This is a genomic window from Micromonospora sp. 15K316, from assembly GCF_004348525.1.
Classification (GTDB): domain Bacteria; phylum Actinomycetota; class Actinomycetes; order Mycobacteriales; family Micromonosporaceae; genus Micromonospora.
Window position 1 is genome coordinate 1 of record NZ_SMKG01000013.1, and the last position, 57,671, is coordinate 57,671.

The 57,671-nt window shown below is 74.2% G+C and carries 41 protein-coding genes and 1 riboswitch (1 of these 42 running past the window's edge); of the genes, 12 read left to right on the forward strand and 29 right to left on the reverse strand.

The annotated features are described in order from the left end of the window. Positions 1–251: 251 nt before the first annotated feature. Together E1211_RS05405 and E1211_RS05410 are read right to left on the reverse strand one after the other, a co-directional pair. Positions 252–1,139, reverse strand: coding sequence for a helix-turn-helix transcriptional regulator (locus E1211_RS05405; protein ID WP_132346012.1), 888 nt, complete (start codon positions 1,137–1,139; stop codon positions 252–254). 112 nt (positions 1,140–1,251) lie between these two features. Continuing rightward, positions 1,252–1,491 carry a DUF397 domain-containing protein gene (locus E1211_RS05410; protein ID WP_132346014.1) on the reverse strand — a complete coding sequence of 80 codons (240 nt, stop codon included), beginning with the start codon at positions 1,489–1,491 and terminating at the stop codon, positions 1,252–1,254. Between the two features lie 253 nt (positions 1,492–1,744). On the opposite strand from E1211_RS05410, the gene E1211_RS05415 reads away from it, so the two are divergent. After that, on the forward strand, positions 1,745–2,389 hold the full coding sequence (locus E1211_RS05415) for a GGDEF domain-containing protein (protein ID WP_132346016.1): 645 nt from the start codon (positions 1,745–1,747) through the stop codon (positions 2,387–2,389). A gap of 165 nt (positions 2,390–2,554) precedes the next feature. On the opposite strand, the gene E1211_RS05420 is transcribed toward E1211_RS05415, so the two are convergent. Both E1211_RS05420 and E1211_RS05425 read right to left on the reverse strand, forming a co-directional pair. Continuing rightward, on the reverse strand, positions 2,555–3,028 hold the full coding sequence (locus E1211_RS05420; RefSeq protein ID WP_132346018.1) for an SRPBCC family protein: 474 nt from the start codon (positions 3,026–3,028) through the stop codon (positions 2,555–2,557). Further along, on the reverse strand, positions 3,012–3,356 hold the full coding sequence (locus tag E1211_RS05425) for a helix-turn-helix transcriptional regulator (protein WP_132346020.1): 345 nt from the start codon (positions 3,354–3,356) through the stop codon (positions 3,012–3,014). Before E1211_RS05425 ends, E1211_RS05420 begins: the two co-directional genes overlap by 17 nt. A gap of 152 nt (positions 3,357–3,508) precedes the next feature. On the opposite strand from E1211_RS05425, the gene E1211_RS05430 reads away from it, so the two are divergent. Further along, positions 3,509–4,159 carry a flavodoxin family protein gene (locus E1211_RS05430; RefSeq protein ID WP_132346022.1) on the forward strand — a complete coding sequence of 217 codons (651 nt, stop codon included), beginning with the start codon at positions 3,509–3,511 and terminating at the stop codon, positions 4,157–4,159. Between the two features lie 268 nt (positions 4,160–4,427). Here E1211_RS05430 and E1211_RS05435 read toward each other — a convergent pair whose 3' ends face one another. Further along, entirely contained in the window at positions 4,428–4,922 is a 495-nt protein-coding gene (locus E1211_RS05435; RefSeq protein WP_132346024.1) for a type II toxin-antitoxin system PemK/MazF family toxin, read from the reverse strand. A 283-nt stretch (positions 4,923–5,205) separates the two neighbouring features. Between E1211_RS05435 and E1211_RS05440 the strand changes: the two genes are divergently transcribed. After that, entirely contained in the window at positions 5,206–6,414 is a 1,209-nt protein-coding gene (locus E1211_RS05440) for a serpin family protein (protein WP_243709357.1), read from the forward strand. Between the two features lie 105 nt (positions 6,415–6,519). Here E1211_RS05440 and E1211_RS05445 read toward each other — a convergent pair whose 3' ends face one another. The 14 genes from E1211_RS05445 to E1211_RS05510 form a co-directional block, all read right to left on the reverse strand. Then, positions 6,520–12,039: a non-ribosomal peptide synthetase/MFS transporter gene (locus tag E1211_RS05445; RefSeq protein ID WP_132346026.1), complete on the reverse strand. Its 5,520-nt coding sequence runs from the start codon at positions 12,037–12,039 to the stop codon at positions 6,520–6,522. Beyond that, entirely contained in the window at positions 12,036–15,158 is a 3,123-nt protein-coding gene (locus tag E1211_RS05450; protein ID WP_132346028.1) for a non-ribosomal peptide synthetase, read from the reverse strand. Before E1211_RS05450 ends, E1211_RS05445 begins: the two co-directional genes overlap by 4 nt. After that, positions 15,155–15,343, reverse strand: coding sequence for an MbtH family NRPS accessory protein (locus tag E1211_RS05455; RefSeq protein ID WP_132346030.1), 189 nt, complete (start codon positions 15,341–15,343; stop codon positions 15,155–15,157). Before E1211_RS05455 ends, E1211_RS05450 begins: the two co-directional genes overlap by 4 nt. After that, on the reverse strand, positions 15,343–16,296 hold the full coding sequence (locus E1211_RS05460; protein ID WP_132346032.1) for a TauD/TfdA family dioxygenase: 954 nt from the start codon (positions 16,294–16,296) through the stop codon (positions 15,343–15,345). The genes E1211_RS05455 and E1211_RS05460 overlap by 1 nt, the downstream gene beginning before the upstream one ends. A gap of 26 nt (positions 16,297–16,322) precedes the next feature. Next, a complete protein-coding gene (locus E1211_RS05465) occupies positions 16,323–21,788 on the reverse strand; it encodes a type I polyketide synthase (RefSeq protein WP_132346034.1) in 5,466 nt (1,821 codons plus the stop codon). Between the two features lie 11 nt (positions 21,789–21,799). Then, positions 21,800–25,315 carry a non-ribosomal peptide synthetase gene (locus E1211_RS05470; RefSeq protein WP_132346036.1) on the reverse strand — a complete coding sequence of 1,172 codons (3,516 nt, stop codon included), beginning with the start codon at positions 25,313–25,315 and terminating at the stop codon, positions 21,800–21,802. After that, a complete protein-coding gene (locus tag E1211_RS05475; RefSeq protein ID WP_132346038.1) occupies positions 25,312–27,621 on the reverse strand; it encodes a lantibiotic dehydratase in 2,310 nt (769 codons plus the stop codon). Before E1211_RS05475 ends, E1211_RS05470 begins: the two co-directional genes overlap by 4 nt. After that, positions 27,618–30,758: a thioesterase domain-containing protein gene (locus E1211_RS05480; protein ID WP_132346040.1), complete on the reverse strand. Its 3,141-nt coding sequence runs from the start codon at positions 30,756–30,758 to the stop codon at positions 27,618–27,620. The genes E1211_RS05475 and E1211_RS05480 overlap by 4 nt, the downstream gene beginning before the upstream one ends. Then, entirely contained in the window at positions 30,755–34,231 is a 3,477-nt protein-coding gene (locus E1211_RS05485) for an AMP-binding protein (RefSeq protein ID WP_132346042.1), read from the reverse strand. Before E1211_RS05485 ends, E1211_RS05480 begins: the two co-directional genes overlap by 4 nt. A 328-nt stretch (positions 34,232–34,559) precedes the next feature. Next, a complete protein-coding gene (locus tag E1211_RS05490; RefSeq protein ID WP_132346044.1) occupies positions 34,560–34,961 on the reverse strand; it encodes a DUF2267 domain-containing protein in 402 nt (133 codons plus the stop codon). A 65-nt stretch (positions 34,962–35,026) separates the two neighbouring features. Next, positions 35,027–35,425 carry an NUDIX domain-containing protein gene (locus E1211_RS05495; RefSeq protein ID WP_132346046.1) on the reverse strand — a complete coding sequence of 133 codons (399 nt, stop codon included), beginning with the start codon at positions 35,423–35,425 and terminating at the stop codon, positions 35,027–35,029. A 394-nt stretch (positions 35,426–35,819) separates the two neighbouring features. Then, positions 35,820–37,130, reverse strand: a complete 1,311-nt coding sequence (locus E1211_RS05500) for a hypothetical protein (protein WP_132346103.1) — start codon at positions 37,128–37,130, stop codon at positions 35,820–35,822. Between the two features lie 116 nt (positions 37,131–37,246). Then, positions 37,247–38,065, reverse strand: a complete 819-nt coding sequence (locus E1211_RS05505) for a sugar phosphate isomerase/epimerase family protein (RefSeq protein WP_132346048.1) — start codon at positions 38,063–38,065, stop codon at positions 37,247–37,249. After that, the gene (locus E1211_RS05510; protein WP_243709358.1) at positions 38,062–39,042 is read right to left on the reverse strand and encodes a zinc-binding alcohol dehydrogenase; all 981 of its coding nucleotides are present in this window, start codon (positions 39,040–39,042) and stop codon (positions 38,062–38,064) included. The genes E1211_RS05505 and E1211_RS05510 overlap by 4 nt, the downstream gene beginning before the upstream one ends. 177 nt (positions 39,043–39,219) lie before the next feature. Between E1211_RS05510 and E1211_RS05515 the strand changes: the two genes are divergently transcribed. The 4 genes from E1211_RS05515 (at position 39,220) to E1211_RS05530 (ending at position 43,156) form a co-directional block, all read left to right on the forward strand. Next, positions 39,220–40,614 (forward strand): ABC transporter substrate-binding protein, encoded by a 1,395-nt coding sequence (locus E1211_RS05515; RefSeq protein WP_132346052.1) that lies wholly within the window; start codon positions 39,220–39,222, stop codon positions 40,612–40,614. Continuing rightward, positions 40,611–41,570, forward strand: a complete 960-nt coding sequence (locus tag E1211_RS05520) for a carbohydrate ABC transporter permease (RefSeq protein WP_132346054.1) — start codon at positions 40,611–40,613, stop codon at positions 41,568–41,570. Before E1211_RS05515 ends, E1211_RS05520 begins: the two co-directional genes overlap by 4 nt. After that, the gene (locus E1211_RS05525) at positions 41,570–42,436 is read left to right on the forward strand and encodes a carbohydrate ABC transporter permease (protein ID WP_132346056.1); all 867 of its coding nucleotides are present in this window, start codon (positions 41,570–41,572) and stop codon (positions 42,434–42,436) included. Before E1211_RS05520 ends, E1211_RS05525 begins: the two co-directional genes overlap by 1 nt. Positions 42,437–42,550: 114 nt before the next feature. After that, positions 42,551–43,156, forward strand: coding sequence for a bifunctional 2-polyprenyl-6-hydroxyphenol methylase/3-demethylubiquinol 3-O-methyltransferase UbiG (locus E1211_RS05530; RefSeq protein WP_132346058.1), 606 nt, complete (start codon positions 42,551–42,553; stop codon positions 43,154–43,156). A 132-nt stretch (positions 43,157–43,288) separates the two neighbouring features. On the opposite strand, the gene eccB is transcribed toward E1211_RS05530, so the two are convergent. Beyond that, the gene (gene eccB, locus E1211_RS05535; RefSeq protein ID WP_132346060.1) at positions 43,289–44,671 is read right to left on the reverse strand and encodes a type VII secretion protein EccB; all 1,383 of its coding nucleotides are present in this window, start codon (positions 44,669–44,671) and stop codon (positions 43,289–43,291) included. Between the two features lie 123 nt (positions 44,672–44,794). Here eccB and E1211_RS32345 point away from each other — a divergent pair, with 123 nt between their 5' ends. Next, complete coding sequence (locus E1211_RS32345) at positions 44,795–45,136, forward strand: hypothetical protein (protein ID WP_165947178.1); 342 nt, start codon at positions 44,795–44,797, stop codon at positions 45,134–45,136. A 49-nt stretch (positions 45,137–45,185) separates the two neighbouring features. Further along, positions 45,186–45,902 carry a spermidine synthase gene (locus tag E1211_RS05545; protein ID WP_132346062.1) on the forward strand — a complete coding sequence of 239 codons (717 nt, stop codon included), beginning with the start codon at positions 45,186–45,188 and terminating at the stop codon, positions 45,900–45,902. 42 nt (positions 45,903–45,944) lie between these two features. On the opposite strand, the gene E1211_RS05550 is transcribed toward E1211_RS05545, so the two are convergent. Continuing rightward, positions 45,945–47,756 carry an acyl-CoA dehydrogenase gene (locus E1211_RS05550; protein WP_132346064.1) on the reverse strand — a complete coding sequence of 604 codons (1,812 nt, stop codon included), beginning with the start codon at positions 47,754–47,756 and terminating at the stop codon, positions 45,945–45,947. A 218-nt stretch (positions 47,757–47,974) separates the two neighbouring features. Further along, complete coding sequence (gene hflX, locus E1211_RS05555) at positions 47,975–49,123, reverse strand: GTPase HflX (protein ID WP_132346066.1); 1,149 nt, start codon at positions 49,121–49,123, stop codon at positions 47,975–47,977. Positions 49,124–49,227: 104 nt separating this feature from the next. Here hflX and E1211_RS05560 point away from each other — a divergent pair, with 104 nt between their 5' ends. Continuing rightward, the gene (locus tag E1211_RS05560) at positions 49,228–49,749 is read left to right on the forward strand and encodes a hypothetical protein (RefSeq protein WP_132346068.1); all 522 of its coding nucleotides are present in this window, start codon (positions 49,228–49,230) and stop codon (positions 49,747–49,749) included. A gap of 47 nt (positions 49,750–49,796) precedes the next feature. Here E1211_RS05560 and E1211_RS05565 read toward each other — a convergent pair whose 3' ends face one another. The 4 genes from E1211_RS05565 to E1211_RS05580 form a co-directional block, all read right to left on the reverse strand. Further along, positions 49,797–50,549, reverse strand: coding sequence for a dienelactone hydrolase family protein (locus E1211_RS05565; protein ID WP_132346070.1), 753 nt, complete (start codon positions 50,547–50,549; stop codon positions 49,797–49,799). Between the two features lie 567 nt (positions 50,550–51,116). After that, on the reverse strand, positions 51,117–52,922 hold the full coding sequence (locus E1211_RS05570; RefSeq protein WP_132346072.1) for a ricin-type beta-trefoil lectin domain protein: 1,806 nt from the start codon (positions 52,920–52,922) through the stop codon (positions 51,117–51,119). Positions 52,923–53,076: 154 nt separating this feature from the next. After that, entirely contained in the window at positions 53,077–53,916 is an 840-nt protein-coding gene (locus tag E1211_RS05575; RefSeq protein ID WP_132346074.1) for a bifunctional 5,10-methylenetetrahydrofolate dehydrogenase/5,10-methenyltetrahydrofolate cyclohydrolase, read from the reverse strand. Positions 53,917–53,938: 22 nt separating this feature from the next. Further along, positions 53,939–54,018: riboswitch (ZMP/ZTP riboswitch) on the reverse strand. 43 nt (positions 54,019–54,061) lie between these two features. After that, a complete protein-coding gene (locus tag E1211_RS05580; RefSeq protein WP_132346076.1) occupies positions 54,062–54,673 on the reverse strand; it encodes a DUF2625 family protein in 612 nt (203 codons plus the stop codon). Between the two features lie 148 nt (positions 54,674–54,821). Between E1211_RS05580 and E1211_RS05585 the strand changes: the two genes are divergently transcribed. Continuing rightward, the gene (locus tag E1211_RS05585) at positions 54,822–55,574 is read left to right on the forward strand and encodes an SDR family NAD(P)-dependent oxidoreductase (protein ID WP_132346078.1); all 753 of its coding nucleotides are present in this window, start codon (positions 54,822–54,824) and stop codon (positions 55,572–55,574) included. Between the two features lies 1 nt (position 55,575). Here E1211_RS05585 and E1211_RS05590 read toward each other — a convergent pair whose 3' ends face one another. The 3 genes from E1211_RS05590 to E1211_RS05600 form a co-directional block, all read right to left on the reverse strand. Then, positions 55,576–55,926, reverse strand: coding sequence for a MerR family transcriptional regulator (locus tag E1211_RS05590; RefSeq protein ID WP_132346080.1), 351 nt, complete (start codon positions 55,924–55,926; stop codon positions 55,576–55,578). 123 nt (positions 55,927–56,049) lie between these two features. Next, positions 56,050–56,577, reverse strand: coding sequence for an orotate phosphoribosyltransferase (locus E1211_RS05595; protein ID WP_132346082.1), 528 nt, complete (start codon positions 56,575–56,577; stop codon positions 56,050–56,052). 173 nt (positions 56,578–56,750) lie between these two features. After that, on the reverse strand, positions 56,751–57,362 hold the full coding sequence (locus E1211_RS05600) for an HNH endonuclease family protein (RefSeq protein WP_243709359.1): 612 nt from the start codon (positions 57,360–57,362) through the stop codon (positions 56,751–56,753). Between the two features lie 198 nt (positions 57,363–57,560). Between E1211_RS05600 and E1211_RS05605 the strand changes: the two genes are divergently transcribed. Then, on the forward strand, positions 57,561–57,671 hold the beginning of the coding sequence (locus E1211_RS05605) for a VOC family protein (RefSeq protein WP_132346086.1). The gene runs 231 nt beyond the window's last position; the window shows 111 of its 342 coding nt (coding positions 1–111); the start codon lies at positions 57,561–57,563; the stop codon falls past the right edge of the window.

The following is a 57,671-nucleotide window of genomic DNA, read 5'->3' on the forward strand; positions in this document are numbered from 1 at the left end:
GAGTTGACGTGCCGGGTGACCGCGTCGACGGCGGTGACGAAACCGGTCGAGTGTTCCATGGTCAGCTCCTCGGTACGGGTCGGGTGGAGGTACGCCCGACGAGTGCGGTGGGCAGGAGCACGTGCCCGGCCGTGGGGTCGGCGGGCGGGTCGAGCACCCCGAGGGCGAGCACGTCGGAGCAGGCCAGGACGGCGGTCGGCGGATCGGTCCGGTCCAGGAGCCCGGCGGCCGAATGGGCCGGCGCTCGTCGGTCAGGCCGGATAGAGCTCGTCGCGTAGGCGCGTGAGCAGCTCCGGAGTGCGCTCCGGGGGCTCGGCCTCGACGCAGAGCCGCTCCATGGCCAGCGCGTAGTGGTCCAGGTCGTCCCGCTTGTCGAGGTAGAGGGCGCTGGTGAGCTGTTCGATGTAGACGATGTCGGGCAGATCCTGGTCGCCGAAGCGCAGGATGCTGAACGCCCCGCCGGCGGCCGCGTGCCCGCCGGCGGTGAACGGGACGATCTGCAACCGGATGTTCGCCAACCGGGTCGCCTCGATGAGCGCGTCCAGCTGGCCCCGCATCACGTCCGGGCCGCCGAGCGGGCGGCGCAGCGCGGCCTCGTCCAGCACCGCCCACAGCTGTGGCGGGTTCGCCCGGCGGAGCAGCTCCTGACGCCGCACGCGCAGCCCCACCCGCCGGTCGATCTCGTCGGGCGCCGCCGCGCCGTGCCCGAGCAGCACCACCGCCCGGGCGTACGCGGGCGTCTGCAACAGCCCGGGGACGAACTGCACCTCGTAGGTGCGGATCAGCGCCGCCGCGGCCTCCAGGCCGAGGTAGGACTGGAACCAGCTGGGCAACACGTCGCCGTACCGGTGCCACCAGCCGGGGCTGTTGGCGTCCCGGGCGAGCTTGAGCAGCACCTCGCGCTCCTCGTCGTCCTTGACGCCGTAGAGGGTGAGCAGGTCGGCGACGTCCCGCTCCTTGAAGCCGACCCGGCCGAGCTCCATTCGGCTGATCTTCGACTCGGAGGCACGGATCTCCCACCCGGCACCCTCGCGGGTCACGCCGCTGGACTCGCGCAACCGGCGGAGCTGGGCACCGAGCAGCATACGCAGGACGGTCGGCCCGGTCGTCGGGCCGCCGTCGGCGGGAAGAGTGGTCACGTGCCGACCTCCGGCTGCCAGCTCGGCTCGGCCGGGCACCCGGCCCGGCCGACCAGTAAGCATGCCACGGACACGCGCGAAAGGTGTACCGGCCGCGCACCGGCGGTGACGGTCAGGCGATCAGGTGGTCGAAGTCGCCGTCGCGAGCGCCGAGAACGAAGGCCGCGATCTCGTCGATCGTGTAGATGAGCGCGGGCCCGTCCGGGTAGCGCGAGTTGCGGACGGCGACACCGCCCCCTCCGGGCAGCTCGGCCAGCTCGACACAGTTGCCACTGGGGTTGCTCCGGCGGCTCTTCTGCCAGTTCAGCGGGGGGAGCTGGTCGGCGGGGACACCGTTCATCGGCTGCTGCATGAAGAGGGGTCTTTCTGTTCAGGAGCCGGCCGATGCCGTTGGGGAGGAGCGGTGGCGGCGCGGAGAGAGTCGACATCGGACGCTGCTGCACGTGCATCTGCTATTGCATCTGCATCGGACCGCGAGCATGATAACCCACGTGAACGGTACTTATCTGTTCACATTGAGTTACCTAACCTGGGCCGTGACCAGGGATAACAGAGGGCAACCCGGGCACGTCACGACCCGGGAGCCGGCGTGACGGGAGGATCGGGTGCCGGATCCGATGAGTGTGGCGTCCGGCATCTGCGCCGCGGGGGCTCTGCTCTCGTCCTGGCAACTGCGCCGCCGGGCGATGCGCGCGGAGGCGGAGCTCGAGCACCTGCAGGCGGAGCTCGCCGCCGAGCGGCATGCCGCCAGCCACGACCCGTTGACCGGCCTGCCCAACCGCCGCGCCTTCTACCGGCTGGCCGCGACGCTGCTCACCGACTCCTCCGGGCGGTCGCTGGTCGCCGTGGTGCTCGATCTGGACGACTTCAAACAGATCAACGACCAGTACGGGCACGCGGCGGGTGACCAGGTGCTGATCAGCATGGCGCAGCGGCTCGCCGCCTTCGCGGGCGACAACCCCGTCGCCCGGCTCGGCGGCGACGAGTTCGCCGGCCTGCTCGTCACCCCCACGGTCGACCGGCGATGGATCGACCATGCCAGCCGGCGGCTCTACGAGATGCTCGCCGCACCCATCGCGATGGGCGGCTTCAGTCTGCGGGTCACGGCCTCGGTCGGTCTCGCCCCGGTCACCGGCCCGGCCCAGCTGACTGAGGCGTTGCGCCGGGCGGACGCCGAGATGTACCGGGCGAAGAGCCTGAGTCCGGGACGACAGGCCCGGCAACTCGTCGACACCGCCCACCTGGAGTGAGCCGGTCCGCCGGGCACCGGTTGGCTGCTCCGGTTCGGATCCCGCGAAACGGCGACCGGCTCAGCGCCTGGGCTGCCGCCGAGGACCAGGCCGGAGTCGGGGCGTCCCGGCGTGCGGCACGCCCCGACTTCCGGGGACGTCGGGGCGTGCCGGTCGTGCGGTGACTCAGACCAGGGTCGCCAGGTGTCGCTCCAGGGCGGCGTACGACTCGGCCGCGCCCTGCGTCATGCCGGTGTCGAGCATGCCGTCGCGCTCCTGCTTCGTGTCGAACCGGCTGGTGCTGGCGACGACGGTCCGCCCGTCCTGCTCGGTGAAGGTGAGCGTCTCCTCCAGCACGTGCCCGGGCATGCCCTCGTACTCGAAGGTCTGCACGATGCGCTCCGGCGCCACGATCTCCCGGAACTCGCCGCGGAACGCGTAGGAGTTGCCGTCCTTCGCCTGCTCCACGAACCGGTAACGGCCGCCCTCCCGGAAGTCGATCTCGATGTCGAGCGGGTTGCCCCGCCCCCACCAGTGCTTCAGGTGCTCCGCCTGCGAGTGCGCGGCGAAGACCAGGTCACGCGGCGCGTCGAAGGCGCGGGTGAGGGTGATCTCCAGGTCGGACGGAAGGTCGATCACGAGGTCACTGAGCTGGCTCATCGTCTTTCCCCTTCAGGCTGTCGAGGTATTCGTCCAACGTGTCGTAACGGTCGTCCCAGAGCCTTCGGTACTGGTCGACCCACTCGGCGAGGGTGCGCAGCGGGGCCGGCTCCAACCGGCACCGTCGCCACTGCGCCTCCCGGGTACGCACGATCAGACCGGCCCGCTCCAGCACGTTGAGGTGCTTGGAGATGGCCTGGACGCTGACCGGGAACGGCGCTGCCAGCTCGTTGACCGTCGCCTCGCCGGCGGCCAACCGGGCGAGGATCGCTCGGCGGGTCGGGTCCGCGAGGGCGGCGAACACGGTGCTGACCGGATCTACTGTCATCGCCTTCTCTCAACCAGGCGGTTGATAAACCGATGAGTTGAATATACGCCGTCCGGACGCGCGGTCAAGCGGAATCGCGCATCTCCGCACGGGTGTTCCGGACGGTGGGGCGGGTAACCGACAGAGAACGCGACACAGGCGGAGGAGCGAACGTGGCAACGATCCGTGCCCTGGTCCTCAACTGCACGCTCAAGCGGTCACCCGCGCCCTCCAGTTCGGAGGTGCTCGGCCGCGAAGTCCTCGATGCCCTGGCCGAACAGGACGTCGGCGGTGAGCTGATCCGGGTCGTCGACCACGACGTACGTTTCGGGGTCTCCACCGACGAGGGCGACGGCGACGGCTGGCCGGCGATCCGGGCCAAGCTGCTGGACGCCCAGATCCTCGTCATCGCCACCCCGATCTGGCTCGGGCAGCCCTCGGCCGTGACCAAGATGGTGCTGGAACGCCTCGACGCGGAGCTCCCCGAGACCGACGACGAGGGGCGCCTGCTCACCTACGGGAAGGTGGCCGGCGTGGCGGTCGTCGGCAACGAGGACGGCGCCCACCACAGCATCGCCGAGGTACAGCAGGCGTTGAACGAGGTCGGCTTCACCTGCCCCGCCGCCGGCGCCACCTACTGGGTGGGTGAGGCGCTGCACACGGTCGACTACATCGACGCGCGCCCGAAGCCGGACACCACCGACCGGACCACCAGGGCGCTCGCGCTCAACAGCGCGCACCTGGCCCGCCTGCTGGCCGAACAGCCGTACCCACCGCCGCAGGCCCGGTCCGCCGCCGTCGGGTCGAGCCGGGAGACCCCCTGACCCGCACCGCCGCGGCGAGGCGGCGAGGCGGCGAGGCGGCGAGGCGGCGAGGCGGCGAGGCGGCGAGGCGGCGAGGCGGCGAGGCGGCGAGGCGGCGAGGCGGCGAGGCGGCGAGGGCAGTATCCCTACCGGGTTGATACCTCAGAGTCATGAAGATGCCGCTGAGGTATCAAGCTCGTGGCGATGCGGGACGCCAGAGCCCGAGGGGGCGATAGAGCCTACGGTGACACCGTGATCCGCCGCTGGGCCAGCGGCCGGGCGGCCAGGATCAGCGCCAGCCGTAGCCGGCGCGCAACGCCCTGCCGATCCGCTCGAAGCGGGCCCGGTCCAGGATCGCGCCCTCGCGGCGGATGCTGTCCTCCCGCATGGTGAGCACCCGGTCCAGCCGGATCCAGCTGGGCCGCTTGTCCCGGTCCCAGTCGCCGGGGCCGAGCGCGAGCCAGTGCCGCTGACCGTCCCGGTCGCTCTGGCTGGAGAGCATCAGCCCGAACAGGGTCCGGCTCTTCCGGCCGACCACCAGCACCGGGCGGTCCTTACCCTGACGCGGGTCGTCCTCGTACGGCACCCACGTCCACACGATCTCACCCGGGTCGGCCTGCCCGTCCAGCTCCGGGGCGTACGACAGCTCGCGGCGCTGCAGCGCGGCCACCTGACGCCGGCGTGCGACCTGGGCCGGCGTGGGCTCGGCGCGTCGCTGACGGGGAATGACCGCCCCGCCCGCCCGGCTGATGCGTGCCGCCACGTTCCTCAACAGACCTGCCACGGCCAGGAAGCCTATCCGCCCGGCCCGCGCGCGCCGCGTCCAGGGACGCGCGACGGCGGACAGCGAGACGATCGGAGCTCGCCCCGACCTGGCTGATCGACTCGACCTCATTGAAATCGGGGTGATGCCGGGTCCGGGACGCCCCGACTTCAATGAAGACGAGTTGACCTTCGCGAACCTTGGCGGCGCGGGATACCGCGGCGGGGCTGACGCGAGGGCGGCCAGCGGGCACAGTGGGGCGGTGATGTCTTCCAGCGGGCCCGTGGCCCGATACGCGGAACGGATGCACCGTCTGATCGGCGGCGAGCACCATGTCGCCTCCCCGCTCGGCGCCTGGCTGCTGCTCGCCCTGGTCGGCCCGGCCGCCGGCGACGGCACCCGGGCGGAGCTGGAGGAGGTGCTCGGCGTCGACGCGGACCGGGCCGCAGCAACCGCCCGGGCGCTGCTGGACGCGCCGCACCCGCTGGTCGCCTCGGCCAGCGCACTGTGGGAGCGCACGGCGATCGACGCCCTGGCCGAGTGGCGGGCCGCGCTGCCGGAGAGCACCGAGACGGGCCCCCTGCCCGACCAGGCGGCGCTGGACGCATGGGCGCGGGAGCGCACCCTCGGCATGATCGAGAGGTTCCCGCTCACGGTGGGTCCGGAGACGCTCCTCGTCATGGCCACCGCCCTGGCCACCCGAGTCGCCTGGGCCACCCCGTTCCAAGTGGCGCCCGCCGACGAGCTCGGCCCGGCCAGCGCCTGGGCGGGCCGGCTACGCCGGGTGCTGCGGACGCCGTCGAACGGGCACACCTGCTGGATCGCCGGCACCGGGCGGGCCGGTGACGTGGCCGTGCACGCCGCCGAGGCGAGGCCGGAGCGCGCCGACGGCCGGGAGTCGGGCCTCCTGGTCGTCTCGGTCGCCGCCGCGCCGGACGTACCCGCGCCGGACGTGCTGGCGGCCGCGCACGAGGTGGCGACGAACGCGACGACGTTCCCGGGGCGGGGGCGCCGCTCCCTCTACGACCTGCCGCTGGGTGACACTCCGCTCTGGACGGTCCGTGAGGAGCGCACCCGGTCCTTCGGGCGTGAGGAGCGGCTCAGCGCGCTGCTGCCGTGCTGGAAGGCGGAGAGTCGGCACGACCTGACGGCGAAGGGGTTCGGCTTCGACACGGCCGTGGGCGCCCTCGGTGAGCTGATGGGGGCCGCGGGCATGGGCTACGAGGCGGCTCAGGCTGCGGTCGCCCGCTACGGCCGGTACGGCTTCGAAGCCGCCGCGGTGACCGCGTTCGCGGCGGTGGCCGGCCTGCCGCCGGAGGTCGTGGTCCGGGTCGCCGAGCTGCGCTTCGGCCACCCCTACGCCGTCGTGGCCGTCGCCACAGACACCCGCGACGGCGTGCCCGCCGGGCCGTGGCACGGCCTGCCGGTCTACTCGGCCTGGGTGGCCCGGCCGGAGGAGCTGCCCGAGGCGGACCTGGCCGAGGGACCGGCATGGATGGTCCGGCCGGAGTAAACGCACCCGGCAGACCTGTCCGAGCGATCTGAACTGCCCTGACCCGCCGTAGCCCGCGGGACAGGCGGTTCGGGGGCCTCCGGCCGGCGCCGGAGGCCCCACCGCTCACGCGGCTACCGGAACCTTCTCCTCCTGTTCGGCGGCGCGGGCGGCGAGCCGCCGCTCCCGCTCCTGCGCGCCGATCAGGTCGTCCGGCAGCGAATCCTCGACCTCGAGGTCGAATCGGCGCAGCAACCGGATGGCGAAACCGCCGAGGGTGATGAGCACCAGCGCCGCGCCGAAGCACACGTACGCGAACGCGGTCCCCCGGCCCGGCCCGGTGCCGATCACCGCGCCCACCGAGTCGGCCAGCGCGCCCCCCGGGGCGAACATCGGCTCGAAGAGCCCGGTGGCGGCCGGCGCGAGCAGCGCGAACCCGATCGGCAGGGTCGACCAGGAGATGGTCTGGTTCAGGCTGAACACCCGGCCGTGGAAGCGCTGCGGCACCTTGACCTGCACGATGGTGGCGTAGATGGACTGCGCCGTGGTCATCGCCATGGCCAGCCAGAACACCCCGACGCAGATCATCGCGACCGAGGCGTCCAGACCGATCAGCACGCAGCCGATCGCGGTGCCGAGGTTACCGACGAGCACGCCGATCATCCGCCGGCGCCGCGGGCCACCCCAGAGCGACATCAGCACACCGCCGGCCACCGCGCCGAGCGCCTCGGCGAGCGCCACCTGCGCCACCTGCGTCGCGGTGCCGAAGGAGAGCACCAGCGGCGTGATGAGCACCAGCGCCGGGGCCAGGAAGATGTTCCCGAGCGCGAAGTAGCCCAGCATCAGCCGGAACCCGCGGTGCTGCCACGAGTAGCGCAGCCCGTTGGCGATCGCCACCAGCAGCCGCTCCCGCGGTCGCCAGCCCAGCGCGTTCGGGAAGCGGACCACGGCCAGGGTGAGTACGGCCACGACGTAGCTGGCCACGTCGATCAGCACGATGCCCTTCAACTCGATGGCGGCCAGCAGGCCGGCGGCGAAGACCGGCATGAGCAGCATGGCGAAGCCGTTGGAGAGCTGCGTGATGCCCATCGCGTGGCCGAGGTAGCGCTTCGGCACCAGCTGCGGCACGGCGGACTGGAACGCGATCCGCTGGAACGAACCGGCCACCTGGCTCAACGCCACGAGACCGTAGATGTGCCACAGCGCCAGGTTGTCCGTCCAGAGCAGGGCGGCGAGCACCACCTGCACCGAGCCGGCGCTGCTGCTGGCGATCATCATGATCTTCCGCCGGCTCACCCGGTCGGTGATCGCCCCGGCGATCGGCAGCATCAACACGCCGCAGATCAGCGCCAGCGCCCAGAGCATGCCGAGGTTCGCCACCGACCCGGTCCGGTTGAACAGCCAGATCGGCAGCGCGAAGGCGGTCAGCGCGGAACCGGTGGTGGAGACGAGCTGCCCGGCGGTGACCGCGACGAAGCGGGCCATGCTCGGCTTGACCGTCTCCGCTCTCGGCTGCGCCTCGACGCCGACGCGCAACGTGTCGTGGACGGCCCAGCTGGCGTCCTCACCCCGCGCCGGGCGGGTGAGTTCGGCGGTGGTCCCGTCGCCGAGCGCCCGGTGCGTACGGGTGACGATCTCCGCCAGCTCGTCCGCCCGGTACTTCAGGAAGAAGTGCCCCGCCTGGTCGAGCACCACCAGCGCCAGCGTGTCGCTGAGGAACTGCCACTCCGTGTACCGCTCGATGTAGTAGTCGGTGACCGGGTCCTCGGAGCCGACCACCGAGACGATCGGGGCGCGCAGCTTCGTCGCCCGACGGTCGAGCAGCCCGGTGAAGTACTCCTCGGAGGCGCGGGAGTCGGCCCGCATGTTGCTGATGATCCGGTCGGCCTGCTCCGGATCCAGCTCGTCGGTGTCGACCCCCATCGACTTCAACCAGCTCGCGTAGTGCCGGTTGCTGCGCAGCGCCTCCAACCGGGTGCGGATGGCCGCGAAGAGCCCCTTGGGGCGGGCGAACGGGAACATCGCCCCGATGTAGAGCGCCTCCAGCTCCCGGCCGGCGGCCTCCACCTTCCGCGCCACCTCGGTCACGATGGCGCTGCCGACCCCGCAGTGGCCGTAGAGCACCAGCGGGCCCTCGACGCGCTCCAGGATCTCCTCGGCCACCCGGGTGGTCAGCTCGTCGAAGGGCAGCGCGTCCTCGGTGAGCCCGACGTCGTGCCCGGGGATGGCCAGCGACCAGAGCGCGTGCCCGGCCGGCAGGGCGTCGGCGAGCGGCTGGTAGACGATCGCGCTGCCGCCGCCGTACGGCACGCAGACGTAGGAGACGACGCGCTGGTTCGCCGGGATCGGCTTGGTCAGCTCGTAGAGCAGCCGACGCGGCCCCTCCTCACCGGCGGCGCCGGACATGAAGGCAGCCAGTTCCCGGATGGTGCGCTGCTGGAACAGGTCCATCACACCGACCGGGCGACCGCCGTGCTCCGCCTTGCGGATCTTCGCGACGACCTGGGTGGCGAGCATCGAGTGCCCGCCCAGGTCGAAGAAGTCGTCGTCGATGCCGAGCGTCGGCACGCCGAGCACCTCCGACCAGATCCCGGCGAGCAGCCGCTCGGTGTCGTCGCGCGGCTCGACGAGCGCCACCGACGCCTCGCGGGTCACCACCGGCGCGGGCAGGGCCTTGCGGTCCAGCTTGCCGTTCGGGCTCAGCGGCAGCGCGTCGAGGGTCACGAACGCGGCGGGCACCATGTACTCCGGCAGCGTCTCCTTCAGCGCCGCCTTCACCTCGGCGTGCTCGGCCGCGCCCACCAGGTACGCGGTCAGCCGCTTGTCGCCCGGGGTGTCCTCCCGGACGATCACGGCGGCCTCGGTCACCCCGGGCCGCTCGCGCAGCGCGCTCTCGATCTCGCCCAGCTCGATCCGGAGCCCGCGCAGCTTGACCTGGTGGTCGATGCGGCCGAGGAACTCGATCACCCCTCCGCTGGCGGCGGCCCCGCCCGCGGCGGGTGCGAGGCGCCAGCGGGCCAGGTCACCGGTGCGGTACAGCCGGGCGCCCGGCTCACCGGAGAACGGGTCCGGCACGAACCGTTCGGCGGTCAGCGCCGGCCGGCGGTGGTAGCCGCGCGCCAGCCCCACCCCACCGATGTGCAGTTCGCCGGCGACCCCGACCGGGCACTCGTTGCCCGCGGCGTCGAGCACGTGCAGCCGCAGGTTGGCGATCGGCGCGCCGATCGGCACGCCAGTCAGCTCGCCCAGCAGCCCCGGGTCGCACTGCCACGAGCTGACGTCGATGGCCGCCTCGGTCGGGCCGTACAGGTTGTGCAGCCCGCACCGGGGCAGCCGGGCGGTGAAGTCGACGGCGGTGGCCAACGGCAGCTCCTCACCGGAGCAGATCACCCGGCGCAGCGCGGTCGCCGCCTCTACGCCCTCCTCGGACAGGAAGACCGTCAGCATCGACGGGACGAAGTGGGCGGTGGTCACCGCCTCGGCGACCAGCAGGTCCCGCAGGTAGCCGGCGTCCTTGTGCCCGCCGGGCTTCGCCAGTACCAGCCGGGCGCCCTCGCGCAGCGGCCAGAAGAACTCCCACACCGACACGTCGAAGCTCGCCGGGGTCTTCTGGAGCACCGCGTCGTCGGAGCCGATCCGGTACGTCTTCTGCATCCAGTCGAGCCGGTTGACGATGCCCCGGTGGGTGTTCGGCACCCCCTTGGGACGGCCGGTCGAGCCGGAGGTGTAGATGACGTACGCGAGGTGCCCGGGGCCGGCCGCCGGGGCCGGATCGGTGATCGGCTGGTCCGCCCAGGCCCGCTCGTCGTCCAGGACCAGCACTGTGGCGCCGGTCTCCGGCAACACGTCGCGCAGGTGTTCCTGCACCAGCACCACCGGCGCGGCCGCGTCGGTGACCATGAACGCCAGCCGGTCGGCCGGATACTCCGGGTCCAGCGGCAGGTAGGCACCGCCGGCCTTCAGCACGCCGAGCAGGCCGGCCACCAGCTCCACCGACCGTTCCGCGCAGACCCCGACCAGGGTCTCCGGGCCCACGCCGGCCGCACGCAGCCGGTGCGCGATCCGGTTCGCGGCGGCGTTCAGCTCGGCGTACGTCACCGAGCGGCCCTCGAACCGCAGCGCGACCGCGTCCGGCGTGCGAGCGGCCCGCTCCTCGATCGGGGCGTGCAGGGTCTGCTCACGTGGGAAGTCGGCGGCGGTGTCGTTCCAGCCCGCCAGCAGCTCCCGTTCGGCCGGGGCGAGCAGGCCCAGCGCCGAGATCGGGGTGTCCGGGGCGGCCACCACGGCCCGCAGCAGCGCCCCGAGCCGGCCGGCCATCCGCGCGACGGTCTCCCGGGTGAAGAGGTCGGTGTTGAAGACCAGCTTGCCCCAGAGCCCGTCGAGGGTCTCCACCGTGTGCAGCTCGAAGTCGAAGCGGGTGGCCCGCAGCTCCATCGGCGTCCAGTCGAACGCCACGTCGCTCTCCCCGGGAACCTCGGCGTACCGCCCCATGTCGTAGTTCTGCAGCACGAACATGGCCTGGAAGACCGGCGAGCGGCTGACGTCGCGGGGCAGCCCGAGCTCGTGCACCACCTTGGCGAACGGCACCTCGCCGTGCTCCAGTGCGTCGAGCACGCTGCGGCGGGTCCGCTCCAGCAGCTCCGCGAAGGTCGGGTCGCCGGCCAGCTCGGCCCGCAACGGCAGCATGTTGATGAACATGCCGACCACGTTCTCCAGCTCCGGCGCGGAGCGGCCGGCGACCGACGCGCCGACCGCGAAGTCCTCCTGCCCGGCGTGCCGGGCGAGGAAGACCTGGTACGCGGCGAGCAGCGTCATGAACAGCGTCCCGCCGTACGCGCGGGTGAGCGCGTGCAACCCGTCCGTGGTCGCCTTGTCGAGGGTGAACTCCACGAAGTCGCCGCGGTAGGTCTGGGTGGCCGGCCTCGGCAGGTCCAGCGGCAGCTCCAGCGGGGTGATCCCGGCGAGGCGCTGCTTCCACCACTCCAGGTGCCCGTGCGCGGCCGGCCCGGCCAGCTCTCCGGCCTCCCAGACCGCGAAGTCGCCGTACTGGACCGGCAGCGCCGGCGGCTCACCGCCGCGGTAGAAGGTGACCAGGTCACGCAGCAACAGGTCCACCGACCAGCCGTCCCCGACGATGTGGTGCTTGCCGAGGAAGAGCACGTGCTCCTCCGGCGACAGCCGGATCAGCAGGGCGCGCAGCAGGGGCCCGCGCGCCAGGTCGAACGGTTCGGCGGCGGCGGCCTCGACCAGCGCCTGCGCCGCCGCCTCGTCGGGCGCCTCCACGATGGTCAGCGGCACCTCGACGGTCTCGTCGACGACCACCGTCGGCCGGCCGTCGGCGTCCGCCGGGAAGCGGGTGCGCAGCGACTCGTGCCGCCGGGTCAGGCCGTCCAGTGCCGCGCGCAGCGCCGGCACGTGCAGCGGGCCGCGCACCCGCATCGGCACCGCGATGTGGTAGGCCGCCTCCCCCGGCGCGAGCTGGTCCATGAACCAGACCCGTTCCTGGGCGTACGAGAGCGGCACCTCGGCGTCCGGCGGACGCACGGTGATCCGCGCCGCGGGGGCGGCGGCCTGCCGCCGCCGCAACCGTTGCGCGATGAGGGCCTGCCGAGCGGCATCCCGCGCCGGGTCCTTGAGGTCGGTCATGAGGGCTTGTCCTTCTCCGCCGCGAGCAGCGCGGCGACCTCGGTCTCGGAGAGCCCGTCGAGCTCGGCGGCGATCCGCTGCTCGATCTGGGCGGCCAGGTCGGCCACCACCGGGCTGGTGAACAGGGCCCGCATCGGGAGTTCCACCTCCACCTCGGCCCGGATGCGGGCCATGGCCCGCATTCCGCGCAGCGAGTTGCCACCGAGGGCGAAGAAGTCGTCCATCGCGCCGACCTTGTCCACCTGGAGGATCTCGGCGTAGACCTCGGCGACCAGCGCCTCGGCCTCGGTGCGCGGGGCGACGAAATCGTCGGCGGTGCCGGTGGTCTGCGCGGCGGGCAGCGCCGCGACGTCCAGCTTGCCGTTCGGGGTGAGCGGCAACGCGGCCACCGCCACGAAGGCGGTCGGCACCAGATGCGCGGGCAGTTCCCGGGCCAGGTCCGCGGCGAGCGTCGCCGGGTCGGCGGTGCCGACGAGATAGCCGACCAACTCCGGCTCACCGGAGTCGGCACGCACCACCACCGCCGCCTCCCGCACGTCCGGCCGGGCGAGCAGGGCCGACTCGATCTCGCCGAGTTCGATGCGCATGCCTCGGATCTTCACCTGGTTGTCGCGGCGGCCCAGGTACTCCAGCGTCCCGTCGGGCCGCCAGCGGGCCAGGTCGCCGGTGCGGTACATCCGCTGCCCCGGCGTCCCGTACGGGCAGGGCAGGAAGCGCTCCGCGGTGAGGCCGGGTCGTCCCAGGTAACCGCGGGCCAGCTGGTCGCCGGCGACGTACAGCTCGCCGACGACGCCCGGCGGGACCGGGTTGAGCACGGCGTCGAGCAGGTACACGCGGGTGTTCCAGGTGGGACGGCCGATCGGCACCGGGCCGGGCGGCACCGGCTCTCCCGGCGTGATCCGGGCCGCGACGCAGCCGACGGTCGCCTCGGTCGGGCCGTACTCGTTGATCACCGCGACGTCCTCGTGCCCGGCCCGCCAGCCGGCCAGCTGCTCCCCGGTGAGCGCCTCGCCGCCGATCACGAGGTCGGCGGTGGGCGACAGCTCCGCCGCCAGCAGCGGCAGGTGGCTCGGGGTGACCTTGAGGAACGTCGGGCGGCCGCCCGTGCGGGCGGCAGGGTCGTCGAACGCCGCCAGCCGCACCGTTCCGCCGGCGGTGAGGGTGCCGAGCAGGCCGGTGACGGTCAGGTCGAACGAGACGGGCGAGTGCAGCAGCGTGGTCCCGGCCAGCCCCGGATAGGTGTGCCGGGCCCAGGCGAGGTACGCGGTCACCGCCCGGTGCTCGACCACCACACCCTTGGGCCGCCCCGTCGAACCCGAGGTGTAGAGCACGTACGCCGGGTGCTCGGGGCGCAGCGGGACGCGGCGGTCGGCGTCGGTGAGGTCGCCGTCGGCCAGCTCCGCGCCGGTGCCGGCGTCGAGCACCAGCGCCCCGGCCGGGACGAGACCGGCGGTGGCGGGCGTGGCCAGCACCAGGGCCGCTTCGGCGTCCTCGATCAGGTACGCGATCCGGCCGGCCGGGTGGGTGGTGTCCACCGGCACGTAGGCGGCACCGGACTTGAGCACCGCGAGGATCCCCACCACCAGCTCCGCCGAGCGGGGCAGTGCGAGCGCCACCCGGGTCTCCGGGCCGGCGCCCCGCGCCACCAGCAGCCGCGCGAGCCGGTTGGCCCGACCGTTCAGCTCGGCGTACGACAGCGCGACGCCGTCGTGGACCAGCGCGGTCGCGTCCGGGGCGGCCGCCACCTGCCGCTGCACCTGGTCCACCACCGTGGACGCCGGCACCTCGTGCGCGGTGTCGTTCCAGCCGGCCAGCACCCGCTCCCGCTCGGCGTCGTCGAGCAGCGGCAGCGCCGAGACCCGCTGCCGCGGATCGGCGACGGCCGCCTCCAGCAGGCGGACGTAGCGGGCGACGACGGTCTCCGCGGTGGCCCGGTCGAAGAGCGCGGTCCGGTAGACCAACCGGCTGGTCGTGGTGGTGATGTCGAAGGCCAGGTCGTCCTTCGTGGTGCCCAGCGCCACCGCGTCCAGGCCGGAGGCCGGAATGTAGTTCAGCGCGGTCTGGAAGATCGGCTGCACCGACGGGTCCCGCTGCGGTGCGACGGTCTCGACGAGCCGCTGGAACGGGGTCTGCCCGTGCTCCAGCGCGTCGACAAGTCCGTCGCGCACCCGGACGAGCAGGTCGGCGAAGGTCGGGTCGCCGGCCAGGTCGCAGCGGAGCGCGACCGGGTTGACGAACATGCCGATCAGCGGCGTCAGTTCGGGGTTGTCCCGGCCGGCGGTGGAGACACCCACGACCACGTCCTCGTCGCCGGAGATCCGGGACAGCAGCGCGGCGAACGCGGCCAGCAGCACCATGTACGGGGTGGCCGACCTGCCGGCGCCGAGTGCCGTCGCCCGGTCGAGCAGCCCCTCGGGGAGCTCGAAGTGGACCTCGTCCCCGGCGAAGCCGAGCTGGGCGGGGCGGGGTCGGTCCAGCGGCAACCCGGTCGCGGCGGGTGCCCCGGCCAGCCGTTCCCGCCAGAACGTGAGCTGACGCTCCAGCTCCGCGCCGGTGAGCTGTTCGCGCTGCCAGACCGCGAAGTCGGCGTACTGGATGGGCAGCTCGGGCAGCTCGGCCGGCCCGCCGGTCAGCGCGGCCCGGCTGAGCGCGGCCAGTTCCGCGACGAAGAGCACCGACGAGTGGCTGTCGAAGAGCGCGTGGTGCACCACGAACAGCAGCGCCACCCGGTCGTCGGCGAGCCGGTGCAGCCGGGCCCGCCACAGCGGCGGGGCGTCCAGCGGGATCGGCGTGCGCGCCAGTTCGGTCAGCTCGGCGTGGTACCGCTGCTCCTGCTCGGCGCCGCTCAGGCCACGGAGGTCGACGACGGGCAGCTCGAAACGCTCCGCCGCGCGGACCACCTGCACCAGCGTGCCGTCGTCGACCCGCAGGTGGGTGCGGAGCGTCTCGTGCCGGGCCACGAGCTGGTTGAGCACGTCGCCGGCCTGCTCCGGGGTGATGCCGTCGGGGAACCGCCACGGGTTGGAGATGTTGTAGACCGGCGAGGCCGGGTCGAGCTGGTTGGCGATCCAGATCCGTTCCTGGGCGAAGGAGGCCGGGAAGGTCCACTCCTGGGTCATGACGCCGTCTCCCGTACGCTCCGCGGCCGCATGTCGGTCCAGACGGTGTCGACGTGCGCCAGGCACTCCTCGCGGCTGCCGGTGAACCCGGCCTCGTGCCAGCCCGCGGGCAGTTCCCGGTCGGTCGACCAGATCGAGTACTGCTCCTCGTCGTTGCGGACGACGAGGAATCGGGGTTCGGCCATCACTTCGCTCCGTTGCTCTCAGGGGTGTGCGGCTCGGCCATCGCGACGGCGATCTTGCGGGGGCCGGTGAACGGCTCACGGCCGTGCGCGGCGGTCATGTTGTCCACCACCAGCACGTCGTCGCGCTGGTAGTCGAAGCGGACGCTGGCGGCCCGGTACGCGGCCCGCAGGTGGTCCATCACGTCGGCCGGGATCTCCCCGCCGTCGCCGTAGTAGGTGTTCGACGGCAGGTCCTCGGTGCCGAACATGGCGAGCAGCCCCTCCTGGTAGTCCTTCGGGAGGGTGCTGAGGTGGAAGAACGTCGCGTGGTTGAACCAGCGCGGGGTGTCCGACCCGGGACGCAGGTGCACGGCGTCGCGGACCGCCCGGGTACGCAGCCCGTCCTTGCCGCGCCACTCCAGCTGGATCCGGTTGGCCGCCGCGTACGCCTCGACCTCGGCCCGGTCGTCGGTGTCGAACACGTGCCGCCACGAGGTGCCGAAGTCCTCGTGGAAGTTACGCACCAGCATCCAGCGACGCCTGATGAACTCCTCACGCACCTGCGGGTCGATCTCCCGGTACACCCGCCGCACGTCGGCGAGCGGGGTGGCGCCCTGCGTCTGCGGCGCGGTCACGCAGTAGAAGAACAACGTCAACGGCCAGCGGGCCTGGTACGAGTTCTCGTTGTGCAGGAAGATCTCCTCGTCCGGCGGGTAGTCGGTCGAGGTGTAGACCCGCCCCTTGATGGCGTGCCGGGGTGACGAGCGCTCGGTGTAGGTCAGCGGCTCGCCGGACAGGGCCCGGACGACCTGGTCGAATCCGTCCACCCCGCCGACGTCGAAGCCGCGGAAGAGCAGCCCGCCGTGCTCGACCAGGGCGGCGCGCAGCTCCACCCGCCGGTCGGCGATGAGTTCGGTGAGGGCTCGGCCGTCGTTCTCGACGACCACCGGCAGTGTGGCGATCGTGTCGCTCATGGGTTCTCCAACTCCTGTTCTCATGGTCAGGCGCGCGGCAGTCGCGGGATGGCGGGGATGGCCGCGGCGGTCGGCGGCTCGTCGGTGGCGGGAGCGGCGGCGCGCAGCTCCTCGATCCGGGCGGCGAGGCCGCCCACGGTGGGAGTCTCGAAGAGGCTGCGCATCGGCAGCCGGACACCGGTGGCCTTACGCATCGCCGCGATCAGCTGCACCGCCACCAGCGAGTTGCCGCCGAGGGAGAAGAAGTCGTCGTCGACCCCCACCTCGGCCACCCCGAGGGCGTCCCGCCACACCTGGGCGAGGGCGATCTCCAGCTCGCTGCTCGGCGCGGCCGATCCGGCCCCGGACGCGGCCGGAAAGGCGGCGGCCTCCGACTCCACCTCGAGGTTCTCCGTGGTGACCCGGCCGGCCCGGTCGCGGATCTCGGCCACCGGGCGGGTGGCGATGACCACCTGCGCCCCGAGCCCGGCGGTGAGGCTGCGCCGGAACGCCTCCGCCCCGTCCACCGGCCGGATGTCCTCAGCCGGCCCGGCCGGCGTCCCCTCGGCCGGCGTGGTCGCGGTCAACCCGCCGGTCACCGCGCCCTGATCGACCCGGCGCAGCACGAAGTCGCTGATCGCGACCAGCTCGTGGCCGGCCTCGTCGCGCAGCCACAGGTCGGCGGAGACCACCTCGTCGGTGGCGGCGGCCCGGTGCCGCAGGTGGCTGGTGAAGCGCGCCGGCAGCGGCCCGCGCACCACGATCCGGCCGTACGACAACGGCAGGTAGGTGCCGGAGCCCTGGCCGCGACCGAACGCCGTGGCCACGTCGAGCAGGGCCGGGTGCAGACCCCACGCGGACAGGTCGCCGGCCGCCTCGGCGGGTGCCTCGACGCGCGCCAGCTCCTCCCCCTCGCCGAGGTGGTGCTCCCGCAGCGCCTTCCACCGTGGACCGAACGTCAGCATGCTGGTACGACCGCGGCCGAACGAGGCGTCGTCGTCGACGCGGCGGCCGGAGACGGTCGCCTCCCGCGCGGGCGGGGCCGGCTCGGTGGTCCAGGCGGCGCTGCCGTGCACGTGCGTCCGCGACTGCCCGCCGGCGAGGCTGCGCACCGTGAAGTCGACGCCCTCCCCGGTGGGGGTGAGCTCGACCCGGTACTGCGCCAGCGTGCCGTCCGGCACCGCGAACGGTTCGAGGAAGACCACGTCGCGGAGCTCCACCACCGCCTCGGCGGCGGGGGCGGGCACGGCGGCGGCCACCGCGGCGCGTACCGACTCCAGGTGCGCGGTGCCCGGCACCACCGGCACTCCGCCGATGCGGTGCTCGTCGAGCAGCCAGTGGGTGGCGGCCGAGACCAGCCCGTGCAGGACGGTGCCGTCCGGTCCGGTGACCCGGGTGGTGAGCACCGGGTGGTCGACGCTGCTGGTCACCGTGTCCCGGCCGGCCGCGCGGAAGCCGGCCGGCACCTCGGTCTCGACGGCCATGCCGACCTCCGCCCAGCCGCCCCAGTTCTGGGACAGCACCGGGGCCTGCCAGCCCTGGCCGGAGCGGGCGTGCGCGTCCAGGAAGGCGTTGGCGGCGCAGTAGTCCACCTGCCCGAACCCGCCGATCACCGCGGTGATCGACGAGCAGAGCACCACGAAGTCCAGCGGAAGGTCACCGAAGACCTGCGCCAGCGCGAGCGTCCCGGCGATCTTCGGCGCGAGCACCCGTTCCGCCTCTGCCCGCTGCTTCACCTCGGCCATGCCGCCGCCGGGCAGGCCGGCCGCGTGCACGATGCCGTCGATCCCGCCGTACGCCTCCTCCGCGGCGGCCCGCACCCGGCGCAGGGCGTCGGGGTCGGTGACGTCGGCGGCGAGCACCAGCACCTGGGCGCCGGCGGCCTCCATCCGGCGGATCGCCGCGATCGCCCGCCCGGACCGGTCGTCGCTGCCGTGCACGGCGAGGTGGTCGTCCCACTGGTCGCGCGGCGGCAGCCCGGAGCGGGCCAGCAGCACCAGCCGGGCCCGCGCCCGCCGGGCGAAGTCCTCGGCGAGGGTGATGCCGATGCCGCCCAGACCGCCCGTGATCACGTACCGGCCGCCGTCGCGTAGCGCGCCCGGCTCACCCTCGGCGTCCAGGGTTACCTGCTCGTAGTCCGCCACCCAGCGGCGAGCGCCCCGCAGCGCCAGCTCGGCCCGGGCCGGGTCGTGCGGGCGGCGCACTTCGGCCACCAGGGCCTGGCCGCCGTCGTCGGTCGGGTCGGCGTCGACCAGCCGGACGGCGAGCCCGGGCAGCTCGGCGGGGAGCACCCGGGCCAGCCCCGCCAGGGTGGCGTGCTCCGGCCGGACCAGGTCGTCGCCGCGTACGTCGCCGACGCCGGCGGTGACCAGGTCCAGCGTGACGGTCTCCTCGGCGGCGGTCACGCCGGCGCCGGCGAGCGCCTGCACCAGGTGCAGCGCGCTGAAGAAGCCCCGTTCCTGCGCGGCCCAGGTCGCCGTGAGGTCGGTGCCGGTGGGCGCACCGTCCAGCGTGAACGCGTGCACGATCCGGGTCGGTACGCCGTCGGCGGCGAGCGCGGCGACCAGCGCGTCGTGGTCCTCCCGTGCGCCGGGGCGCAGCCGGTAGCCGGTCGGAGTCGCGGCGAACCCGTCGCCGGGGCGTACCTCCACCGGGTCGGCGCCGGCGGCCCGCAGCCCGGCGAGCAGCGCCTCGCCGCGCGGACCGTCGACGAGCACCAGGCAGCGGCCCAGCGGCGCGGTGCCCGGCTGCGGGGCGGCCTGCCGCCAGACCGGCACGGCGAACCACTCCGGCAGCGGGCGCGGCCCGGTCTCCACCGCCGCCGTCACCTGCTGCTCCGGGTCCGGGTCGACCCAGTAGCGGCGCCGCTCGAACGGGTAGGTGGGCAGCGGCACCCGCCGGGCCTGCGGATCGGCGCCGAGCCGCAGCGGTGTGCCGGCGCACCAGAGCACGGCGGCGGCGCCGAGGAGGGTGGCCAGGTCGCCGGTGGTGTCGCCGGGGCCGGGGAGGCTGCCCAGCGGGGTGAGCCTCCGCTGCTCGGGCGAGGCCTTGGCGACCTGCATGCGGGCGAGGTTGGCCAGCTGTTTCCCGGGCCCGCACTCGACGAGCTGCCAGGTGCCCTCGCCGAGCAGGGTGGCCACGCAGTCCCCGAAGCGCACCGGCCGGCGCAGGTGCGACGCCCAGTACGCCGGGTCGGTGGCCTGCTCGTCGGTGATCCAGGTGCCGGTGACGTTGGAGAGGAACGGCACCGCGGGCGGGCGCAGGGTCACCGACGCCATCAGCGCGGTGAACTCGCCGAGGATGGGCTCCATCATGGGTGAGTGGAAGGCGTGCGAGGTGCGCAGCAGCTTGCTCTTGCCCTTGAGCTGCTCGGCGAAGGCGGCGACGGCCGCGGTGTCGCCGGCCACCACGCAGGTGCCGGGGCCGTTGACGGTGGCGACGGCCAACCCTTCGGGTAGCCGCTCGGCGATCGCCGACTCGTCCAGCGAGACGGCGAGCATCGCGCCGGCCGGGAGGGACTGCATGAGCCGGCCGCGGGCGGCCACCACCCGCAGCGCGTCGGGGAGGCTGAGCACCCCGGCCACGGTCGCGGCGACGTACTCGCCGATGGAGTGCCCGATCATCGCCGCCGGCCGCGCACCGGCCTCCTGCCAGAGCCGGGCCAGCGCGTACTCGATCACGAAGAGGGCGGGCTGCGTGTAGCGGGTCTGCGTCAGCTTCTCGCCCGCCTCCGGCTCGCGGTCCAGGATCAGGTCGCGGAGGTCCAACCCCAGCTCGGGGCGGAGCAGCTCGGCGCACTCGTCGACGGTCGCCGCGAAGGCGGGCTCCTCGGCGTAGAGCTGCGCGCCCATGCCGGCGTACTGGGCGCCCTGGCCGGAGAAGAGGAACGCCAGCCGGGGTGCGCTCCCCTCGGCCACGCCGCGCTGCACCCGTCGCGGGTTGCCGAGAGCGGCGACCGCGTCGGTCAGGTCGGTGACGGCCACGGCCGCCCGGTGCGGGTACTCCCGCCGGCCCACCCGCAGCGTGTGCGCCACGTCGGCGAGGTACTCCGGACCGGCGTCGGCGGCCTCGACGAGGCGTGCGGTGAGCCGCCGCACCGCGTCGTCGAGTGCGCCGGCGGTCTGCGCCGAGACGTGCAGCAGCTGCGCCGGACGCACCCGGCGCGGGCTGCGGTACGCCGCCGGCGCCTGCTCCAGCACCACGTGGGCGTTCGTGCCGCCGATGCCGAACGAGCTGACGCCGGCGCGGCGCGGAGCGTGCTCGGTGTCCCACTTGGTGAGGGTGTTCGCCACGTAGAACGGGGTGTCGGCGAAGTCGATCGCCGGGTTCGGCGTCTCGTAGTTGATCGTCGGCGGGATCAGGCCGTGCTCCATCGCGAGCACGGTCTTGATGACGCTCACGATGCCGGAGGGCTGGCTGAGGTGGCCGATGTTGGACTTCACCGAGCCGATGCCGCACCAGCCCCGGTCGTCGGTCTCCCCGCCGTACACCGCGGAGAGCGCGGTCACCTCGATCGGGTCACCCAGGGCGGTGCCGGTGCCGTGCGCCTCGACGTAGCTGATGGTGCGCGGGTCGACGCCGGCCATCGCGACGGCCTGGGCGATCGCCTCCGTCTGGCCGTCGATGCTCGGGGCGGTGAAACCGACCTTGCCGGCGCCGTCGTTGTTGATCGCGTTGCCGAGTACGACCGCCCGGATCGCGTCGCCGTCGGCGATCGCGTCGGAGAGCCGCTTGAGCAGGGTGACCCCGGCCCCGCTGCCCCACACGGTGCCGTTCGCGCCGGCGTCGAAGGGCCGGCACCGCCCGTCGGGCGAGGTGAAGCCGTCCATGCCGAGGTAGCCGACGTGCGGCAGTTCGATGTTCACGCCGCCGGCGAGCGCCATGTCGCACTCGCCGTTGCGCAGCGCCTCGCAGGCCAGGTGGAACGCGACAAGCGAGGTCGAGCAGGCGGTGTGCACGGTGAGGCTCGGGCCGCGCAGGTCCAGCCGGTACGACACGTTGGTCGCCACGTAGTTCGGCGAGTTGCCGGTGGCGATGGAGACGGCGCTGTGCGGGCTGCCGCCGACGCGCTTGTTGCGCAGCACGTTCCGGTGCAGGTACATGTTGCCGCCGGTGCCCGCGTACACGCCGACCGCGCCGTCGTAGCGGGACGGGTCGTAGCCGGCGTCCTCCAGCGCCGCGTGGCAGGACTCCAGGAAGAGCCGGTGCTGCGGATCGGTCATCGCCGCTTCCCGCTCGGTCATCCCGAACAGCGCGGCGTCGAACTCGTCGTACCCGTCGACGAGTGGGGCGCGATTGACCCAGCCGGGGTCGTCCACCTCCTCGACGGAGGCGCCCCGGGCCAGCTGCTCCTCGCGGGTGAGCTCGGTGACCGACTCCACCCCGTCGACCAGGTTGCGCCAGAACTCGTGCACGTCCGCCGCGCCGGGCAGGCGGGCGGCCATCCCGACGATCGCGATCGGCTCGATGCCGTCGCCGTCGCCGGACAGGTCGGTTGCGGTCGGAACGTCCATCACGGTGTCCTTCAGTGCGTGGTGCCGCCGGGGCGGCGGGGTGGATTACGACGGGTACGGCTGCGCCGGGCGGCGGCCCGCAGGGCAGCGCGGGCCAGCTCCGGCCGGTCGGCGGCGCCGTCCAGGCCGGCGGCGAGCGCCCGGATCGTGGGATGGCGGAACAGGTCGAGCATCTTGATCGAGCGACCGGTGGCCGCGGTCAGCCGGGCGTGCACCTCGGCCAGGGCGAGCGAGTGCCCGCCGATGTCGAAGAAGTTGTCGGTGACGCTCACCCGGTCGCGCTCCAGCACCTCCCGCCAGATGCCGGCGACGAGCTCCTCGGTCTCGGTGAGCCCGTCGGGGCCGGTCGGTGGGACGACCCGCGGCGGCTCGGTGGCGGCCACGGTCATGGCGCCGAGCTGCGCCACCCGGACGGTCGGGCGGGGCAGCTCGGCGGCCACCTCGCGGGCCGGCGCGTCGGGGTTGGCGGCCAGCACGCCGAGCAGGACGGCCAGGTCGGCGAGGAGCGCCTCGATCCGCTCCCCGTCGAAGAGGTCGGGGTTGTGCACCACCTCGACACCGACCCGGCCGGCGCGCTCGACCACGTAGACGGTGAGGTCGAAGGGCGAGCCGGGCTTCGGCACCGGTGCCGGCTCGCCGACGAGGCCGGTCAGCGCCAGCCGGGGCGGCGCGAAGTTGAGCACGTTGAAGAGCACCTGCACCAGCGGCGCGCGGGCGGTGTCCCGGCCGACGCCGAGCGCCTCGACGATCCGCTCCAGCGGCGCGCCCGGGTGCGCGGTCACCTCGTGCAGCTCGGCGGCGCACCGCTCGACCAGCTCGGCGAAGCTCGCGCCGCCGGTGCGTACCCGGACCGGCACGGTGTCGATGAAGAAGCCGACCACGTCGTCGAAGGCGGCCAACCGCCGGTCGGCGACGATCGCGCCGAGCACGTGGTCGTCCCCGCCGGTGAGCCGGGCGAGCAGCTCGCCGAAGCCGGCCAGCAACACCGCGGCGACAGTGGTGCCCAACCGTTCGGCCAGGGTCCGTACCGCCCGATCAGTCGCCTCGGGCAACCGTACGGCGGCCTCGGCCCCGACGTAGGTCTGCACGGCGGGTCGCGGGCGGTCCCGGGGCAGGTCCAGCACAGTCGGCGCGCCCTCGAGGTGCGCCGTCCACCAGGCCAGATCCGTCTCTCCCCGGCGCCGGTCCCGCTCCGCCCGCCACACCGCGTAGTCCGCGTAGCCGGCGCTCAGGGCGGGCAGCCGAGGCGTACGCCCCGCCACCGCCTGCGCGTACGCGGCTTCGAGGTCGTCGTAGAGGACCGCCTCGGACCAGCCGTCGAAGACCGCGTGGTGCAGGGTGATCGCCAGCACGTGCTCGGCCGGGCCGAGCCGGTAGACGGTCACCTGCCAGGGCGGCCCGGTGGCCAGGTCGAACGCGTGCCCGGCCCCGGCGGCGAGCATCCCCGCCAGCTCCCGTTCCTGGTCGGCGCCGCCGGTCAGGTCGACCACCGGCACCGGCACGTCGGTCGGCTCCGCACGGACGGCGTAGGGCACGCCACCGGTCTGCGGGATCCGCCAGCGCAGCACGTCGTGCCGCTCCGCCACCGCCCGCAGCGCCGCCCCGAGCGCCGTGACGTCGAGCGGACCGTGCAGCCGGTGCGCCACCGCGATGTTGTACGGCGCGCTGGACGGGGCGAGCTGGTCGACGAACCAGAGCCGCCGCTGCGGCGCGGAGAGGGTAGGCGGGTTGCCGGTGGTGAGCCCGTCCCCGTCGGTCGCCGCGGCGGCGGCGACCCGCTCGAGCAGGCCGGCGAAGGTCCGGCCGGCGAGGACGTCCCGCGTGTCGACGTGCCGGCCCAACTCGGCCCGCAACGCGGCGACCAGCCGCATCGCCGCGATCGAGTTCCCACCGGCGGCGAGGAAGTCGGTCTCCTCAGTGGGAGCGGCACCGAGCAGCCGCGACCAGATGCGCCGCACCGCCGCGTCGAGCGGCTCGTCCGGGTCGACCGCCGACCGCGCCGGATCGTCGGCCCGGCCGGCGGTGGCGAGCGCACGCAGCGCCGCCCGGTCCACCTTGCCGCTGGTAGCGCTGACCGGCAGGTCGGCCAGGCGCAGCACCCGCGCCGGCAGCATCGCGGCGGTCAACCGGGACCCGGCGTGGCTACGCAGCCGCTCGTCGTCGGGCCCGTCCATCGGGGTGACGAACGCGACCAGCTCCGTGCCGCCCGGCCCCGGCACCGCCTCGACCACCACCCGGTCCACCCCGGGCAGCTCGGCCAGCACCGTCTCCACCTCGCCCAGCTCGATCCGCTGGCCACGGATCTTGACCTGCCGGTCGGCTCGGCCGAAGTAGACGATCCGGCCGTCCGCCGCCTGACGGACGAGGTCACCGGTGCGGTACAGCCGCGCCCCCGGCTCGCTGGAGAACGGGTCCGGGACGAACCGTTCGGCGGTCAGCCCCGGGCGGTTGAGGTAGCCGTCGGCCAGGCCGGGGCCGCCGATCAGCAGCTCGCCGGTCTCCCCCGGCGGCACCGGACGCAGGTCGGGGTCGACCACGTAGGCGCGGTGGTTGGGCAGCGGCCGGCCGATCGGCACCGGATCGGTCACGTCCGCGGTCAGCGGGCCGCTCACCGCCAGTACCGTGGTCTCGGTCGGCCCGTACCCGTTGAGGAACGTACGCCCCGGCGCCCATCGGGCGGCCAGCTCGGCCGGCACCGCCTCGCCGCCGCAGAACACCACCTTCCAGTCGGGCAGCTCGGCCGGGTCCAACATGGAGAGCACGGTGGGCGTGATGAAGCCCCAGTTGACCTGGTGTGCGGCGATGAACCGGGCGAGCCGGACCGGGTCGGCTCGGTCGTCCGCGCCGATCAGCTGCACCGAGCCGCCCAGCAGCAGCGGAACGAAGAGGTCCATCGTGACCGCGTCGAAGCCCAGCGACGCGACGCCGAGGCTGCGCACCCCCGCGTCCGCGCCGCTGATCGCCGCCACCCCGTGCACGAACTCGACCACGTTCCGGTGGGTGGTGAGCACCCCCTTCGGACGTCCGGTCGAGCCCGAGGTGAAGAGCACGTACGCCGGGTCGCCGGGCCGCGCAGGGCAGGGCGCGAGAGGTGCGGGGCCGGGCAGCCCGAGCGCCTCGATTCCCGGCGCGCCGGCGAACTCGACCTCGGCGGCGTCGCCGATCACCACGGTCACGCCCGCGTCCGCCGCGATCTCCCGCAGCCGGCGGCGCGGGCCACCCGGTTCCAGCGGCACGTAACACGCCCCCGCCAGCAGCACGCCGAGCACCGTGGCGACCAGCTCCGGCCGGCGCTGCCCGCAGATCCCGACCCGGCTCTGCCGGCCGGCTCCGCGTGCCCGCAGCGCCGCCGCGACCCCGGCGGCCCGCTCCAGCAGCTCCCGGTAACTGAGCCGGTCGTTCCACTGGCGCACCGCCACCGCGTCTGGGGTACGGGCGGCCTGCGCGACGACCAGCTCGGCCAGCGTCGCGTCCGGCCAGGGCATCGGCTCCCCCTGCACCGCGCTGATGGACAGGATGTCGGTCACCCGTTCTCTCCCCGGTAGCTCATCGGATCGGTGATCTGCAGACGCAGCTCGCTCACGTGGCCCCGCCCGCGCGCATCGCGCACCCAGGCGTCGGCCGGCTCCGGGAGCAGCTCGCTCACCACCACGGACACGTCCGGTCCGCTCTTCGCCGCGGCGTCGACCATGGCGCAGAGCGACTGGGCGTGCAGCGGGGCGGTCAGGTCGGCGTAGCACGGCTTGACCTCGGTGCCGACCTTGACGAAGACCCGCTCGGGCAGGCCGTGCCGCTGCCGCCAGCGCCGGACCGCGAGGAACCGCTCGGCGTCGCCGGCCACGCCGGCCAGGCCGCTCTCCCCGGCCGTGGTGCGCCAGGTGCGCCGCGCCACCACCAGCCGGTCGATGGTGATCCGGGGCGTGTGCGGGGCGGGCGCGACGAGCTTGAAGCTGTCCAGCAGCAGCGCGCCGAGCAGGTGCCCGAAGATCTCCACCAGGGGCCAGCGCCCCCCGTCCGGCAGCACGGCGACCAGCTCGACCCCGTCGGGTTCGACCCGCACCTCGGTGGCGGCGACGAGCCGCTCGACGTCCGCACCACGCGCGGTGTCGATGCCGAGCTGCCGGTCGGCCGGTCCGACGGAGGCGTACGTGGTGCGTGTGGTGATCCGGGGGAAGCCCTCGGGGTAGAGCACCCGCGCCCGGGCCGGCCCGAGGTCGGTGTCGAACCCGGCGCGCAGCGCCGACGGGTCGGGATGGAACGGGGTGAAGACCGCGCTGTCGAACGGCGTGTACGCCGGGTGCAGCTCGCCGAGCACCAGCAGGAACTCACCGCGGTTGATCGCGGCCACGTCGGCGGCGCCGATCGTCACGTCGGGGCTGTGGATCCGGGCCGACGGCCAGCCGGGGCCGGACGCCGCGAAGACCCGGGCCACCCGCTCGGCCAGATCCGCGCTGCGCAGCCGCAGCTCCGGCTCGCCGGGAGCCACCGAGTCGAGGTCGAACAGCTCCGCCCAGCGGGCGGTGAACTGGGTGCTGACCGCGGTGAGCGGGCCGTCCGGCGCGAGCAGCAGCCCCTGGGCCAGCGACCAGACGTCGGCCAGCCGCACCGGACCGTCGCCGCGCAGCTCGGCGTACAGCTCGTCCAGCAGCCGCCGCAGCGCCGCGCCGATCTCGGCGGTGAGCCAGCGTGCGGCCTGCAACACGATCGCCAGCGGCGCGGCGAGCGCGTCCAGGACCGCCGCGCCGACGGTGACCTCCAGGTCCCGGGCGGTCTCCTCGTAGACGACCGTGCGCCCCGCGTACATCTGCCCGCTCTGCCGAACGGCCGGTCGACCGGTGACGGCGGTGAACTCCGAGTTCAGCGCGGCGAGCGCGGCGCGGAGCCGGTCCGGGTCGCCGGCCGCGTCGGCGACCGCGTCCCGGGCCGCGCAGAGCCGGTCGAAGCCGGCGGTCACCTCGGCCCGCACCGCCGGTTCCCCGATGGCGGCCAACCGGTCGCGCAGCACCTGCTCGGCGCGCGGGCTGATCGGCAGCCCGGCGTCCCAGGTCAGCAGGGACCGCTCCACCAGCCGCTCCAGCAGCAGGAACCCGTCGGCCGCCGAGCGCAGCGGGAGCTCGGCGTCGTGGCGGGCCCGGTCGACCACCGCGGTGGCCGGAGTCCGCCCGTCGCAGTACGCCAGCAGCCGCGCCTCCGCGGCGTTGAGCTGCACCGGCGGGTGCAGCGGCCGGCGCAGCTGCCGCCCCGAAACGCTCAGGTGCGGGGGGAGCGCCGGCGCCCACCACCGCCGCACCGCCAGGTCCTCGGCGAGCCGGTCGGCGTACGCGATCAGCGCCCACGCCTCGAAGTGGACCGCCCGGCGGGACACCAGCCCCGGCCCGGGCCGCAGCCGGGTGGCCGGCTCGTCGGGGTCGACGTGTCCCCAGCAGACCGGGCCGAAGAAGCCGATGGTCTCCGCCTTGCCGCAGTAGCGCTGCCAGTACCGCAGCAGGCTGGACTCGCGCTCGCGCCGTCGCCAGTTGCGGGCGGCCGGGTCGGTGCGCAGCAGCCCGTCCAGCGCGACCAGCATGTCCGGGTTCTGCCAGGTGACCGCCTCCCGCAGTTGCGGGTCCGCGGCGATCGCGTCGGCCTGCGTGGACGAGTCGAGCTGGGCCTTCTGGAACTCCTTGTCGAACAGCTCGCGGCTGCCCCGGCCGGCCAGCAGTCCGTCGGCGGCGGCGGCCGCCTCCGGCGCGGCGAAGGCGGCGAGCCCCGCGGCCGGGAAACCGGCGGTACGCAGCACGACGTCGCGCCACACCCACCAGCCGGTGTCGCCGAGCGGGACGCGGTGGCTCACCGGGCCACCTCCATGGCGTCGTCCACGATGTGCAGCCGCAGCTCGCTGAAGTAGCGCCGGCCGTGCGTGTCGGGCACCCAGGCGTCGTCCGGTGTCGGCAGCATCTCGCTGACCACCAGGGACACGTCGTCGCCGCCGTCGCCGCGGGCGGCCCGCACCATCGCGCAGAACATGGTGGCGAACGCCGGGCTGCTCAGGTCCACGAAGCAGGGCTTGGTCTCGGTGCCGAGCTTGACGTACACCTGCTCGGGCAGGTCGAGCCGCCGTCGCCAGGCACGGACGGCCAGGAAGCGGTCCCGCTCGCCGGTGACCGTGCCCAGCCCGCTCTCGCCGACAGTGGTCCGCCAGGTCTGCCGGGCCACCACGAGCCGGTCCAGCGTGATCCGTGGCGTGTACGGCGCGGCGGCCACCAGCTTGAACCCGTCGACGGCGTGCGCGGCGAGCAGACCCGCGAAGATCTCGGTCAGCGGCCAGCGCGCGCCGTCCGGCGCGGTCGCGACCAGCCGGCCCGCCTCCTCGGCGACGGTCACCGCCACCGTCGGCAGCACCCGCTCCGGCTCGGCGCCGGGCGCCGGCAGGAAGGCCAACTGCCGGTCGGTCGGGCCGGTCAGCGCCTCGGCGACCCGGCTGGTGCGCCGGGGCCAGTCGGTGGGGAAGAGCAGCCTGATCCGCCGCTCGCCCAGGTCCTCGGCGAGCGCCGCGCGCAGCCGCTCCACGTCCGGGTGCGCCGGGGTGAAGACCTCGCAGTCGAACGACGGCCAGGCGGCGTGCAGCTCACCGAGGACCACGGTGAAGTCGCCACGGCCGAGCGCCTCCGCGTCGGCCGCGCAGATCTGCAGGTCGGGGCTGTGCAACCGGGCGTTGCTCCACTCCGGCCAGACGGTCGGGAAGGCCTCGGCGACCCGCGCGGCCAGCTCCGCCACGCGCAATCGGACCTCTGTCGTCCCCGGCGGAAGCGCGTCCAGCCCGAAGAGTCCCGCCCACCGGCCGGCGAACTCGGTGGCCACCGTGTCGACCGGGCGCTCCCCCTCACCCCAGAACAGCCCCTGGGCGAGGAACCACAGGTCGGAGAGGGCCACGGGCGCGTCCCCGGCCTCGGCGCGCAACTCCTCGTAGAGCTCGCGGAACACCGCTCCGTACGCCTCCTCGAGGGCGCCGGCGAGCCAGCGCGCGGCCTGGAGCAGCACGCCGAGCGGCCCGGAGATCACCTCCAGCAGCGGCCCGCCGAACACGACGTCGAGCTCGCGGCTGGTGTCCTCGTAGCAGAGCGTCCGCCCGGCGTACATCTGGCCGTCGCGCCGGCGCGGTGGCAGGCCGGTGAGCACGGTGAACGTCTCGTCGAGCGCGTCCAGCGCGACCCGCAGCCGGTCCGGGTCGCCGGCGGCCGCGGCGACCTCGTCCCGGGCCGCGCGGAGCTGGTCGAAGCCGTCCCGGGCGGCCTCCCGGGCCGCCACGTCGCCGATGCCGTCGATCCGCTCCCGGAGCACGCCCTCGGCGGCGGGGCTGACCGGCAGCCCCGCGTCCCAGCTGACCAGTTCCCGCTCCACGAGGCGGTCCAGCAGGGCGTAGCCGTCCTCGGGGCGGCGCAGCCCGAGCGCCGGGTCGGCGACCAGGTCCCGCGCCGGGCGGTGGCCGTCGGCGGCGGCGAGCAGCGCCGCCTCGACCGGGGTGACCGGCACCGGCGGGCGGCCGGGCCGCTGCACCGCGCGGTCGACGAGGCGCAGGTGCGCGGCGAGGCGCGGGGGCCACCAGGCCCGTACGGCGAGGTCCTGGCCGATCCGGTCGGCGTACGCGGCCAGTGTCCACGCCTCGAAGAGCACCCAGCGGCGGCGGGTGAGCGTCGGGCCGGGACGGACCTCGGCGGTCACCGGCCGGGCCGGGTCCAGGGTGGCCCAGCAGCTCGGGCCGAAGAAGCCGACTGTCTCGTTCTTGCCGCAGTAGCGCTGCCAGTACTTGAGCAGGGCACGTTCCCGGTCCCGCCGGCGTACGTTGCGGGGCGCGTCCGGTGCGGCCCGGTGCAGCCCGTCGAGGGCGGGGAGCATGTTGCGGTTCTGCCAGGTGACCGCCTCGCGGAACAGCGGGTCGCCGGCCAGCTCGGTGATCCGTCGGGCCCCGGCCGCCACGGCCTCGGCGAACTCCTTGTCGAACTGCTCGCCGCCGGTCCCGGTGGCGAGCAGTTCGTCGGCGGCGGCCGCGGCCTGCGGGGCGGAGAGCATGGTGAGCCCGTCGGCCGGGAAGCCGGTGCTGCGCAGGATGGCGTCCCGCCAGACCGACCAGCCGGTGTCGCCCAGCGGCACCCGGTGCCCGCCGGTCGCCGGGGCCGCACCGCCGGAGGCGGTGGTTCCGCTCGGCCCGCCGGTGGGCCGGTCCCGCGTGGCCTGATCGGTGGCCCCGGCCGGCTCGGCGGCGAGCGCCGCGTCCAGGTCGGCGCGGATCGCGGCGAACAGCTCCTCGGCCGCGTCGTGCAGGAAGAAGTGCCCGCCGGCGATCTCGTGCAGCGTGAAGCCGGCGGCGCTGTGCCGGGCCCAGGCCGTGCTCTGCTCACGGGTCACCGCCCGGTCATGCCGGCCGGTGAAGGCCACGATGGGCACCGGCAGCGGCTCGCCCGGCACGTACCGGTAGCCGTCGACCCGGCCGAAGTCGGCGCGCAGCAGCGGCAGCAGCAGCTCCACCAGCTCGGGGTGCTCGAGGACCTCGGCGGGGAGGCCGCCGCCGTCGCCGAGGCGGCGCAGCAGCTCGTCGTCGTCCACCGTGGAGAGCCCGTCGAAGAGGCTGGGCGCCGTCACGTGCGGGGCGCGGGCACCGCCGACGTAGAGCCGCAGCGGCAGCGGGCGTCCCCCGCGGCGCAGCTCCCGGACCACCTCGAAACCGAGCCGGCCCCCCATCGAGTGGCCGTACAGGGCGTAGGGGCCGGTGGCCCGCTCGGCGACGGCCCGCGCGACGTCCGCCACCTGGAACCGGGGATCCTCGGTGATCCGGTTCTCCCGGCCCGGCAGCTGCACCGGCAGCACCTCCACGCCAGGGCCGAGACCGGCCGACCAGTGCCGGAACGCGCTGGCCCCGGCACCGGCGTAGGGCAGGCAGAAGAGCTGCACCGGGGCCACGCGACGGCCACCGGCGGAGACGAACCAGTTCACCGCATGCCTCTCTGAGGGGGATCGATCCAGTACCGCTGCCGCTGGAAGGGGTAGGTCGGCAGGCCGGTACGGCGTACCGCGCCCTCGGGGTGCAGCGCCGCCCACTCCACGTCCTGCCCCGCCACCCAGGCGGTGGCGAGTTCACGCAGCTCGCCGGGCTCGCCCGCGACCCGGGCGCCGCTCTCCAGCAGGTCGTCGAGGGCGGCGACCGCGCCCGCCAGGTCGGTGACCACCACCGCCGCCCGGCACGCGAAGACCCGCCGGCCGAGCGCCAGCGTGGCGGCGACCTCGGCCAGCGCCGGCGCGACGCCGGAGAGGTGCCCCCGCAGCCGGGTCAGCGCGTCCCGCAGCGCGGCCGGCGTACGCGCGGAGACCGGCAGCAGGTACGCCCCGGGGGACGGCGGCCCGTCGACCGGTTCGACCGGGGGCGGCTGCTCGACCACGACGTGCGCGTTGGTGCCGCCCAACCCGAACGAGCTGACCCCGGCGACCCGGCGCGGCGCCTCCGGCCAGTCCCGCACCTTGGTCGGTACGTAGAACGGGCCGGCGGCCAGGTCGATCTCCGGGTGCGGGCGCGTGTAGTGCAGGTTCGGCGGGATGGTTCCGTGCTGGACGGCGAGCACCGCCTTGATCAGGCCGGCGATCCCGGCGCCGGCGTCCAGGTGCCCGATGTTGGTCTTCACCGAACCGAGCGCGCAGCTCTCGGCGGGGCTGCCCGCGTAGACCTCGTGCAGCGCGGCGACCTCGATGGCGTCGCCGAGCGGGGTGCCGCTGCCGTGCGCCTCGATGAACCGGACCTCGCCGGGGGCCACCTCGGCGGCGGCGAGCGCGTTCGCCACCGCGGCGGTCTGCCCGGCCGGGCCCGGTACCGCGTAGCCGGCCCGGTCCGGGCCGTCGTTGGTGACCGCCCAGCCGGGCAGGATCGCGTAGATCCGGTCGCCGTCGGCCTGGGCGTCGGCGAGCCGGCGCAGCGCGACCACTCCGACTCCGGAGCCGAACCCGGAGCCGTTGGCGGCCTCGTCGAAGGCGCGGCACCGCCCGTCGGGTGAGGCGAGCCCGCCGGCCGTGTGCCGGTAGCGGGGCCCGGTGACGTTGACCCCGCCGGCGAGCGCGATGTCGCACTGGTAGTCGGCGAGGCTCTGCGCGGCGAGGCAGACCGCGACCAGGGAGCTGGAGCAGGCGCTCTGCACGGCCACCGCCGGCCCGGTCAGCCCCAGCCGGTAGGCCACCTGCCCGGGCAGGTGGTCGGTGAACTGCCGGCCGAGCAGCCGGGCCTCCCAGTCGTCCGGGTCCACGTCGCCGACCACGGCCGGGTTGTCCATCAGGTGGAACAGGAAGTAACGGTTGGCGGAGGTGGCCGAGAAGACGCCGACCAGGCCGGGGAAGCGGCTCGTGTCGTGCCCGGCGTCCTCCAGCGCCTCCCACGCGGTCTCCAGGAAGAGCCGGTGCTGCGGGTCGGTCCGGGCCGCCTCCTGCGCGCCGAAGGAGAAGAACTCCGCGTCGAAGTCGGCGACGCCGTCGAGCCGGCCGGCGGCCCGTACGTGGCGGGGGTCGGCGCGCAGCGTCGGCCCGATGCCGAGCGCGACCAGTTCCGCGTCGGTGTGATCGTGGATCGAGTCCACCCCGGCGCAGAGGTTCCACCAGAAGGTGGCCACGTCGGGCGCGCCGGGGAAGCGGCCGGCGAGGCCCACCACGGCGATCTCGTCGCCGGTGTACTCGCGGGCGGCCACCGGCGGCGCGGGTGGGGTGGCCAGCGCGGGGGCCGGTGCCCGGTCGGCGGGCGGATCGTCGAGCAGCCGGGCCTGCGCGGCGACGGTGGGGTGCTCGAAGAGACGCAGCATGGGCAGCCGCACCCCGAACCGTTCGGCGATGCGCTGCTGCACCTGGCCGAGGAGCAGGGACTGGCCGCCGACGTCGAAGAAGCTGTCGGTGCGGCCGACGGCCTCGCGCCCGAGCACCACGCGCCAGATGTCGTGCACGGCCCGCTCGGTCGGCGTGGCCGGGCCGGCGCCGGGCGACACCGTGTGCTCCGGGTCCGGCAGCGCCCGCTCGTCGACCTTGCCGGTGACGGTGAGCGGGAACTCGTCGACCGGCACCACGGCCCGGGGCAGCGCGTACTCGGGCAGCTGGCGGGCGAGCGCGGCGCGCAGGGCGGCCGGGTCGAGCGGGCCGGCGACCGGCCGGACGTACGCCAGCAGCTCGCCGTCGCGGGCGACGGCCCGTACGCCCCCGACACCCGGTTCGGCGGCGAGCAGCGCCTCGATCTCGGTCAGCTCGATCCGGTGGCCGCGCACCTTGACCTGCCGGTCCAGCCGGCCGAGGCAGCGCAGCTCGCCGGTGGGCAGCCGCTCGCCGAGGTCTCCGGTTCGGTACGCCGCCACCCCGTCCGCGTCGGTGAAGAACCGGTCGCTGTCCCGGTCGAGGTATCCGGGGGCCAGGTGGGCGCCGCGTACCACGATCTCGCCGTCCTCGGCCAGCCGCAGCTGGTAGCCGGGGAGCGCGGTGCCGATCGGCAGCGGCCCGGTGGCGGCCGGGTCGGCCTCCGCCAGCGGCGTCGCGTACCGGGCGGCGAAGGTCATCTCGGTGGCGCCGTAGCCGTTGACCAGCAGGCATCCCGGGGCGAACCGCCCCCGCCCGCGGGAGGCGTCGCCGTGGGTGGCCTGTTCCCCGCCGAGCAGCACCACCCGCACCCGGTCGAGCCGCTCGACGCCGGGCGTGTCCAGCAGGAACCGGTAGACGGTGGGCGTCGAGTGGTAGACGGTCACGCCGTGTCGGGCGAGCTGCTCGACGGCGTGCGCCAGCCCGTGGCGGCGCAGGTCGACCGGGATGACCGCGGCGCCGGTGAGCAGCGCCGGGTAGAGGTCGGGGATGGCGGCGTCGAAGCTGAACGAGGCGAGCAGGCTGAGCCGGTCGGCGGGGCCGATGTGGAGGGTGTCGATCTGGTTGCGCACCACGTGCAGCAGGTTGCGGTGGGTCTGCCCGACCGCTTTGGGCACGCCGGTGGAGCCCGAGGTGAAGAGCACGTAGGCCAGCGCGTCCGCGTCGACCCGCACCGGGCGCAGCGGGGCGGGGCGCGGGTCGTCGAGCACGAGGACGCGGGTGTCCGGCCGGTCGGCGACGAGGGCCCGCGCGAGCTCCTCGTGTTCGGCCGCGCAGAGGACGGTCGTCACCGCGGCGCCGGTGAGCATGTGCCGCAGTCGGAGGCGCGGGAAGCCCGGGTCGAGCGGCACGTACGCGCAGCCGGCGGCGAGCGTGCCGAGGATGGCGGCGATGGTGCGCGTCCCGTGCGCGGTGAGCAGCGCGACGCGCTCGTCGGTCCGGACCCCGCCCGTGACCAGCGCCTCGGCGTACCCGCCGGCGAGGCCGGCCAGCTCGGCGTAGCTGAGCCGGCGGGTCTCGGCGAGGACGGCCGGATGGTCGGGACGGGTGGCGGCGACATCGCCGAAGCGATGGATCAGCGTCTCGTTCGTCATCGTGGAAGGTCGGATTCATCCACAATGGACGGACGCGCGACGGCACACGGCAATGATCATGATCCCCCCCAGGACTTCACATTGACAGCAGCATAAGTCTCAATACCTGGGAGAAAAGTTCGTCGATGAGAGTCCGCCCGAAGAGCCGACCGGGGCCTCAGACGAGGGGCGGGGGAAACAGACCGATCATCCCCCTGACACCTAGAGTAGTTGTCGCATAGGGGGCTACCGGCGGTTAATCTTCCGGTCAACGCTCCTGGTCACCGGCAAATTTCCGGAACTTCGCGGGATGTCGGACCTTGGACAGGAACGTGCGGGTGATCCGGGCTCAGCCATCGTACGACGGCGGGCGCGGCTCCGCCGCACCGTCGGCACGCAACGGCAGACCCGCCACCATCTCCCGGAACTCGGCGACGGTGACCGCCTCCCGCAGGGTCGCGAAGACCGCGCCGGTGCCCAGCCGGGCGGTCGCCTCGTCCACCCCGGCCCGCTCCCCGACCCGGCGCAGGAACTCGGCGGGCCCGGCCGGCCGCCCCGGCCCCGCGTCGACCCCCGATCCGGAGAGGTAGCCGTCCAGCTCGTCCGGGAGCTGCCCGGCCAGATCGTCCGCCGGCTGTCCGGTGACCCGCTCCGCCATCGTCTGCAGCACCGCACGGGCGAGGTCGGCGGCCTGCTCCGGCGCGAGCCCCGAGCGCCGGGACACCGCGTCGATGAAGCGGGGGAATCGCACGCCGCGCCTCCTTCGTCACCGGCCCGGCGCATACCCGGACCCGACGGGGGCAAACCGGCGCCGGATCAGCGCAGCAGCGCCTCGGCGCGCAGGTGGTCGAAGATGATCCGATCCACCGGCGAGACCCGCTCGCGGTCCGCGTACCCGAGCCAGGCCAGCTCGGCGATCTCACCGGCCGCCCGCAAGGTGCCCCGGTGGTCGGCGGTGTAACAGGTCATCCGCACCTCGACACCCGCCGGGTGACCGTGCGCCTGCGCGCGGAACGTCCCGACGTGCCCGGCGCTCGCCACGTCCACCTCGACGCCGAGCTCCTCGGCGACCTCGCGGCGCAGCGTGTCCCGGTCGCTCTCCCCCGGCTCCCGCTTACCCCCGGGCAGGTACCACACGTCCCGGCCCCGGGTACGGGTGCTCAGGATCCGCCCCTCCGCCAGCAGGATCCAGGCGACCTTGTCGATCCACGTCATGACACGCCTCCCTCAGCCGGAACCCCACCGGGTCGCCCACCGGAGCATGCACCGCCCCGGGACCCGTGCCCCGACCGGCCCCGGCGTCACGAGCCGGGCACCGCCGACCACCCGTGCCCACCGCCGCGCGTCCGGTCTGCGCCATGGCACAGACCGGCCACCATCGACCGCCCGACCCAGCCGGTCGATGCTCGATGCTCCGTTGGTACCACCGCGATCGACCGGACCGGCCCCCGGACGCGCGGTCCGCGGTGGGACCCACGGGGCGGGCGCGGGCGCTGGGGGTCCGCGCCCGCCCGGTGTGCCGGACCACCCGTCAGCCGTCCGCCCTGATCACCTCGCCATGGGCCTCCGGTTCCGCGTACCGGCCCCGGCCGCGACGTCGGTCGGCCGCTCAGACCGCGGAGGCCGGCTCGCGCGCCTCGGCCAGCAGGTCGAGCAGGAGCGCGGCGGTCCAGCCGAACGCCGGCGAACCCAGCCCCGCCCCCGTGTCCGGATGGAAGTACTCGTGGCAGCCGGCGGTCGCCACCAGCTCCGCCATGGAGCGCCCCAGCCCCTCGGCCAGGTCGGCCCGGCCGTGGCCGAGCAGACCACGGCGGACCAGCCAGTTGATGTTCATCCAGCTCGGACCGCGCCAGTAACGCAGCGGCTCGAAGTCCGGCGCGGTCCGGTCGTGGCTGGGCAGCGGTCGCGCCATCCGCCGCGCCACCCCGAAGCGGGCCGAGCACGCCTCGGCGATGACCGTCTGGGCCTGCCGTGCCGGCAGGTCGGGCAGGATCAGCGGCGCCAGGCCGAGCACCGTCCGCGCCGCTAACAGCCGCCCGGTCCGCAGGTCCCGAGGCTGGAACGTCCCGGTCGCCGGGTCGTACAGCCGGCGCACGAGGGCCTCGGTGATCCGGGCCGCGCGCTCCCGGTGCGGGCCCGGGTCGGCGCCGGCCAGCGGCGCGATCCGGGCCAGCGCGTGCTCGGCCGCCCCGGCCGCCGCGTTGAACAGCGGGCACTCCACCAGGAACGGATGCCGGTCCGCCAGGCCCTCGTCCCGGTAGCCGCCGTCGCGGTAGGAGGCGACGATCGCCACGTACCGCGCGTAGTCCAGGTCCGTGGGGCGGTGCGCGGCGGGCGCGTGCGCGGTGTCGTGCCGGTGGTACGCCCGCATCACGGCCGCGTCGGCCGGTACCGCCGCCATCGGGGCGTCCCAGGCGGGGCTGTTGTCCAGACCGGACTCCCACGGGTGCACCACGCAGGCCAGCCCGGCGCCGCCCACGTCCCGGCGGGTGGCGAGGTAGCGCTGCTGCGCCACCAGCCGGGGATAGAGCCGGCGCAGTGCCGCGCGGCTCGCGTCCGAGGGGGCCCGCCGGTACGCGAGCCAGGCCGCGAGGGCGTGCACAGGAGGCTGGACCAGCCCGGAGGTGGCGGTGACCGGCGCGCTCTCGACCCGGCCCGATGCCCAGAACTCGGGCCCGGGGAAGTACGCCCCGACCGGCAGCCGCGGGTTGAACACGATGTGCGGCACCCGTCCGTCGGCCCACTGGGCGCGGAACAGGCTCTCCAGCTCCCGCCAGGCGCGCTCGGGACGGAGGTGGGCCCACCCGATCGCGATGAACGCCGAGTCCCAGCTCCACTGGTGCGGGTAGAGGGTGCGCGAGGGCACCGTGTGGTCGTGTTCCCAGTTCGCCCCCAGGGTCGCCACGGCGAGCCTGCGCAGCCGCTCGGCCTCCGCGTGCGGCCCGTCGACGGCGCCGGTCTCCCCGGTCGACCCGCCACGAGTGGGCCGACCCGGTGCCGCGTCGAGTGCGTCATCGGGCCGGACGCCGCCGGCGCTCACGCCGCCGCCCGGCGCGGCTCGGCGTGCCGCAGCACCGTCGCGGCCTGCTGCAACGCCCGCACGGGATCGCCGCGGAGCCGGCACTCCAGGGCGAGCCAGCCCCGGTAGTCGAGTTCGAGCAGGGTACGGACCAGCGCCGGCCAGTCGAGGTGACCCGATCCCGGCTGGTAGCGGTTGGAGTCGCTGACCTGGACGTGCCCGAGGTACGGAGCGGCGGCGCGCAGCGCCCGGTGCACGTCGTCCTCCTCGATGTTCATGTGGAAGGTGTCGGCGACCACCCGCACCGAGGGCAGCCCGACGGCCGCGCAGAGCGCCACCGCCTCGTCGAGCCGGTTGACCATGTGGTCCTCGTACCGGTTCAGCGGTTCGAGGAAGAGCACCACCCCCTCGCGGCGGGCGTGCTCGCCGAGGTCGCCGAGCGCGTCCACGAGCACCTGCCGGTCACCGGCCGGCGACCGGGGCGGCTCGAACGGCGGCAGCCGTCGGGAGAACATCCCCCAGGAGGCGGGGGTCATCACACCGACGCCGCCCAGCTCGGCGACGACCGAGAGCTGCGAGCGCAGGTTGCGTACGGCGTCGGCGGAGCGTGCCGGGTCGAAGTCGCCGATGAAGTGGTCCATCTCGACGCAGACGGTCGGCATCACCACGCCGGCGGCACGGGCCCGGCGTAGTTCGGGCAGCCGGCGGGCGAACGCCAGCTCACCGCGGCCGCGCAGCTCGATCCCGTGGTAGCCGAGCGCGGTCGCCAGCGCGTACTTCTGGATCAGGTCGGTGCCCGGCAGCAGCTGCTCCTGGCAGGCGATGGGGATGGTCATGGGAACCTCAACACGACTTGGAGGACGTCACCGTCACCGTGGTCGAGCAACGCCAGCGCATCAGCCACCGCGCCGGCGTCGACGACGTGACTCACCAGTGGCAGCGGGTCCACGTCGCCCTCGGTCACCAGCTCCATGAAGGTCTGGGCGACCCGGGCCCCGGTCCACCGGCCGGCCATGCCGGGCGCCGGGGTGGGCCCGGAGACCTGGGCCGCCACCAGCTGGATCCGGTTGTGGTGGAACTCCTCGCCGAGGCCGAGGCCGTCGGCCTGCCCCTGGTAGAAGCCGGCGGCCACGACGCGGCCGGCGTGGGTGGTGGCCCGGATCGCCTCGTGCAGCGCCGGGTAGGCCCCGGCCAGTTCGAGGCAGACGTCGGCGCCCCGGCCACCGGTGGCGCCGCGGAGCACGGCCGCGGCCGATTCGACGCCCGCGTCGACGGTCGCCCGGGCCCCGTAGCGACCGGCGTGGACGAGCCGGTTGGCGACCCGGTCCACGGCCACGACGCGGGCCCCGGAGAGCACCGCGAGGCGGGTGGCGAGCAGCCCGATGACGCCCTGGCCGAAGACGCCGACCCAGTCCCCGAGGTGCAGGTCGCCGGCGAGTACGGCGGTGAGCGCGATGGCGCCGGGGCGGGCGAAGACGCCGGCCAGCGGGTCGAGCCCGGGCGCCAGGGGCTGGACCGCGTCAGCGGCGAGCACCGCCTCGGCCCGGTGGCCCCAGATGCCCCAGACGAGCTGTCCCGGGTGCCGGTCGGTCACCTCGGGGGCGACCTCGACGATCTCGCCGACCTCTTCGTAGCCGAAGCCGACGAGCGGGTAGGGCACCGGGGTCTGGCGCGGTACGAACATCCGGGAGATGTCGTCCCAGTCCTTGCTGAGCCGGGGGTTGCTGCCCCGATAGAGGGTGAGCTCGGTGCCGGCGGAGATGCCGGAGTAGCGGGTGCGGACGCGGACCTGGCCCGGACCGAGTGGGTCCACGGGGCAGGGCTCCAGGCTGATCCGTCGGGGCCCGGCGAGAGAGACAACCCAATTGACCATGAGTCACATCCCGGTAGCGCCGGGTTCCATCGTAGAACAAAAAATCGGCATATGTCTTGTAATTGATCAATCGAAGGCGTTGAATCCCTCATGTACCCTTCGAGAGGAGTGCCGTCGATGTCATTCACTCCGATGCGGACGCTCGCCGCCACCCTGATCATGGCACTGGCCGGGACCACCCTGCTGGCCTGCGGCGACGACGAGCCCGAGAGCAACGACAAGAAGATCACCGTGTGGAGCCTGGAGGACGTCGCCGACCGGGTGACCGCCACCAGGGCGATCATCGCCGACTTCACCGCGGCGACCGGGATCCAGGTCGAGCTGGTCACCGTCAACGAGGACCAGTTCCCGGCCCTCATCGCCTCCAGCGCCGCCGCCGGAGAGCTGCCCGACGTGGTCGGTTCCGTCTCGCTGGCCGGCATCCGCACCCTCGCCGGCAACGAGCTACTGCACCCCGACGCCAACGGCGAGATCGTCGAGACGCTCGGCCGGCAGACGTTCTCCCCCCGAGCCCTGGAGCTGACCGCCGAGGAGGGCCGCCAACTCGCCGTTCCCAGCGACGGTTGGGGCCAGCTGCTCGTCTACCGCAAGGACCTCTTCGACGCGGCCGGGCTTCCCGCGCCCGACACCTACGAGCGGATCGCCGCCGCCGCGGCCCGGCTGAACACCGGCGGGATCGCCGGCATCACGGCGGCGACCGCACCCGGCGACGTCTTCACCCAGCAGACGTTCGAACACCTCGCGCTCGCCAACGGCTGCCAACTCACCGACGACTCCGGCGCGGTGACGCTCGACTCGCCGCAGTGCGTCGAGGCGTTCCGCTTCTACGGCGACCTGATGCGCGACCACTCGGTCAAGGGCGCGCAGGACGTGGACACCACCCGGGCCACCTACTTCGCCGGCAGGGCGGCCATGGTGATCTGGTCGCCGTTCATCCTCGACGAGCTGGCCGGGCTCCGCAACGACGCCAAGCCGACCTGCCCGCAGTGCGCGGCCGACCCCGCCTTCCTGGCGAAGAACAGCGGCTTCGTCACCGCCATCAAGGGCCCGAACGGCGCCGCGCCGGCCCAGTACGGCGAGATCAGCTCGTGGGCGGTGCTCGACGGCGCCGCCGCCACCCCGGCGAAGACCTTCATCGAGCACCTGCTCGACGACGCCTACCCACGCTGGTTCGGCATGTCCCCCGAGGGCCGGTTCCCCGCCCGCAAGGGCACCGCGGAGCAGCCGGAGAAGTTCCTCACCGCTTGGAACGGCAGCCCGGCCGGGGTGGACGCCAAGAAGCCGCTCGCCGAGGTGTACGGCGATCCGGTCCTCGACGACCTGCGAACCAGCCCCGACACCTTCCAACGCTGGGGGCTCACCCAGGGGCAGGGGAAACTCGTCGGCGCGATCCTCGGTGAGCTGCCGGTACCGAAGGCCCTGAGCGACGTCATCGCCGGCAAGTCCGACGCCGCGGCCGCCGTCGGCCGCGCGAAGAAGGACGTGGAGGCGATCAAGGCGGGCGTCAATTGACCACCACCGCGCCGGGCACCGGCCGCTCCCCCGTCCGGGAGCGGCCACCCGGCCGGCCGCGCCGCAGACCGTTGACCCTGCGCAGGCGCGAGTCCCGGGCCGGGCTCGCGCTGGTCGCGCCGACCCTGCTCGTCGTCGTCGCCGTGATCGGCATCCCGATCGTCTGGACGGTGGTGCTCGCCTTCCAGCGGGTCCGGCTCGCCACGCTGCGCCGCACCGGGCTCTTCGGCGAGTTCACCCTGGACAACATCGACCGGGTGCTGCACACCCCCGGCTTCACCGACACCCTGGTCACCACACTGGTCTACAGCGTCGGCAGCACGGCCGGGTCGATCGTGCTCGGACTGGTGGCGGCGCTGGTCGTCCGCCGCCCGTTCCGGGGCCGCACCCTGGTCCGGGCGTCGATGCTGCTGCCGTACGTGGCGCCGGTGGTCGCCATGACCTTCGTCTGGCAGGTGATGCTCGACCCGCAACTCGGGATCGTCAACCACTGGGGTCAGCGGCTGCTCGGCTGGGACGCCCCCGTGCCGTTCCTGTCCCAGCAGTCCACCGCGCTCGCCACCGTGATCGCCTTCGAGACGTGGCGCTACTTCCCGTTCGCGTTCCTCTTCCTGCTGGCCCGCCTCCAGGCGGTGCCGGGCGACCTGGAGGAGGCCGCCCGGGTCGACGGCGCCACCCCCACGCAGCGGTTCCGGCACATCCTGCTTCCACAGCTGATGCCGGTGATCGCGCTGCTCGGCGTGCTGCGGTTCATCATGACGTTCAACAAGTTCGACGACGTCTACCTGCTGACCGGGGGCGCGGCCGGCACCGAGGTCGTCAGCGTCCGGGTCTACGAGTTCCTCACGGCGCGTACCGACATCGGCGCGGCGGCGGCGCAGGCGGTCGTCCTGGCCGTGGTACTCGTCGTGTTCGTCCTGATCTACCTGCGCTTCTTCGGCCGGAGGGTGGAGTGATGGACCGCGACCGGGTCGAGACGGTGGGGCTGCGCTGGCTGCGGCGGCTGGTGATCGCCGCGTTCCTGCTGGTCACCGCCTTCCCCTTCTACTACATGCTGGTGCTCTCGGTACGCCCCATCGAGCGGCTGCTGCTCGACCCGGGCGCGCTGGCGGTCGGCCTCGGCGAGCTGACCGTGAGCACCTACGCCGAGGTGCTCAAGGCCAGCGAGGACGGCGGACAGGGTTTCCTCGCCTTCATCGGCAACAGCGGTCTCGTCGCCGTCGCCGCGACCCTGCTCACGTTGATCGTGGCGATCCCCGGCGCGTACGCGGTGTCCCGGCTGCGCTTCTTCGGCCGCCGTCAGGTCGACTTCCTCTTCCTGGCGGTCTACCTCTTCCCCTCCATCGTGATCGCCATCCCGCTCTTCGTGGTCTTCACCCGGGCGGGACTGCGCGGCTCCCTGCTCGGGCTGGTCCTGGTCTACATCTCGCAGACCCTGCCGGTCTCGGTCTACATGCTCAAGAACTACTTCGAGACCATCCCGGTCAGCCTGGAGGAGTCCGCCGCGATCGACGGCGCGGGCCGGATCGGCATCATCCGCCGGATCAGCCTCCCCCTCGCCGCCCCGTCGATCATGGCGGTCGCCCTCTACGACTTCATGATCGCCTGGAACGAGTTCCTCTTCGCGCTGCTCTTCCTCGTCGACAAGCCGCACCGCTGGACGGTGTCGCTGGGGCTCGCGCAGCTCGCCGACGGCGTGGAGGTGCCGAAGACGGTGCTGATGGCCGGCTCGGTGGTCCTCACCCTCCCGATCGTGCTGCTCTTCTTCGCCAGCGAACGCCTCCTCACCGAGGGTCTCACCAGCGGCGCCGAGAAGGGCTGACCCACTGGCGCTCCCCCGGAAACAGCGCCGTTCCGCGCGGGTGGGCCACTCTTTCCGGGGGAGAGAGCCCGGAGCCCGCGAGGGGCCGGTAACCGGCCTGACTACGGTGGGGGCATGCGAAACCCGACCCGCTGGGAGACCGACACCGGCCCCGAGCACTCGCAGTGGTACATCGACCGGTTCCGCCGGCTCGCGGCCGAGGGGGCGGACCTCACCGGCGAGGCTCGGCTGGTCGACGCGCTGGTGACGCCCGGGTCGCGGATCCTCGACGCCGGCTCGGGCACCGGCCGGGTGGGCGCCGCGCTGGCCGCCAGAGGTCACACAGTGGTCGGGGTCGACGCCGATCCGGCGCTGGTCGAGGCCGCCCGCGCCGATCATCCCGGGCCGCGCTGGCTCGTCGGTGACCTGGCCGAGCTGGACCTGCCCGCGCACGGCGAGGCCGAGCCGTTCGACGCGGCGGTGCTGGTCGGGAACGTGCTGACCTTCGTCGCGCCGGGCACGGAGCAGGAGGTGCTGCGCCGGGTCGCCGGGCACCTGCGCCCGGACGGCGTGCTGGCGGTCGGTTTCGGCACCGGCCGCGGCTATCCGCTGCCCGACTTCGACGCGGACGCGGTCGCCGCCGGCCTGCGCCTGGAGCATCGCTTCGCGACCTTTGACCTGCGCCCCTGGCGGGACGACGCGGACTTCGCCGTCACCCTGCTGCGCCGCCCCGCCGACTGAGCGGGCCCCGCCCGATCGAGCCGAGCGGCAGCCAGCGCGAGCCGGAGCGGACGTTCGCCACGCTGCGCGGGCCCCCGCCGACCGAACCCGGCGAAGCCCGACAACTGGGCCGGGCCGCTCCGCGCCGGCCGGTCAGCCCGGCGTGGCGGCGGCCCGCGCCACCGCCGGGTCGAGCGTGGCGCCGGCCGGCACCAGGCTCACCAGGCCAGCCGGCAGCCGGGCGGGACGCACGTCGCGGTAGCCGAGCACGGCCAGCACCCCACGATCGGCCACCACATGCCGCCGGCCGAGGTCGGTGACGACCGAGAGCGACCCGCCGGAGGCGCCGGGCGCCGCCACCGCCTCGACGACGGCGCCCCGGCCCGGCTCCACCACGACCTGGTCGACGCGCGCTCCGCCGCCCGTCCCGCCGGGTCGGGGTGCGGCGGCCGGCTCCGGCAGCCGCGCCCCGACCCGGATCTCCGCCCCCGCCTCGTCGCCCACCCGAGCACAGAGCCCGCCGCCGTCGACGGCCGCCAGCCGTGGCGGCGTCGCCGGCGGGGCGGCCGGGCCCGACGGGGTCAGGTCGGCAACCTCGGGCAGCGCGGCGAACCGACCGAGGGTCATCGGCTCGGGCGCGCGCTGGCCGGTGCGCGCCAGGAGCAGGCTCGCCTGCAGTTCGGTGATCCCGGCCAACCCGTCCCGGACGGCGACCGCGAACTGCCTGCCGCCACCGGAGTTGCGTACCAGGTAGACGTCGCCGACCTCCGCGCCCGGCACCCGGACGGATCTCCGGCCCAGGTCGGGCAGCTCGGGCGGCGCGAGATCGGCCCCGGCCGGGAGTGTGTTGAGCAGCGCCGGAGCCACCGGGACGGCCCGCGCCCGGGTGGTGGCCAACGCGGCGAGCACCCGGGCGGTGTCGCGGATCAGGTAGCGGCGCTCACGCCACACCAGGTGCAGCCCGCCGTCGGGATCGCGCAGCAGCAGCGCCTCGTCGCCGAGCCGCCGGCCGCCGCCCGCGTCCCCGCCGATCAGCAGCACCGAACGCGGGACGGCAGGGTCGGCGCTGCCGGGCGCGCCCGAGCAGACCGTCCAGGGGGCGTTCGACAGCCGGGCCGGGGCGGGCAGCGAGTCCGGGGCGTCGGCGATGCCCAGCGGCAGGCCACGCGGCACCCCCTCGATGGACCGGCGGGACACCAGCACCGTCCTGGGCCGCTCGGCGCCGACGATCAGCAGCGCCGAGGCGTAGTTCAGCACGGGATGCAGCCTCTCCTCCCGGTAGACGTACCGGGCGCCGGACTCCTTCTCCACGATCACCGCGCCGCTGTCCCGCCAGTCGCGGCCACCACCGGCGAAGAGCCCGTAGAGCGCGAAGCCTCCCAGCCCGATCGCGGCGACCAGCACGCCGGCCAGCGCGGCGCCGGCGAGCCGCCGCAACGGCGACTGCGCCGGGTCGGTGTCCCGCATGACCAGCGCGGCGACCGCCCGCTGGACGGTGAACTGGTACGAGTGCAGCTGGTCCTGCCGCGACGGCATGACATCCTCTCCGATGCTCGATCGGGGCACAGGATATGCGCTGCGTCGATCCTTCGTGGACCCTCGGTAGCCGCGGGTGGCCGCTCCGGTCCCGGCGTCGCGGCGTGCCGTACCGTCACCGCCGTGAATCCCCCGGACGGTGGACGCCCGTGGCAGCGGCCCGACCGCGCTGACCCGGTGATCCCCGGGCCGCCGCACGGCGCCGCGGTGCTGGCCCTGCTCTGCGCGGTCGTCGCCCCGCCGGCCTGGCTGGCGGTGGCCGGCGGGGTCGCGGCGCTGGACGACCCGGAGGCACCGCGGGTCGCCGGTTACCTCTGGGTGGCCACCGTGGCGGCGTTCGCGTCGCTGGCCACCGGCGCCCTGCTGGTCGTGCTGCGGCGGCAGGCGCCGCTGCGTCGCCCGGTCACCCTCGTCGCGGTCGCGGTGGCGGCCGTGGTGCTGACGTGCGCGCTCGGCCTGGGCTGACCTCGGCGACGGGTAGCATCCGGCACGGAACCGACGAGATGAGGACCGGGTGGGCGCACGCTTCGAGGAACTGGCCTGGCGGGAGACGCCGATCGGCCTGATCAGCCTGCGCCGGCGCCGCGACCCGGCGCTTCAGGCCGAGGTGTACGAGGTCAAGCTCGACGACGAGTTCCTCATGTCCAGCCTCTTCCCGGTCGCGGAGATCGAGCTGGCCCGCCTCGGGCTGGCCCCGCTGGCCGACACCGAACTGGACGTGGTCGTCGGTGGTCTCGGTCTCGGCTACACCGCGCGCACCGCGCTCGCCGACGACCGGGTGCGGTCGCTGCACGTGATCGAGGCGATCGAGGACGTCATCGACTGGCACCGGCGCGGGCTGCTGCCGTTCGCCGCCGGTCTGGCCGACGACCCGCGGACCCGCCTCGTCCGGGCCGACTTCTTCGCCGCCGTCGACGGCGACGGGTTCGACCCCGACCGTCCCGCGCGCCGCTTCCACGCGGTACTGCTCGACATCGACCACTCGCCACGGCACGTGCTGCACCCGCGGAACGCGGCGTTCTACACGCCGGCCGGGCTGCGTCGGCTCGCCGGTCACCTGCACCCGGGCGGGGTGTTCGCGCTCTGGTCGGACGATCCGCCCGACCCGACGTTCGGGCAGGCCCTCGCCGAGGTCTTCGCCACCGCGCGGGCGCACGTCGTGCCGTTCGCCAACCCGCTGACCGGGGGCGAGTCGGCGAACACGGTCTACGTGGCCCGCCGCGCCGACTGACCGGCGAAGGACCCGGAGGCCGAGCACCCCGGCGGGGCGTGCTCAGAACCAGGCGTCACGCATCTCCAGGGTGGTCCGGTCCAGGCTGGCCAGCAGGTCGAACTGTGGGCCGGTGCGGGGCAACTCGTACCGGTAGAACCAGCGCGCGGCGTGCCGCTTGCCGGCGTACAGGTCCGCGTCCGGTGCGGCGACGCCGGCCGTCTCGACGACCAGCAGCTGCTCCAGCCACATCCAGGCGATCACCACGTGGCCGGCCGCCTCCAGGTAGACGCTGGCGTTGGCGAGCGCGAGCTGCGGGTCACCGGCGCTCCACAACCGGCGGGTGACGTCGGTGAGCCGCCGCACCGCGGTGGCGAGCCGCTCAGCCGGCTCGGCGCACTCCCCACCGGCCTTGCCGGCCCGCTCGACGGTCGCGCCGATCGTCTCGACAAGCGTGGCCAGCCCCGCCCCGTCGCGCATGGTGACCTTACGGCCCAGCAGGTCCAGCGCCTGGATGCCGTGGGTGCCCTCGTGGATCGGGTTGAGCCGGTTGTCCCGCCAGTGCTGTTCGACGTCGTGGTCGCGGGTGTAGCCGGCCCCGCCGTGCACCTGGATGGCGAGGTCGTTGGCGGCGAGGCACCACTGCGCCGGCCAGCTCTTCACGATCGGGGTGAGTACGTCGAGCAGCAGGTGGGCGCGGGCGCGGTCGGCCGGCTCGGCGGCGCTCTTCGCCTCGTCGAGCAGCCGCCCGCAGTAGAGCACCAGCGCCAGCGCGCCCTCCACGTAGCTCTTCTGCGCGAGGAGCATCCGCTTCACGTCGGGGTGGGCGACGATCGGCACCTGCGGTGTCGCCGGGTCCTTGGCGGCCGGCGGTCGTCCCTGCGGCCGCTGACGGGCGTACTCCAGGGACTTCAGGTAACCGGTGTAGCCGAGCGCGGTCGCGCCGGCGCCCACCCCGATGCGCGCTTCGTTCATCATGTGGAACATCTGCGCCAGCCCCTGGTGCGGCTCACCCACCAGGTAGCCGACCGCGCCAGCCCGGCCGGCCGGGCGGTGCGCGCCGTCGCCGAAGCCGAGCAGGGCGTTGGTCGTCCCCCGGTAGCCCATCTTGTGGTTCAGGCCGACCAGCACGACGTCGTTGCGGTCGCCGGGTGCGCCGTCCGGGCCGAGGAGCAGCTTCGGCACGATGAACAGCGAGATGCCCTTCACTCCCGGCGGAGCCCCGGGCAGCCGGGCCAGCACCAGGTGAACGATGTTCTCGCCCAGCTCGTGCTCCCCGCCGGAGATCCACATCTTGGTGCCGTACAGCCGGTAGGCGCCGTCGGCCTGCGGCTCGGCCCGGGTGGTGATGTCCGCCAGTGAGCTGCCGGCGTGCGGCTCGGAGAGGCACATGGTGCCGTGGAACCGCCCCTCGATCATCGGGCGCGCCCAGGTGTCGATCTGCTCCGGGCTGCCGTGGGCGAGCAGCAGGTTGACGTTGCCGAGAGTGAGCATCGGGTACGCCGAGGTGGCGACGTTCGCGGCCTGGCACCAGGCGAAGCAGGCGGCGGCCACGACGTGCGGTAGCTGCAGGCCGCCGACCGCCTCGTCCAGCGTGGACGCCAGCAGCCCGGTCTCCGCGAAGACGTCCAGCGCGGCCTTGACCTCCGGGATCAGGTGTACCCGTCGACCGTCGAAGGTGGGCTCGTCGAGGTCGGCCGCCCGGTTGTGCGGGGCGAAGTGCTCGGTGGCCACCCGCTCCGCCAGTTCGAGCACCGCGTCGAAGGTCTCCCGGGTGTGCTCCGCGTAGCGGGGACGCTCGGTCAGCCGGGTCACCTCCAGCCAGTCGTGGAGCAGGAACCGCAGGTCACGTCGGGACAGCAGGGTGGACGACACGGATCTCCTCTCACCGTCCGCCCCCCGACGAGACGGGTCGCCGGGGGCGGCTGCGCGGCGCTTCGCGTCCCGTCATCCTGTCCGATCGGCGCGCCGGGCGCACCACCGCGTCGGCGGAGCACCGCCGCACGTCCGCACCGCGGTGAGCCCGGCACCTGCGCGTCGCTCGGCACGGAGGCGCCGGGCGCACCACGATGGTTCTCACGTACGACGGGCGGTCAGCGCCGGCGCAGCTCCTCCACCAGGGTCGTACGCAGCTCGGCGGTTCCCGCGCCGGTCAGCGCGGAGACCGGCACGGCCTGCGGGTGGGCCCGGCACAGGCAGTCCACCCACTCCGGCGGCGCGACATCGATCTTGTTGAGGACGAGCAGCTCCGGTACGTCGCCCGCGCCGATCTCGTGCAGCACCCCGTGCACGGTGGTGATCTGGTCCAGCGCGTCGGGCGCGGACGCGTCGACCACGTGCAGCGCCAGATCGCTGCCGCTGACCTCCTCCAACGTCGACCGGAACGCATCCACGAGCTGGTGCGGCAGATGCCGTACGAACCCGACCGTGTCGGTGACGGTGAAGGTCAGGCCGCCCGCGTTCAGCCGACGTACCGTCGGGTCCAGGGTTGCGAAGAGCACGTCCTGCACCTGAGCGTCCGCGCCGGTCAGCCGGTTGAGCAGGGCCGACTTGCCGGCGTTCGTGTACCCGGTGATCGACACCGACGGCACCTGGTTGCGGGCCCGGCGGTTGCGTGTCCGCTCCCGCCGCCGCGCCAGTTCCGCGGCGTTGCGGCGTAGCCGGGTCGCGCGCTGCCGCAACCGCCGGCGCTGCGTCTCCAGCCGCATCTCACCCGGACCACGCACACCCATGCCGGCGCCACCCGCGGTCCGGCCACCGCCGACCCGGGACAACGAGCGCCCGTCGCCACGCAGCCGGGGCAGCTGGTAGGCGATCTGCGCCAGTTCGACCTGCAACCGGCCCTCGCCGGTGCGGGCGTGCTCGGCGAATATGTCGAGGATCAGCGCGCTCCGGTCGACCACCCGCACCCCGACCCGTTCCTCCAGGTTACGGATCTGGCCGGGGGACAACTCCCCGTCCGCGATGACCACATCGGCGCCCGTACGTTCGGCCAGCGCGGCCAGCTCGTCCACCTTTCCCGATCCGAGAAACGTCGCCGGGTCCGGCCGGGTCCGGTTCTGCACCACCGCGTCCGCCACCTCGAGACCGTCGGTGTCGGCCAGCCGCCGCAACTCCTCCAGCGAGGTCGCGGTGCCCGCACCCGTGTCGCCGGCGCCCTCGTCGCGTACCCCGGCCAGCAACGCCGTGGGTCGCCTCCCCGGCACACCCCACCCCTCGCCCAGCAACCACGAACCGGCCATCCGCCACCTCACCTCGTCGCACCGACGCTGCGAGCTACCCGCCTGACGGGCCGCCATGCCGGGGCCCGGTGGTGTGCCGGGGCGCTGAGCGGGTAGAGGGTGGCATGCTGCTCCGCGCGGTACCGCAGGGTCTCCTCGCCGGCCTGGCCGGCGTCGCCGTCATGACCGCCGGGGAGAAGCTGGAGCAGCGGTTGACCGGCCGGCCCGACTCGTACATGCCGGCTCGCACCCTGCAACGTCTGATCGGCCTGCCCGAGCGTCGCCGCGAGCAGTCCCGGACGCTGAACCTCGGGATGCACTACGGGCTCGGCGCGGCGGCCGGAATCGTGCGCGCCGTGATGGCGAACGCCGGCCTGCGGGGCCCGATGGCCTCCGCGATGTTCACGGTGATCCGGCTGACCAGCGACCAGATGCTGGAGAACGGCACCGGCGCGGGAAGTCCTCCGCAGACCTGGCCCCGCCGGGAGCTCGCCGTCGACCTGCTGCACAAGGGCGTGTACGCCTTCGCGACGGGCGCGGTGGCCGACGTGTTCGCCGCCCGCCGCGGGCCCTCCCCGGGGCAGCGGCACGCCGCCGTGCGCCCCGGTCGACACAGCGACGTCGGCCCGCCACCCGGGACCACCTGAGCACGACGCCGGGCCCGATCGGTCGGGCCCGGCGTACACGTCGTGGCTCAGCGGCCGAACGTACGCTCGAAGAGCTCGAACATGGCCGTCCAGTGCCGCTTCTCGGCCGCCTCGTCGTACGCGGCCGTGTCGGACATGGTGAACCCGTGGGTCGCGCCCTCGTACACCTCGGAGCGGTACCGGACACCGGCGGCGTCGAGCGTCCGCTCCAGGGTGGCGATCTGCTCGGCGTTCATCGAGTGGTCGTGGTCGGCGTGGGCGAAGTAGAGCTCACCGGTGACCGAGCCGACCCCCAGGTGGGGGCTGTCGGCGGCGTCGGTGACCACCCGTCCCGCGTGGAAGCTGCCCAGCGCGGCGATCCGGTCCGGGTACGCCTCGATGGCCCGCAGCGCGTTCATGGCGCCCATGCAGTAGCCGACGATGGCGACCGGGCCGTCCGCCACGTCGTCGCGGGCGGCCAGGAAGTCCAGGTAGGCCCCGGTGTCGCGGGTGACCACCTCCGGGGTCAACGCGATCACGTACGGCCCGATCTTGTCGAAGATGGCGTCCCGCTGCGCCGCGTCGCCGAGCATCGAGAGGTCGAACAGTGGTGCCCGGCCGGCCCGGTAGAAGAGGTTCGGCATCAGCACCGCGTACCCGCGGCCGGCGATCCGCTCAGCCATCTCGACCATGCGGGGCCGCAGCCCGAACGCATCCATGAAGACCAGCACGGCCGGGAAGGGGCCCTCCCCGTCCGGAAGTACGAGGTAGGCGTCGGCCACCCCGTCGCTGGTCTTGACGTCGACCGTCGTCGTCCGCACCGCAGCCTCCTCGCGCGCAACAAGTTCCGCCGCAGACGCTACCCCCCGGGTCGTTGCCCCTCGCAACGAATCCCGCTGTTGAGATGCTGACGCGAACGGGGCGAACGGTGGCCCCGGGGGACCGCCCCACGCCCCCGCAATCGGCGACCGGGTGACGTACTGTGGCACGGGTACGCGTCCGGCCGCTCGCACCGCGGCCGGACGCGTACTTCTCACCTTCCCGGCCGGCCGGCGAGACCGGTCACCCTGCCCGACGACGAGGACTCCGAGCGCCCGCAGCCGAGGGGCGTGACGCGCGGTAGCCGGCGAACCCGGCAGGTCGGACGGTCCCGTCCGACGCGGCGGACGAGCCCGAGCAGACGCAGACTAGCTCCCGCCCCGGCAGGGACGGCCCGATCCGGGCGCGAATAGTGACCCTGTTTACATCGATGAACCGTCTCGTCTCGGAGACCGCACGACAAGGCGACCCGGACCGGGCCACCTCCCGCGGGCAGCCGACGCGCCACCGGCGACCGGACGCGCAGGGGCGCGGCCGATAGGCCGCGCCCCTGCCCACGTCGGACCGGCTCAGCGGTGCCACTTCTGGTTGGAGGTGCCGCCGCAGGACCACAGCTGCAACCGCGTGCCGCTGCCGGTCTGCATGTCGGTGGCGTCCACGCACTTGTCCGCCCGCTTGTTGACCAGGTCGTGCGCGTTGTTCAGGGTGAACTTCTGCGAGGAACTGCCGGTGCAGGAGCTCAGCAGGATCCGCGCGCCGTCCGCGGTCGAGCCGCCCGCCACCGTCATGCACCGTCCGAACGCCCGGACCGTCCCGTCGCTGTAGATCGTCCACTGCTGGTTCGGGCCACCGTTGCACGTCCAGATCTGCAGCTGCGGGTTGCTCTGGTACGCGCCGTCGGTCACGTCGATGCACCGCCCGCTGCCGTACCCGATGATCGCGCCGGCTCCGCCCACCGGCTTCGGCCCCGGATTCGCCGGTGCCGTACTGGTCCGCGGCGGCGGCGGGGGCGCGGCCGATTTCGTCCCACCAGGCTGGACCGGTCCGCCGGTGGCCGTACCGCCAGTCGGGGCGCCGCCCGTGGTCGGGCCGCCGGTCGCCGGACCGCCCTGGGCCGGCCGGCCCGGCGCGGTGCCGCCCGGCCCGACGGGCGCACGCGACGGACCAGCACCGGCCGGCTTGCCGGGGCGCGGCCCCGGCAGCCGCGGATCGCCCTGATAGCTCGCGGTGTACGCCTCGGTCAGGGCGATGAGCCTGCGCACGGCCGGCGAGTCCGGCACCCCACCGGCCCGCTGCACCGCCTCCGGTCCCCACTGGAACGCGGCGAGCGCCTTCTGGTACGAGTCGCCCTGCCCGGAGCGGCCCACCTCGTCGACCAGCCGGCACATCACCGCGCCGAGCGCCGCGATCGCCTGGTGCGGGTCCCACGGCGACGCGGCCGTGGCGTTCGGAACGTACCGCGCCCAGACCTCGGGGCTGAACTGGGCGATGCCCTGCGCGCCGGACGAGCCGAGCAGGTTCGGGTTGAACGCCGAGGCCGCCATCAACTGGGCGGCGATCCGCGTCGACGGCACCGCCGAGCAGGCCTTCCCGGCGGCCACGATCGCCGGCAGGTACGCCTCGGGCACGGGCGTCGCCGGGGTACCGCTGCTCGGCTCCACCCCGCCGACCGGCCCCGGGGACCGGGTCGGACCGCTGCGGGTGAACTCCGGCTGCCGCGCGTACCAGCTCGCGTAGCCGGTCACCACGCCGACGTACCCCTCGGCGGCGTCCGGCACGCGGCCGGCGTCGCGGACGGCGGGCAGCCCGGAGTGGTACGCCGCCAACGCCAGCCGCCACCGGTCACCGTCCAGTTCGGTCTGCCGGACCCGCCCGGCGAGGTCGCACATGTAGTGCGCGAGCGCGACGATGTTCGCCTCGGGGTCCTCCCGCCGCGCGTCCGCACCCGGCTTCCACTCGTCCCACACCCGGTCGCTCAGGCCGGCGACCCCGGCGCCGCCCTCCGTACGGGCGGCCGGGTCGAAGCCCGACTCGGCCATCACCTGCCCGGCGAGGCGCGCCGGGGTGAGCGCCGGACAGGCCAGCGCGGCGGCGGAGATGACCTGCACCTGGCTGGCCGGCACCGGCCGGCCCGTGTGCACGTCCTCGGCGGTGGCCGCGCCGAACCCCGACGCGGCCGCCACGCCGGCCGCGGCGGCCAGGGAGAAGACGGCGCCTGCCGCCACGCCCCGACGCACCGGCGTGTCCAGGCGCGCCCCGCCGCGGCGCAGCGCCCGCGCGACCGGGGGCGGCAGGCCGCGTCGGACCCGACGGGACACGTCGGTGAGCAGGCCACGGAGCTTCGACGAGCCACCGGCGCCGGGCGTGGGTCGCATTCTGTTGTTCCTCCCTGCGTACCGTCTCCGCATGCACGACGGCGCGCCGGCCCGGCTGGTTCACCCACCGCCCGATCTGTTTGCGCCGCCCGCCCACGGCGGCGACACCGCCATCACCGCCGCCGGCCCCCAAGGCGGGCGGCGGGCCGGCGGGTCAGGCGTGCAGCTCGGCGGCGTCCACGGTCTGCGCCAGCAGCGTCGCGATGGTCATCGGCCCCACCCCGCCCGGCACGGGGGTGATCAGGCTCGCCCGGGCGGCCGCGGCGGTGAACTCGACGTCGCCCACGTTGCCGGGGTTGTAGCCGGCGTCCACCACCACCGCGCCCGGCTTGATCCACTCGCCGCGCACCAGCTCCGGCACGCCCGCCGCGGCGACCACCACGTCGGCCTCAGCCACGTGGGAAGCCAGGTCGACGGTGCGGGAGTGGCAGTACGTCACCGTCGCGTCCCGGGCCAGCAGCAGCATCCCCGCCGGCTTGCCGAGGATCGCGCTGCGCCCCACCACGACCGCTCGGCGCCCGCGCAGCGGCACGTCGTACGCGTCCAGCAGCCGCATGATGCCCCCCGGTGTGCAGGACACGAAACCACGCTCCCCGAACGCCGTCGCCGCGAACGACGCCCCGGTCACCCCGTCGACGTCCTTCTCCGCGGCGATCGCCTCGAACGCGGCGCGCTCGTCGACGTGCCCCGGCACCGGGTGCTGCAACAGGATGCCGTCCACCGCGCGGTCCGCGGAGAGTTCCCGCAGCACCGTCACGAGCTCGTCGGTGCTGGTCGAGGCCGGCAGGTCCACCCGCCGCGACTCGATCCCCACCGCCGCGCAGCGGTTCACCTTCATCCGCACGTACGTGTGCGAGGCGGGATCGTCGCCGACGAGGACCGTCGCCAGGCAGGGCCGGCGCCCGTGGGTACGCGCGAACGCCGCGGCGCGCTCCGCGGTCTGGTCGAGCAGCGTCCGGGCCAGGGTCTGCCCGTCCATCAACGTCGCGGTCATGTGCGGCTCCTCACCTCGTGGTGAGGAGCACCCAGGCGGACGATGCTCCAGCAGACAGCGCTCCCCGGTGGTGGACCACCCTCGCCAGTCGCGCGCCATCCAGGCTACCAACGGACCGGCGCGCGGGCCACGCGACGGCCCCCGGCTAGCCGAGCTGCCGCCCCGTCTCCGCGTAGAAGGACACCAGCTCGCGCAACGCGACGGCCCTGCGGGACACCGCGGCGAGATCCCTGCCCTCCGCGGTGAAGGGCGGCGGCACGGCACTGATCCCCTCGTCAAGGGCGAGGGCCGCGACCTCCCGCTCCCACCCCGGCCAGCGCAGGTTCTCGTAGAACGCGGTCAGCGCGCCGCCGAGCACCGCGCCGAGCCACTCGCCGTACCCCCGCTCCAGATCCAGCCAACCGAGCTCGTCCGGGCCGAAGTAGTGCACGCTCGGCCGGACGTCCGGCCGGGTGCGCAGCCACGCGTACCGGCCGCCCAGCACGTCGTGGCCGACGACGAGCAGCCCGGTGGACGGGTCGGACTCGGCGACCACGTCGGGCAGCAGGCCGTGCCCACCGCCCAGCACCCGCAGCCACCCGTGGTCCACCAGCAGCCCACCGCTGTTGGCCACCACCCCGCCCAGCCACGACCCGGCGGTGATGCCGAGCGCCGCCAGGCAGGACGCCGCCCGCCGCGGGTCGGCCGGCAGCACCTCGACCGGGTACGGGGCCTCAGCGACCGCCGCCGACACCTCGTGCCACGTAGACAGCTCCACCCGGTCAGCCTGCCACGCCCCATCCGACCCCTCGGCGACGGCACGGTGGCGTCCGGCGAGCCACCCGGTTTGACCTTGACACTGGTGTCAGGCCCCTACCGTTGCCGAGTTCTGGCGGTGATCCCGCACCAGGAGAGGGGACAGGCAGATGCCATCGGAGTGGGACGGACGGGTTGTCGTGGTGACGGGCGGCAGCGCCGGTATCGGTAGGGCGACCGCCCACCTCTTCGCCGAACGCGGAGCCCAGGTCGTCGTCACGGGACGCCGACCCGACCGCTTGGCCGAGGCGACCGAGGGGCAGCCGCGGTTGACGTCGCTGGTGAGCGACGCCCGGAACCCCGAGGACGCGGAGCGGATCGTCACGACGATCACGTCACGGTTCGGCCGGCTCGACGTACTGGTCAACAATGCCGGCATGTTCGCGGCGCTCCCCCTCGCCGAGTCCGACGCGACGGCGGTGGCGGACCTGTTCGCGGTGAACGTGATCGGTCCCACGGTGCTGACCCGGGCCGCGTTGCCGCACCTGCGGGCGAGCCGCGGCTCGGTGGTGAACGTCTCGAGCGCGTTCGGGACGCTGCCGGCCCCGGGTTTCGCCCACTACGGGGCGAGCAAGACGGCAATCGATTCGCTGACCCGCAGTTGGGCGCTGGAGCTGGCCGCCGACGGGATCCGGGTCAACGCGGTCGCACCCGGGCCGGTCTACAGCGACGCGCTGGCCGCCGCGGGACTCCCGGCCGCCGTGATCGAGCAGATCCACCGCGACGAGGCGGCGCGCGTACCGCTGGGGCGGCGGGGCCAGCCGGCGGAGATCGCCGACTGGATCGCGGCGCTGGCCGACCCCAGGGCGGCCTGGGTGACCGGTCAGGTGGTCGCGATCGACGGCGGGCTGACCCTGACCTGACTCAGCCGCCCCAGTGGCGCAGCTGCCGGGTCAGCCGCGTGTGCACCTGGTCGAGGTCGGCGCGGCGTCGCCGCACGGTCGCCAGCCGCCGCTGGTAGACCTCGACGGCGGGCGGGCAGGCGGGCTCCTGGGCCAGGTCGCGGTCGAGGCAGGGCAGGAACGTTCGCACGTCGTCGACGGTCAGCCCGTCCGCGAGGAGGCGGCGCACGTTGTCGACCCGCAGGACCGCGTCCTCGGCGTAGTCGCGGTAGCCGCTGGCGGTGCGGCCGGCGTGCAGCAGCCCCTGCTGCTCGTAGTAGCGAAGGGAACGCTGGCTGGCGCCCGTACGCGATGACAGCTCACCGATGCGCACCCGGAGCTCCTCGTTCGTCCCACCTGCCGCTGGTCGCCACCCAGAATATCCGCCGGCACCGGCGACGCGCCGCGCCGAACGTGATCACCCGGTCACACTCCGGGCAGGTCGGGTACGAGTCGCTCAGCCGGCCGCGGGCGTGAGGTCGGCGCGGGTGAGCAGCGCACGCAGCGCGATGCCCTCGGCCGCCAACGCCTCGGCGCCGCCCTCCTGACGGTCGATGACGCAGACGGCGGCGTCGACGCGGGCGCCGAGCTGCCGCAGCTCCCGGGTCGAGGCCACGACCTGCCCGCCGGAGGTCACCACGTCCTCGACCACGAGCACCTGCCGCCCGGCCACCTCGGCGCCCTCGGCCAGCCGGGCCGTGCCGTACGGTTTCGCAGCCTTCCGGACGAACGCGCACGGCAGCCCGGTGTGCCGGCCGAGCGCCGTCACGACGGCGATCCCGCCCATCTCCAGACCGGCGAGCACCTCCGTGCCGGCGGGCACCAGGGCGACCAGCTGCCCGGCGAGGGCGTCCAGCAGCACCGGGTCCGCCTCGAACTGGTACTTGTCGAAGTACTCGGTGGCCACCCGCCCGGAACGCAGCACGAACTCTCCGGTGAGCCGGGACCGGCTGTTGACCTGACGGGCGAGATCATCGAGATTCACGGCACGGATCTTGGCACGGCGGCCCCGGGGCGACAAACCCGCGGCGGTGCGCCGCCCGCCGCTACCGGTCCTCGTGCTGACGGCGGTGGCGCGGCTACCGGACACCGCCCGCGCGCCGACCCGCCGCCACCCCGGCAGGCAGACGAACCTGCCGGGGTCGCCGCGGAGCCCGCTCAGGAGGAGCAGGTGTTCAGCATGCTCTGCAACGCCGACTTCTCCGCGCTCTGCAGCTTCAGGTTCCAGTTGAACTTCGTGCGGATCCACATCTTCGCGTACGTGCAGCGGTAGGCGGCGCGCGACGGCGTCCACGTCGACGGGTCCTGGTCACCCTTGGCCTGATTGACGTTGTCGGTGACCGCGATGAGCTGTGGGCCGCTCAGGTCGTTGGCGAAGGACTGCCGGCGGGAGGTCGTCCACGAGTTCGCCCCGGAGCGCCACGCCTCCGCCAGCGGCACCACGTGGTCGATGTCGACGTCCGCCGGGTTGCTCCACGTCGCACCGTCGTACGGGCTGTACCAGCTGCCCGAGGTCGCCGCGCAGGCGCCGTCGACCTGCACGCCGCTGCCGTCGCGCCGCAGCACCGTCTCCCGGGTGTTGCAGCTTCCCGAGATCGTGATCCAGTGCGGGAACGCCTCCCGGCTGTAGCCGCTCATGCTGCCCTCGGCGGCGACGGTGAGGCTGTTCAGGTTGCTCTGCGCGGTCGCCTTGCTCGGGATGCCGGGCGGGGCCGCGGCGGCCGGTCCGGCGAGAAGGGTCGTCGTGGCTGCCGCAGCGGCGGCGGCGATGGTTGCGGCGAGGAGCCGGGTACGGCGTCGCACAGGTGCCTCCCGAGGCGTTGGGTACGGGACACTCAACGTCGTCGATCGGTGTGATCGCGCCGCAACGGGCAGGTGGCCGGGCTTCTACGCGCACCCGAAGCTCCGGGGTCGGCGCCGGCGCGTCGGCCTCCCCACCGGCGCCCGGTCCGCGGTTAGCCTGGTCGCATGGCCGTCGACCTCTTCGCCGGGATCCCCGTCACCGACTACGACGCGGCGCTGAGCTGGTACGAGACGCTGCTCGGCTCCCCGCCGGCGTTCCTCCCGAACGACACCGAA

Coding starts and splice junctions, on each gene's coding strand:
- E1211_RS05410 (WP_132346014.1), bottom strand. CDS start 1,491: ATGCAGCAGCCGATGAACGGTGTCCCCGCCGACCAGCTCCCCCCGCTG.
- E1211_RS05420 (WP_132346018.1), bottom strand. CDS start 3,028: ATGAGCCAGCTCAGTGACCTCGTGATCGACCTTCCGTCCGACCTGGAG.
- E1211_RS05425 (WP_132346020.1), bottom strand. CDS start 3,356: ATGACAGTAGATCCGGTCAGCACCGTGTTCGCCGCCCTCGCGGACCCG.
- E1211_RS05440 (WP_243709357.1), top strand. CDS start 5,206: ATGCACCGTCTGATCGGCGGCGAGCACCATGTCGCCTCCCCGCTCGGC.
- E1211_RS05445 (WP_132346026.1), bottom strand. CDS start 12,039: ATGACCGACCTCAAGGACCCGGCGCGGGATGCCGCTCGGCAGGCCCTC.
- E1211_RS05450 (WP_132346028.1), bottom strand. CDS start 15,158: ATGACCCAGGAGTGGACCTTCCCGGCCTCCTTCGCCCAGGAACGGATC.
- E1211_RS05455 (WP_132346030.1), bottom strand. CDS start 15,343: ATGGCCGAACCCCGATTCCTCGTCGTCCGCAACGACGAGGAGCAGTAC.
- E1211_RS05460 (WP_132346032.1), bottom strand. CDS start 16,296: ATGAGCGACACGATCGCCACACTGCCGGTGGTCGTCGAGAACGACGGC.
- E1211_RS05465 (WP_132346034.1), bottom strand. CDS start 21,788: ATGGACGTTCCGACCGCAACCGACCTGTCCGGCGACGGCGACGGCATC.
- E1211_RS05485 (WP_132346042.1), bottom strand. CDS start 34,231: ATGACGAACGAGACGCTGATCCATCGCTTCGGCGATGTCGCCGCCACC.
- E1211_RS05495 (WP_132346046.1), bottom strand. CDS start 35,425: ATGACGTGGATCGACAAGGTCGCCTGGATCCTGCTGGCGGAGGGGCGG.
- E1211_RS05505 (WP_132346048.1), bottom strand. CDS start 38,065: ATGACCATCCCCATCGCCTGCCAGGAGCAGCTGCTGCCGGGCACCGAC.
- E1211_RS05515 (WP_132346052.1), top strand. CDS start 39,220: ATGTCATTCACTCCGATGCGGACGCTCGCCGCCACCCTGATCATGGCA.
- E1211_RS05525 (WP_132346056.1), top strand. CDS start 41,570: ATGGACCGCGACCGGGTCGAGACGGTGGGGCTGCGCTGGCTGCGGCGG.
- E1211_RS05530 (WP_132346058.1), top strand. CDS start 42,551: ATGCGAAACCCGACCCGCTGGGAGACCGACACCGGCCCCGAGCACTCG.
- eccB (WP_132346060.1), bottom strand. CDS start 44,671: ATGCCGTCGCGGCAGGACCAGCTGCACTCGTACCAGTTCACCGTCCAG.
- hflX (WP_132346066.1), bottom strand. CDS start 49,123: ATGGCCGGTTCGTGGTTGCTGGGCGAGGGGTGGGGTGTGCCGGGGAGG.
- E1211_RS05560 (WP_132346068.1), top strand. CDS start 49,228: ATGCTGCTCCGCGCGGTACCGCAGGGTCTCCTCGCCGGCCTGGCCGGC.
- E1211_RS05570 (WP_132346072.1), bottom strand. CDS start 52,922: ATGCGACCCACGCCCGGCGCCGGTGGCTCGTCGAAGCTCCGTGGCCTG.
- E1211_RS05575 (WP_132346074.1), bottom strand. CDS start 53,916: ATGACCGCGACGTTGATGGACGGGCAGACCCTGGCCCGGACGCTGCTC.
- E1211_RS05585 (WP_132346078.1), top strand. CDS start 54,822: ATGCCATCGGAGTGGGACGGACGGGTTGTCGTGGTGACGGGCGGCAGC.